The sequence below is a fragment of the Micrococcus sp. GbtcB5 genome (genome assembly GCF_019091605.1).
GTDB classification, from domain to species: Bacteria; Actinomycetota; Actinomycetes; order Actinomycetales; family Micrococcaceae; genus Micrococcus; species Micrococcus luteus.
Window position 1 is genome coordinate 56,692 of record NZ_JAGXJK010000007.1, and the last position, 47,179, is coordinate 103,870.

The window sequence follows — 47,179 nt, forward strand, 5'->3', positions numbered from 1 at the left end:
CACGATGGAGGAGGCCCTGGCCGCCGTCGAGGACCTGAAGTACCCCGTGGTGGTGCGCCCCTCGTTCACGATGGGCGGCCTCGGCTCCGGCATGGCCTACGACGAGGCCGACCTGTACCGCATCTGCGGCGCCGGCCTGCAGTACAGCCCGACCTCCGAGGTCCTGCTCGAGGAGTCCATCCTCGGCTGGAAGGAGTACGAGCTGGAGATGATGAGGGACAAGAACGACAACGTCGTCGTCGTCTGCTCCATCGAGAACGTGGACCCCGTGGGCGTGCACACCGGCGACTCCATCACCGTGGCCCCGGCCATGACGCTGACGGACCGCGAGTACCAGAAGCTGCGGGACATCTCGATCAACGTCATCCGCGAGGTCGGCGTGGACACCGGCGGCTGCAACATCCAGTTCGCGGTGAACCCCGTGGACGGGCGCGTCGTCGTCATCGAGATGAACCCGCGCGTCTCCCGCTCCTCGGCGCTGGCCTCGAAGGCCACCGGCTTCGCGATCGCCAAGATCGCCACCAAGCTGGCCCTGGGCTACACGATGGACGAGATCCCCAACGACATCACCCAGAAGACCCCGGCGTCCTTCGAGCCGGTCCTGGACTACGTGGTCGTGAAGGTCCCGCGCTTCGCGTTCGAGAAGTTCCCGGCGGCGGACCCCACGCTGACCACCACCATGAAGTCGGTCGGCGAGGCCATGGCCATCGGCCGCAACTTCACGGAGGCCCTGCAGAAGGCCCTGCGCTCGCTCGAGCAGAAGGGCTCGGAGCTCGCGTTCCCGCAGGACGCCGACCCGCAGGCCCTGCTCGCGGCGGCGCGCACGGCCACCACCGACCGGCTCTCCCAGACCCAGCAGGCGCTCTACGCCGGCGCCACGATCGAGGAGGCCTTCGAGGCCACCGCGATCGACCCGTGGTTCCTGGACCAGTTCGTGCTCATCAACGAGGTCGCGGACGAGATCCGCGACGCCGAGGTCCTCGACGAAACCCTGCTGCGCCGCGCCAAGCGGCACGGGTTCTCCGACGCCCAGATCGGCTCGCTGCGGCACATGGACGCGGCGGTCGTGCGCGGCGTGCGTCACGCCCTGGGCGTGCGCCCCGTCTACAAGACCGTGGACACCTGTGCCGCCGAGTTCGAGGCCTTCACCCCGTACCGGTACTCCAGCTACGACCTCGAGACCGAGGTCGCCCCGCACGAGGGCGAGTCGGTGATCATCCTCGGCTCGGGCCCGAACCGGATCGGCCAGGGCATCGAGTTCGACTACTCGTGCGTGCACGCCACCATGGCGCTGCGCGAGGCCGGCTACGAGACCGTGATGGTCAACTGCAACCCGGAGACCGTGTCCACGGACTACGACATCTCCGACCGCCTCTACTTCGAGCCGCTCACGCTCGAGGACGTCCTGGAGGTCATCGCGGCCGAGGAGGCCTCCGGCGGCGTGCGCGGCGTCTTCGTGCAGCTCGGCGGTCAGACCCCGCTCAAGCTGGCCCAGCAGCTCGCCGACGCCGGCGTGCCGATCCTGGGCACCTCGCCCGCGGCCATCGACCTGGCCGAGCACCGCGGCGAGTTCGCGCTCGTGCTCGAGCGCGCGGGCCTGGTGGCGCCGAAGAACGGCACGGCGGTCTCCTTCGACGACGCCAAGCGCGTGGCGGACGAGATCGGCTACCCCGTGCTCGTGCGCCCCTCCTACGTGCTCGGCGGCCGCGGCATGGAGATCGTGTACTCCGAGGAGGCGCTGGCCCACTACGTGGAGCACGCCACGGAGATCACCCCCGACCAGCCGATGCTCGTGGACCGCTTCCTCGAGGACGCGATCGAGATCGACGTCGACGCCCTCTACGACGGCACCGAGCTGTACCTCGGCGGCGTCATGGAGCACATCGAGGAGGCGGGCATCCACTCGGGTGACTCCGCGTGCGTGCTGCCCCCCGTCACCCTGGGCCCGGACGTGCTCGAGCGCGTGCACCGCGCCACCGAGCGGATCGCGGCCGGCGTCGGCGTGCGCGGCCTGATCAACATCCAGTTCGCGCTCGCCTCGGACGTGCTGTACGTGATCGAGGCGAACCCGCGTGCCTCGCGGACCGTGCCGTTCGTCTCGAAGGCCACGGGCGTCCAGCTGGCCAAGGCGGCCGCGCGGATCGGCGTCGGCGAGAGCATCGCCGACCTGCGCGCGGCGGGCATGCTGCCCACGGCGTACGACGGCGGCACCCTGCCGATCGGCGCGCCCGTGGCGGTCAAGGAGGCGGTGCTGCCGTTCACCCGCTTCCGCACCGCGGAGGGCCGCGTGGTCGACTCGCTGCTGGGCCCGGAGATGCGCTCGACGGGCGAGGTCATGGGCATCGACAAGCACTTCGACACCGCGTTCGCCAAGTCCCAGTCCGCCGCCGGCGGCCCGCTGCCCACCTCGGGGCGCGTGTTCGTGTCGGTCGCCAACCGGGACAAGCGCACCCTCGTGGGCCAGGCCAAGCGCCTCGTCGACCTCGGCTTCCAGGTGGTCTCCACCGGCGGCACCGCCGAGGTGCTGCGGCGCAACGGCATCCCCGCGGAGGTCGTGGCGAAGATCGCCGACGCCGGGCACGAGGACGGCGCGGGCACCGTGCTGGAGCAGCTGCACGCCGGCACCGTCGATCTCGTGCTGAACACGCCCTCCGGCGGCGACGCCCGCACGGACGGCTACGAGATCCGCGCGGCCGCGACGTCGCTCGGCGTGCCGGTGATCACGACCACGGCCGAGTTCGGGGCGTGCCTGCAGGCCATCGAGGCCATGCGGTCCTACGAGTGGTCCGTCACCTCACTGCAAGAGCACGACGCGCGCCTGCAGCAGGCCGTCGCCGGGCCGGAGGCCGCGGCGTGACCACGACGGCGACGGGCGGCGCGGGGCCCCGCGCCCCCTTCGGGCGGCGGCTGGCCCACGCCATGGAGACGGCCGGTCCGCTGTGCCTCGGCGTGGACCCCCATCCGGGCCTGCTGCGGCAGTGGGGCCTGAGCGACACCCCGGCGGGCCTCGAGGCGTTCTCCCTGACCGCCCTCGAGGCGGCGGTGGGTCCCGAGGGGCCTCGCGTGGCGGCGATCAAGCCCCAGGTGGCGCTGTACGAGCGCCACGGATCGGCCGGCCTGGCGGCCCTGGAGCGGCTGCTCGCGGCCGCCCGGGACGCCGGGGTGCTCACGATCGCGGACGCCAAGCGCGGTGACATCGGCTCCACCATGGACGGCTACGCCGCCGCGTGGACCTCCGACGCCTCGCCCCTGGCCGCGGACGCGGTGACGCTCAGCCCGTACCTGGGTTTCGGCACCCTCGTGCCGACCATCCGCGCCGCCCACGAGGCCGGCCGCGGCGTGTTCGTCCTCGCGCTGACCTCCAATCCGGAGGGCCGCGAGGTCCAGCACGTGGGCGAGGGGTCGGCCGAGGGATCGGTCGCCCGGCGCATCGCCGGGGCCGCGGCCGCCGAGAACGCGGCCCTGCGCGGCGACGACGCGTGGGGGCCGGTGGGACTCGTCTTGGGCGCCACGGTGGCCGCCGAGGCGGACCGCCTCGGCCTGGACCTGCCGGCCCTCGGCGGGCCCCTGCTGGCCCCCGGGTTCGGTGCCCAGGGCGCCACGGCCCGGGGCATGCGGGCCGGCTTCGGAACGGCCTGGCCGCAGGTCTTGGCGACCTCGTCCCGCGGCATCCTGAGCGCGGGTCCGTCGGTGGCCTCGCTGGTGGACGCGATCGAGGAGAATCGCGCCGCCCTGCGGTGACGCCCGCGTCCTCCCGGCGCGCCCGTGCCGTGTGGATGAGATGGTATTTTCCCTTTCGATCGGCTGCGCTCGTTGGCCTTGACCGTGGAAGGGTCACGATGGGGCCGGTGAGGAACGAGAGGCATCGAGGTCAGACCCATGGCGTTGCGGCAGCTCAGTGTGCAGGAGCGGGCGGAGGCCCGGAGGAAGGCCCTCCAGGCCCGCCGGGCGCGGGCGGAGCTCAAGGCGGCCTTCGCCGCCGGTGAGGTCGGCCTGGCCGACATCTTCGCGCGCGCGGACGCCGAGGACGCCGTCGCCCGTCTGCGGACCGTGGACCTGCTGCTGGCCCTGCCGGGCGTGGGCGAGGTCCGGGCCCGGGCGGCGATGGCGGGGTGCGGCGTCTCGCCGCGGCGTCGGCTGGGCGGCCTGGGCCGTCGTCAGCGCGAGGCGCTGATCGCCTATATTGGCCGGTGACCCCCACACCCCGGCGGGTCGGCGCCGGCCCGGGTGAAGGGCCTGCGAGGCCCGTCCCACCAGGAGGATGCGTGACCGACACGTTCGACCCCGGACCCGCCCCCGCCGTCCCAGTGGCCCGCACCGCCGTCCAGGAACGCCCCCCGGGCCCGGGCGTCACCGTCCTGGCCGGCCCCACCGCCGTCGGCAAGGGCACCGTCTCGGCCCATGTCCGCGAGCACTACCCCGAGGCCTGGCTGTCCGTCTCCGCCACCACCCGCCCGGCGCGCCCGGGCGAGGAGGACGGGGTGCACTACTACTTCACGACGCCGGAGGAGTTCGACTCCCTCGTCGAGGCGGACGAGATGCTGGAATGGGCCGTCGTGCACGGCGTCCACCGCTACGGCACGCGGCGCGACCGCGTGATGGAGGCCGTGGCGCAGGGCCGCCACGTCCTGCTGGAGATCGACCTGCAGGGCGCGCGCCAGGTCCGCCGTGCGCTGCCGGAGGCCACCTTCGTGTTCCTGGCGCCGCCGAGCTGGGAGGAACTCGTGTCCCGGCTGCTCGGCCGCGGCACCGAGAGCCCGGAGGAACAGCGCCGCCGGCTCGAAACGGCTAGACTGGAACTCGCCGCGGAACCCGAGTTCGACGCCGTCGTCGTGAACGACCGCGTGGAGCGGGCCGCCGAGGAACTGGTGAGACTCATGGGGCTGGACCCCGAGCGCCGTCCGACCGAGGCCTGAGGACCGGCCGCACCGACGCCGCACCCGGCGCCGACGTGACAGTGAGATGAAGACTTTGGAGACCCCGTGACCGAACAGTACGAAGGCATCGTCAACCCGCCCATCGACTCCCTGCTGGAGCGGGTCGACTCGAAGTACGCCCTGGTGCTCTTCGCCGCCAAGCGGGCCCGGCAGATCAACGCCTACTACTCGCAGCTGCACGAGGGGCTGTTCGAGTACGTCGGCCCGCTCGTGGACACCCAGCTGAACGAGAAGCCGCTGTCCATCGCCCTGCGCGAGATCGAGACCGACCTGCTCGAGTCCCACGAGGCCGTCGAGGCCACCCCGGAGGCCGACCTGGCCGCCGAGGACTTCGGCGACTTCTCCCTGCCGGGCGAGGACGACCCGTTCGCCACCCTCGAGTCGTCCGACGCCCACCAGCCGATGGGCGATCCCGCCGCCATCGAGGAGGCCGCCGAGACGGTGCGCGCCGAGGAGGGCACCTCCGAGGACGCCCCGGAGGCCTGAGCCCGTCATGGAGATCGTCCTCGGAGTCGGCGGCGGCATCGCGGCCTACAAGGCGGCGCTGCTGCTGCGCCTGATGACCGAGGCCGGCCACGGCGTGACCGTGGTGCCCACCGCCAACGCCCTCGAGTTCGTGGGCGCGGCGACGTGGGAGGCCCTCTCCGGCCGCCCGGTCCGCACGGACACGTTCGAGGCGGTCGACGAGGTGAACCACGTCCGGCTCGGCCGGCGTGCGGACCTCGTGGTGGTCGCGCCGGCCACCGCCGACCTGCTCGCGCGCACCGCCGCGGGGATGGCGCCCGACCTGCTGGGCAACGTGCTGCTCACCGCCACGTGCCCCGTCGTCCTGGCCCCCGCCATGCACACCGAGATGTGGCACCACCCCGCCACGGTCGCCAACGTCGCCCTCCTGCGCGAGCGCGGCGTCACGGTCGTGGATCCCGCCGTGGGCCGCCTCACCGGGGCCGACTCCGGCACCGGACGTCTGCCCGAGCCCGCCGAGATCTGGGAGCGTGCGCAGGCCGCCGCGGCCGCGGGCGCCCCGCGCCGTCCCCGGGCCTCCGCGTCCGGGTCCGATGCCGAGCCCGCGCCCGGCCCGCTGGCTGGTCGCACCGTGGTGATCACGGCCGGGGGCACCCGCGAGGCCCTGGACCCGGTCCGCTACCTGGGGAACCGCTCCTCCGGCAAGCAGGGGGCCGCCCTGGCGCGCGCCGCCCTCGAGGCCGGCGCCACCGTGCGGTTCGTCGCCGGGTCCATGTCCGTCCCGACGCCCGAGGGCGTCGAGCGCGTCGTGCCCGTGGAGTCCACGCAGGACCTGCTCGAGGCCGTGCTGGCGGAGGCCGCCGACGCCGACGTCCTCGTGATGGCGGCGGCCGTCGCGGACTTCCGGCCGGCCGAGGTCTCGGACGCCAAGATGAAGAAGGGCGACGACGGCGGCGCGCCCGTCATCGTGCTCGAGCGCACCCCGGACGTGCTCGCCACGGCCGTGCGCACCCGCTCCGAGGGCGGGCCCATGGCCCCGCTCATCGTCGGCTTCGCCGCGGAGACCGGCGACGCGACGTCCTCCGTGCTCGAGTACGGCCGGGCCAAACTGGCGCGCAAGGGCTGCGAGATGCTCGTGGTCAACGAGGTCGGCACGGACAAGGTGTTCGGCCGGGACGAGACCGCCGTGACCATCCTGTTCGCCGACGGCCGCCCCGCCGTGGAGGCCGCGGGCTCCAAGGACCAGGCGGCGGCCGCCGTCGTGCGGGCGATCGTGGATGACCTCGCCGGTCGCGACCCCGCCGGCGCGTCGGGCCGCTGACCTAGACTGGGCGGCATGACCGATGCCGCCTCGCTGAGCCCCACCCGCCACGCCGACCCGTATTCGGGGGTGGGCGGCGGAGAGCTCCGCCTCTTCACCTCCGAGTCCGTCACGGCGGGCCACCCCGACAAGATCTGCGACCAGATCTCCGACGCCATCCTGGACGCGATCCTCGCCGCCGACCCGTCGGCGAAGGTGGCCGTGGAGACCCTGACCACCACCGGCCTGGTGCAGGTGGCCGGCGAGGTGAACACCTCGGCGTACGTGGAGATCCCCAAGATCGTGCGCGAGACCATCCTGGACATCGGCTACGACTCCTCGGCCAACGGCTTCGACGGCGCCCAGTGCGGCGTGAACATCTCCATCGGCCAGCAGTCCTCGGACATCTTCGCCGGCGTCTCCCGGTCCCTCGAGGCCCGCGAGTACGGCTCGGCGGACGAGGTGGACGAGCAGGGCGCGGGGGACCAGGGCATCATGTTCGGCTACGCCACGGACGAGACCCCGGCGTACATGCCCATGCCCATCTACCTCGCGCACCGGCTCTCCGAGCGGCTCACCGCGGTGCGCCGGGCGGAGAACACGCCCATGCCGTACCTGCTGCCGGACGGCAAGACGCAGGTCACCATCGGCTACGCGCCCGGCCACGTGCCCACCACGGTCGAGGCCGTGGTGGTCTCCACGCAGCATCACGAGTGGGTCACGCAGGAGCAGCTGCGGGCGGACGTGGAGGAGCACGTGATCCGACCCGTCATCGAGCGCTCCGGCCTCGACACCTCCGGTATGCGGATCATCATCAACCCGGGCGGCAAGTTCGTCATCGGCGGGCCCGTGGGCGACGCCGGCCTCACCGGTCGCAAGATCATCGTGGACACCTACGGCGGCATGGCCCGGCACGGCGGCGGCGCCTTCTCCGGCAAGGACCCGTCCAAGGTGGACCGCTCCGCCGCCTACATGCTCCGCTGGGTCGCGAAGAACGTGGTGGCCGCCGGCCTCGCCTCGCGCGCCGAGTTCCAGGTGGCCTACGCGATCGGCTCGGCCCGGCCGGTGGGCCTGTACGTGGACACCTTCGGGACGGCCACGGTGCCGGAGGAGAAGATCATCGAGGCCGTGAACGCGGTGTTCGACCTGCGTCCGGCCGCCATCGTGAAGGAGCTGAACCTCCTGCGGCCCATCTACCGACGGACCGCCGCGAACGGCCACTTCGGCCGGGACGACGCCGACTTCACGTGGGAGCGCACGGACCGCGTCGAGCAGCTGCGCGCCGCCGCCGGCCTCTGACCCGGAGGCGGGCATCACGGACACGCTGTTCGCCCTCCCCGAGCCGGAGGACGCACCCCGACTGCCGGAGCGGGCCGAGGGGTGGCCGGAGCGGCCGATCGCACGCGTCCTGCTGGACTCGCCCGTGCCGCACCTGGACCGTGAGTTCGACTATCTCGTGCCCGTGGCCCTGGACGCCCGGGCGGTCCCCGGCTCCCGCGTGTCCGTCCGCTTCGGCGGACGGGCCATGACGGGCTGGCTCGTCTCGCGGGAGCAGGAGCCGGCCACCGGCGCCCAGCTCACCGAGCTCACCGGCGTGCTCACCGCCATCCCGCCGCTGACGGAGGAGGTCCTGGCGACCGCTCGCGCGGTGGCCCGCCGCCAGGCCGGCGTCGTCACGGACGTGCTGCGGGCCGCGGTGCCCCCGCGCGTCGCGCAGGTCGAGAAGGCCGCCCTGGCGGAGGACGCGGAAACCGCCGCGGACCACCCTGTGACGCTGACCGGCACGGACGCCGAGCGCCCGGAGGCGCCCGCGGCGGAGGAGGGCCTCGTGCCCACGGTGTGGGAGTCCCTCGAGGGGGGCACCGCGTTCGTGTCCGCCGTGCTGGCCGGGGACGCCGCGCGGGCGGCCGCCGTCGTGCCCTCGCGCCTGTTCGAATGGGACGAGGCGGGCGCGCTGGCCGCCCTAGCGCGCACGGTGGCCGCCTCGGGCGGCGGCGTCCTGCTGCTGGTGCCCGACCACCGCGACCTCGACCGGCTCTGCGCCGCCCTCGACGAGCACGTGGGCGAAGACGCCTACGCGCGGATCGGCTCCGAGGACGGCAACACGCCCCGGTACCGCGCCCACCTGGCCGCGCTGCGCGGCACCCGGCGCATCGTGGCCGGCACCCGGGCCGCCGTGTGGTCGCCCGTGCGCGACCTGCGGCTGGTGGTGCTCTGGGACGACGGCGACGACGCGTGGGCCGAACCCCGCGCGCCCTACTTCCACGCCCGAGAGGTCGTGCTGGAGCGGGCCCGCGCGACCGGCGCGGCGCTGCTCTTCGCCGGGCCCTCCCGGTCCGTCCCGGTGCAACGGCTCGTCGAGTCGGGCTGGCTGCTGCACCTGGGCCCCTCCCGCGCGACCCAGCGCGAGCTCGGGCCACGGGTCGTCTCCACCGCCGACGCCTGGGAGACGGCGCGCGACCCGTTCGCGCAGCGGGCGCGGCTGCCGCAGGCCGCCTGGGCCGCCGCCCGCGCCGCGCTGCTCGGGCCACGGCCGGGCCCGGTGCTCGTGCAGGTGGCCCGGGCCGGCTTCATCCCCGCCCTCGTGTGCGAACGGTGCCGCACGCCCGCCCGCTGCCGCGTCTGCGCGGGGCCGCTGGGCTTCCGCGACGCGCGGGCCGCCCGGCACGGGGAGGTGGCGTGCCGGTGGTGCGGCACCCGGGAGCGCGGCTTCCGGTGCACCGAGTGCGGCGGCACGACGCTGCGGGCCGGCGCCCGCGGCGTGGACCGCACGGCCGAGGAGCTGGGCCGGGCGTTCCCGCGCGTGCCCGTGCACGCCTCCTCGGCGCAGCACATGCTCGGCTCGGTGCCGCCCGGGCCCTCCCTGGTGGTGGCGACCGTGGGGGCCGAGCCGATGACGCCCGACGGCTACGCGGCCGCCCTGCTGCTCGACGGGGACAGCCAGCTCCAGCGCGAGGGCCTCGACGTGCCGGGCCGCGTGCTCGCCCGCTGGCTCGCGGCCGCCTGCCTGGTCCGCCCCGCCTCCGACGGGGGCGTCGTGGTGGTCACCGCGGACGCGGGGGAGGCGGTGAACGCGCTCGTCCGACGGGACCCCGACGGCTTCGCCGCGCGCCAGGTCGCCGAGCGGCGCGAGCTGCACCTGCCTCCCGCCGGCCGCCTCGCAGAGGTCACGGGGGAGGCCGCCGCCGTCGCGGAGTACCTCGAGCTCGTGGAGGCCGCCCGCCGGGAACGGCCGGACGAGGACGTCCACGAGGATCCTCACTCGGCCCCGCTCGACGGCGGCCCGGCGCGACTGCCCTGGATCGGGCCGGTGCCGGACCCCGCCGACGAGACCCGCTCCCGCGCCCTGCTGATCTTCCCGTACGCGGCGGCCGAGGCCACCGTCGGCGCCCTGCGCGCCGCCCGGTCCGCGGCGAGCGCCCGGCGCGAGACCGCCCCGGTGCGGGTGCGGCTCGACCCGGCCGGGGTGCTCTGAGGGGGCGGCCGGACCGACCCGCAGCCCGAGGGGCCGGAGCGCGGCGACGCCGGGGCGATGACGGCGTCAGCGGCCGGCGCGGCGGAGCCAGTCGCGGATCAACGCCGCACAGGCGGCCGGCCGCTCGTAGTGCAGCAGATGCCCGACGCCGTCGAGGACGTGCAGCTCCGCCGTGCCGCCCGCGTCGTCGATCGCCGCGGCGAGCGCCTCCTGTGCCGGCACCGAGCCCAGCGGATCCTCCCGCCCCGCGACCAGCAGCACCGGCAGGCTGAGGCGGGCGGCGACGTCGGCCACGGAGCCCGTGCTCGAGGCGCGGTACGCCTCGGAGAGCATGCGTGCGGAGGCGAAGTCCGAGAAGTGGCGCCGGTGCTGGTCATGGGTGTACGCGAGGACATCCCTGTCCCTGGTGCGGGTCATGGCGAGCGTGGTCACCCACACGACCGGCGGCGCGCCCAGCAGCAGCCGCGCCGGGCGCTCGGGCAGGCGGGCGGCGACCTCGTAGTACCCTTCGGCGACGGCCGCCAGCACCCGACTCGACACGGACGCCGACGCCTCCAGCGCGGGTTCGGCGATGGGGTTGAGCAGGACCAGCCGTCCCCACCGGGACGGGTCCCGCGCGACCAGCTCGGCCGCCACCGTCGTCCCGTAGGAGTGCGCGACCAGCACGGGGGTCGCCCGCAGACCCAGGGCGGCGACGACGGTGGCCACCGCGTCCGCGTGATGGGCCACGGTGTGCTCGGCGTGGGGGAAGGGCTCCGAAGCCCCGAAGCCGGGCAGCTCGATCGAGTGGATCGGATGCTCCGGGAGCGCGTCGGCCAGCAGGGCGAGGCCGTGGTGGTCCCCGCGGAAGCCGTGCACGAACACGAGCGGGGCAGCGGCCGCGTCCCCCTCGGGTGCGCCGGGCGATCCCGGCGCGGCCACCGGAACGGGGGTGTACTCCCACACGGCCACGGACGACCGGATCCCGCTGACGGGGTCCGGGACGGCCAGGGTGTGCCGGCGGGGCGTCCGGGCCGGGTGGCCCGTGAGCACGCGGGGATCGGCGGGCGCCGCGGGCGGGCGCAGCAGATCGCGCAGGCGGACGGGCGGGCCCGGGGCGGCGGACGGCGTCGGGACAGGCACGTCCCCACCCTAGCCAGGCCTTCGACCGCCGACGCCGTGGCGCCTCGTCTCCGCTGGACGCGGGGACGGGGTCCGCCGAGATGCTCGGCCTGATCGCGACCGCGGCGTGCCAGCGGGAGGGCGGCCTTGGGGTGGGCCTGAGGCCACGCTGCCCGGAACCCGGCGACGCCTGGTCCTGGCCACGATGGCGCGCGCGTGCCTACCGTACTCCGGCCTGTCCTCGGTCCCGGGGCCCGCACGGGCGCACCCCGTCCCCCACGAAAGGCCCATGCGTGCAGCACCCCGTCGCGCTCAGATCCCTGAAGATCGCCCTCGCCTTCGTCGGCCTGCTCGTCGGCGCCGGCTTCGCCACCGGCGCCGAAGTCATCCAGTACTTCGTGGGCTTCGGCTGGATCGGCGTCGTGGGCGCGGGACTGGCCGGCCTGCTCGTCACCGCCGGCGGCGCCGTCATCCTCCAGCTGGGCAGCGTGTTCCTCGCGGCCGACCACAAGGTCGTCTTCCGCAGCGTCTCGCACCCCGTGATGGCCCGGATCCTGGACGTCGTGGTGACGGTGACGCTCTTCGCGATCGGCGTCGTCATGCTCGCCGGGGCGGGCTCGACGCTCGCCCAGCAGTTCGGCTGGCCGACGTGGGCGGGCTCCACCCTGATGACCCTGCTCGTGCTCGTGACGGGCATGCTGGACGTGGAGAAGGTCTCCGCGATCATCTCCCTGATCACGCCCCTGGTGGTCGTCGCGGTCGTGGCCGGGTTCGTCCACGTCCTGGTCACCCGCGACGGCGGCTTCACCGCCCACGAGTCCCTCGCCGTCCAGGCCACCACGCCGGTGGACCCGTGGTGGCTGTCCTCGGTCAACTACTTCGGCCTCGTCGTCGTGATGGCCGTGTCCATGTGCCTCGTGATCGGCGGGTCCATCACCCACCCCCGGGAGGCGTTCCTCGGCGGCCTCACCGGTGGCCTGATGTACACCGCCCTGCTCCTGATGGCCTCCACGCTGCTCTACCTCGGCTACGCCGAGATCGGCCGCGCCGACGTCCCCATGCTGCGGCTGTTCGCCTCGATCGCGCCCTGGCTGGGCTGGGCGATGGTCGTGGTGATCTACCTGATGATCTTCAACACCGCGATCGGCATGTTCTACGCGCTGGGACGCCGCCTCACGGCCGACCGCCCGGGCCGCTACCGGCCCGTGTTCGCCGGCGTCACGCTGCTGGCCTTCGCGGTGAGCTTCGTCGGCTTCGGCGACCTGATGAACGTCGTCTACCCGGCGCTGGGCCACCTGGGGATCGTGCTCGCGCTCGTGCTCCTCGTCTGGTGGCTCACCCACCGCCGGCAGATCTCCGCCGAGTCGGGGCTGCGTCTGCGCCTGCTCGCGCTGCTCCGCCTGCGTGAGCATCCGGAGAAGACCTTCACGGCCCAGCACGCAGTGCAGCTGCAGGAGGCGGTCGGGGACTCCGTGGCGGCCCCGGACGCGGTGACGGAGGCCCTCGAGGACGAGGTCGCCCAGGTGCTCGAGGAGGACGACGCGCTCACCTCCGGAGGGGCGCGCCCCGGTCCCGACGCCGGGCCCGAGCGTCCGGCAGGCGGCAGCCACTCCGCCTGAAACCGCGTGCCCGGCCGGGCACGGCGTCTCGGAGCGGCCCTGCGGCCGGGCCGGGGCGCCGTCGCCGTAGGATGGGGTGGCCGGCCGTGCCGCCGGCCCCGTCCGCGCCGCCCGAGGGCCGGCGCCCCATCCCGACTGCGTGAGGACTCGAACCGCCGTGAGCCAGACCCCCGACAGCGCCGTGCCGGCCACCCCCAGCATCCCCGCCGACGCGGAGTACTCGTTCCGTGACGTGGAGGCCCGCTGGGCCGGGTACTGGGAGCAGGCCGGGACGTTCGCCCCGCGCGAGGACGGCTCCGAGACCCGCACCGTGGTCGACATGTTCCCGTACCCGTCGGGCGACCTGCACATGGGGCACGCCGAGGCGTTCGCGATGGGCGACGTCGTCGCGCGCCACTGGATGCAGCGCGGCTTCGACGTGCTGCACCCCATCGGCTGGGACTCCTTCGGCCTGCCGGCCGAGAACGCCGCCATCAAGCGCGACGCCCACCCGGCCGAGTGGACCTACGCGAACATCGAGACGCAGAAGCGCTCCTTCCAGCGGTACGGCATCGCCGTGGACTGGTCCCGTGAGCTGCACACCTCGGACCCCGAGTACTACCGGTGGACCCAGTGGCTGTTCCAGCAGCTGTACCGCAAGGGCCTGGCGTACCGGAAGGACTCCCCGGTCAACTGGTGCCCCCAGGACCAGACGGTGCTCGCCAACGAGCAGGTCGTGGACGGCCGCTGCGAGCGCTGCGGAACCGAGGTCACCAAGCGGACCCTGAACCAGTGGTACTTCCGCATCACCGAGTACGCGGACGCGCTGCTGGACGACATGGACCAGCTCACCGGCCACTGGCCCGAGCGCGTGCTCGCCATGCAGCGCAACTGGATCGGCCGCTCCGAGGGCGCCCACGTCGACTTCCAGGTCGAGGACGGCCCCGTCGTCACGGTCTTCACCACCCGGCCGGACACGCTGCACGGCGCGACCTTCATGGTGGTCGCCGCCGACGCGCCGCTGGCCGCCGAGCTCGCCGGCGACGACGTGCGGGCCGAACTCGAGGCGTACCGGGAGGACCTGAAGAAGGTCTCGGACATCGACCGCCAGGCCACGGACCGCCCGAAGAGCGGCGTGTTCCTGGGCCGCCACGCCGTGAACCCGCTGACCGGTGAGCGCCTGCCGATCTGGGCCTCGGATTACGTGCTGGCCGACTACGGCACGGGCGCCATCATGGCCGTGCCGGCCCACGACCAGCGCGACCTCGACTTCGCCCGCGCCATGGGGCTGCCCGTGCGCGCCGTGCTGGACACCGGCGAGGAGGACCCGGCCGTCTCCGGCGTCGCGACGACCGGCGAGGGCATCCTGGTGAACTCCGGGGAGCTCGACGGCCTGGACAAGACCGCGGCCATCGCGCGGGCCATCGAGATCGTGCAGGAGCGCGGCACCGGCCGGGGCACCACCACGTACCGGCTGCGCGACTGGCTGCTCTCCCGTCAGCGCTTCTGGGGCACCCCGATCCCCGTGGTCCACTGCCCGGACTGCGGCGAGGTGCTCGTGCCGGAGGACCAGCTGCCGGTCACCCTGCCGACCGACCTCAAGGGCGAGCAGCTCGCCCCCAAGGGCCAGTCGCCCCTGGCCGCGGCGACGTCGTGGGTCGAGGTGGACTGCCCGCAGTGCGGCGGCCCCGCGCGACGGGACACCGACACCATGGACACGTTCGTGGACTCGTCCTGGTACATGCTCCGCTACGCGTCCCCGAACGACGACGCCCGCGTCTTCGACCCCGAGGCCCTGCGCCGCTGGCTGCCCGTGGACCAGTACGTGGGCGGCGTGGAGCACGCGATCCTGCACCTGCTGTACGCCCGCTTCTTCACCAAGGCCCTGCACGACCTCGGCCTGGTGCCCTTCACCGAGCCGTTCCGCGCCCTGCTCAACCAGGGCCAGGTGCTCAACGACGGCAAGGCCATGTCCAAGTCGCTGGGCAACGGCGTGGACCTGGGCGACCAGCTGGACCAGTTCGGCGTCGACGCCGTGCGCCTGACCATGGTGTTCGCCTCGCCGCCCGAGGACGACGTGGACTGGGCCGACGTCGCCCCGGGGGCCGCCGGCAAGTTCCTGGCCCGCGCGTGGCGCCTGGCCCGCGACGTCCGCGCGACGGGCACCCCGGCCGGCACGGACCCGGCGGACGGGGCCGTGGCCCTGCGCCGGGTGACCCACCGGACCGTGCACGAGGCCCAGCAGCTGCTGGACGACGGCAAGTTCAACGTGGTCGTCGCCAAGACGATGGAGCTGGTCAACGCGGCCCGCAAGGAGATCGACGCGGGTGCCGGCGCGGCCGACCCCGCCGTCCGCGAGGCCGCCGAGGCCGTGGCCGTGCTGCTCTCCCTCGTGGCGCCGTACACGGCCGAGGACATGTGGGTCCTGCTGGGCCACGAGCCCTCCGTGATCCGCGCCGGCTGGCCCGCGGTGGACGAGGCGCTGCTGGTCGAGGACACCGTCACGGCCGTCGTCCAGGTCAAAGGCAAGGTCCGCGACACCCTCGAGGTGCCCGCGGACATCACCGCCGAGGACCTCGAGGCGCGCGCCCGCGCGTCGCAGAAGGTGCGGAACTTCATCGGGGACGCCCAGATCGTCAAGGTGATCGTGCGCGAGCCCAAGCTCGTGAACCTGGTGATCCGCTGACCGCGTGAGACCGGCCCCGACCAGGCCGGGGGAGAGGAGGCAGGCCGTGGCGAGCATCGAGCAGTGGCGCGACGACGCGCTCGTCCGCCTGCGCTCCCGCCGCTCCCAGCTGGCCGGGCGGGCGCGCTACGGCCTGCGCCCGCCCCGCCGGGACCGCACGGCCGTCGTCACGGACTCGGCCGCCGCCCTGCCCGGCGCCGTCCTCGGACACGGTCTGGCCGCCGGGATCCGCCAGGTGGCGCTGCCCGTCATGGTGGGCGAGCAGATCCACACGGAGGGCACGGACGAGCTCGCGCTGGAGCTGCCGCTGGCCCTGGCCGCCGGCACCCCGGTGCGCACCTCGCGGCCCTCGCCGGGTGCGTTCCGGACGGTCTACGCCGAGCTGGCCCGCGCCGGCTACGCACGCATCCTCTCCGTGCACCTGTCCGGCGAGCTCTCCGGCACCGTGGAGGCCGCGCGCCTGGCCGCCGCGGACGCCGAGCGTCCGGTGACCGTGGTGGACTCGCGCACCGTGGGCTTCGCGCTGGGCATGGCCGTGGTGGACGCCGCCGTGGACGCGGGGGTGGGCATGCCCGTGGCCCGCATCCGCGAGCGCCTCGAGGCCACCGTGGACTCCAGCCACGTGCTGTTCACGGTGCCCAGCCTCGAGCAGCTGCGCCGGGGCGGGCGGATCAGCGGGCTCGCATCGCTGCTGGGCACGCTGCTGCAGGTGCGCCCCGTCATGGCCGTCGACGACGGCGCGATCGGCCTGGTCGACCGCCCGCGCTCCGCGGCCCGGGCCGTCGACCGGCTCGTGGAGCTCGCGACCGAGCGGGCCGGCGGGGACCCGGTGCGGATCGCCGTGCACGCGTACGGCGACCCCGAGACGGCCGGGCAGCTCGCGGAGCGGCTCCAGCCGATCTCCACCACCCCCGTGCCCGTCGTCGAGCTGCCCGCCGTTCTCGCCGCGCACCTGGGCCTGGGCGCGCTGGGTGTGGTGATCTGCCCGCTGGAATCGCCCACGGGGGGCTCGGGGGACTGAGGCCTCCCGTGCAGGCGAGCCGAGGAGACGGGCGCGTCCGTTCCTGCACACCGCCCCGGACCGCGGTGGTGATCCCCAGGCCGGGTGCGGGACGCGCCCGACTCGGCGACGGGGACGCAGACTGCCCGCATGAGCCCCAGCCACCGCCTCTGCGACGATCCGCCCGCCTTCGCCCCGGACCCCGCGCCCGCGGCCGTCCCCGACGTCGACACGGCCGGCCCGCACGCCGCGTCCGGGTGGGAGCGCACCCCGCCCCGGGGCCCGGTGCTGCGGTGGCGGCCGGCCCTGCTGGCCGTCACCGTGCTGCTCGTCGCCGCCGCGGCCTGGTGGGCGGTGGCCTGGCTGACCACCCCGGCGCCGCCCGCGGCGATCCCGGCGGCCGCGGCCGGGGCAGGCATCCCGCAGACCGGCGCGCCCTCCGCCGTTCCGTCGGCGGCGGGCACCGACGCGCGGACGTCCGAGGCGGGGCCGTCGGGGGAGGCGCCCGGGCCCGCCGGGTCCGGCCCGCTGCGGGTGCACGTGGTGGGCGAGGTCGCCCGGCCGGGTGTGGTCAGCCTCGCGCCGGGCTCCCGGGTGGCCGACGCCGTGCGCGCGGCGGGCGGCCCGACCCGGGACGCCCGGGCGGAGCGCATCAACCTCGCGGCCCCGTTGGACGACGGCCAACAGGTCCTCGTCCCCTCCGCCCACACGCCGCAGGACGCCCTGGACCGGGTGGCCGGGGCCGCGCAGGCGCAGCCCACGCCGACCACGGGCGGGGCCGGTGCCGGAGGCGAGCCGGGCGGCGCCGAGCCCGGCGGCACCGTGGACCTGAACACCGCTGACGCCACGGAGCTGCAGACCCTGCCCGGCGTCGGCCCCGCCACGGCGGAGAAGATCATCGCCCACCGCGAGACGGTCGGCCCGTTCACCGGCCTGCCGGACCTGGACGCGGTGCCCGGCATCGGCCCGGCCACGCTCGACCGGCTGCGTGACCACGTCTCGTGGTGAGCCCGGCCCCGGGCCCGCCCAGCGATCCCGTGGACCGCCGCGCCCGCCACCGCGAGGTGCCCGGCCCGCTCGAGGCCCGGTGGGTGCCCGCCCTGCTCGTCTGCCTGACCCTCGGGATCCTCGGCGTCGCCTGGGACGCCCCGGCCCGCTCGGCGGCGGCCCTCACCGGGCTGGCCGTCGCCGCGACCACTGTCCTGGGCGCCGCCCGCTCGACCGGTCGGATACGGGGCGTGGCCACCGCGACGACGCTGGCCGGCGTGGCCGCGGCCCTGATGCTGCAGCACTCGGCCGGGCCCGCCGCCGCGGCCAGCGCCAGCGGCTGGACCGGCGCGGTGCACGCCGGCTCACCGCTGCGGCTCGAGCTGACCCTGGACGGGCCCGCCACCCGGAGCGAGGCGACCTTCGGCCCACGCTGGAGCGTGCCCGTGCGGGTCGAGACGTTCGGTCATCCGCCGCGGGCCCCCGAGGCGGCCGTGACGGCCCGACTCACGGGCGGGGGCGCACCGCCCGCGACGATCGCCGCGCCGTTGGACGGGACGGCGGCCCCCGGCGGCGGGCCGGGATCGCGGGTGTGCGTGGTGGCCCGGCCGTCGAGGTCCGGCTCCACCGTGTTCCTGGCCGCCGCGGCCGCCCCGCAGCCGGGACCCTGCCCCGGCGGGGCGGAGCCGGCAGGCGGGGCCACCGACGGCGGCCCGGGCCCGCCGCGGCGGGAGGCGCTGCGCGCCGCGTTCCGTCAGTCCGCGGAGGGCACGGTCGGCACGGCGCCGGAGCTCATCCCGGGGCTGGTGCTGGGCGACCGCTCCGCCCAGGGGGCCGCCCTCGACGACGCCATGAAGGCCTCGGGCCTGTCGCACCTGTCTGCCGTGTCCGGGGCCAACGTGGCCATGATCCTCGGCGCGGTCGCGATCACCCTGCGCAGCGCGCGGGTGCACCGGGCGGTGGTCCTCAGCGCCGGGCTGGCGGTCCTCGGGGTGTTCGTGGTCGTCGTGGGGCCGGAGCCGTCGGTCCTCCGGGCGGCCGTGATGGGCGCTCTCGGCGCCCTCGCGGTGTTCTTCGGCCGCGCGCGGCAGGCGTTCGGACTCCTGACGGTGGGCGGCACGGCCCTGCTCGTCGCGGTGCCGGCCCTCGCCGTGGAACCGGCCTTCCACCTCTCCCTGGCGGCGACCGCGGGCATCGTCCTGGGCGGCGCGCCCCTCGACCGTGCGCTGCACGCCGGGCTCGGCCGGGTGCTGCCCGACGTCGTGGCGCGGTGGCTCTCGGCGTCGCTCGCGGTGACCGTGGCCGCCCACCTGGCCTGCCAGCCGATCATCCTGGCCATGACCGGTGAGGTGTCGGCCTACGCGGTGCCGGCCAATCTGCTGGCCGCCCCGGCCGTGCCGCCCGTGACCGTCCTGGGCACCCTCGCCGCGGCCCTCGCCCTGCCCGCGCCGGGGATCGCCGCCGCCCTCGTCGCCGTGATCCAGTGGCCCGCGGCCTGGATCGGGTGGGTCGCCCACACCAGCGCCTCCCTGCCCGGGGCGCTGCGTCCGTGGCCGGCCGGAGCCCTCGGCGCCGGGCTGGGCGTCCTGCTGGTGGCCGCGACGCTCCTCGGATTCGCCGCCGTGCTCCTGCTCGAACGACGCCGGGCCGCCCCGGTGCGGCGTGTCGGCCGCAGCGCGCCGCGGACCCGCGAGCGCCTCCCCGCCCTGGTCGTGCTCGCCGCCGCGCTGGCCGCGGCCACCACGGGTGCGGTCGGGGCGGTCCTCGTGCCGCGGGCCTCGGGCGCGGCCCCGCCGGACTGGGCGGTGGCGTTCTGCGACGTCGGCCAGGGAGACATGGCCGTGTTCCGGTCCGGCCCGCGCGCGGGGGTCGTCGTCGATGTCGGGCCCGAGCCTGGGCTCGCTCGTCGCTGCCTCGACGACCTCGACGTCGACCGGGTGGACGCCGTGCTGCTCACCCACCTGCACGCCGACCACACCGGGGGACTGCCCGGCGTGGTCGACCGCGCCTCCCGCGGGGCGGTGCACTACGCGACCCGGGACGCGCCGGCGCAGGGCAGGGGAGGGCGCGGCGGCGAGGCGGACGGCGTCGACCGGCCCGCCGACGCGGCACGGCTCCGCACCGGCGCGACGGGCACGGCCGGGCCGGTGCGGTGGCACGTGCTGCTCGCCGACGCGCGGGCCCCCGAGGAGAACGACGCCTCCGCCCAGGTGCTGGTCACCGTCGAGAGCGAGGCCGGTCCGGTCACGACGCTGATCACCGGCGACATGGAGGAGGACGCCTCCGCGGCATGGGTCGCGGGGCACCGGTCCGATGCCGCCGCTCCGCCGCGCGTGGACGTGCTCAAGGTCGCCCACCACGGGGCCCGCAACGGTGGGACGGCCGTGCCGCGCGCGGTCGGCGCCCGCCTGCACATGGTCTCCGTGGGCGCCGACAACCCGTACGGACACCCCCACCGGGCCACGGTGGACGCGCTCGGCCGCCTCGGGCCGGTGGCCCGCACCGACCTGCACGGCACGCTGGCCCTCACGGCCGCGGACGGCCCCGACCCCGACGGCGCGCCCGAGATCACGGCTCACACCGTCCGCCCGCCCTCGAGCGTCCGCACCGGACCCTAGGATGGGACGCATGTCCGCCGCCCGCAGCCCCCGTTCCGGCCGAGCCGGCCGCACCGACCCGCTGGCCTGGCGGCGAGCCGAGCCCGCCCCGCTCATGCTCCTCAAGGGACCCGAGGACCATGCCGCCCGCTGGGTGACGGACCGCGTGACCCAGGCTCTGCGCGAGCGCCACGGCCAGCTGGAGATCCACCGGCTCCGCGCGGGGGAGTACCAGCCCGGCCAGCTGGCCACCGCGGCCAGCCCGTCCCTCTTCGCCGAGCCCACCCTCATCACGGTCGAGGGCCTCGAGGCCATGAACGACGCGTTCCTCGAGGACGCCCTGCGCCTCGTCCAGCAGGGCCCCGGCGCGGACGACGTCACGCTCGTGCTGCGCCACACCGGCGGCAACCGCGGCAAGAAGCTGCTGGACGCCGTCGCCCAGGCCGGCACGGTGGTCGAGTGCGTGCCGCTGAAGAAGGACGAGGAGCGGCTGGCCTTCGTGCAGGCCGAGTTCCGCGACCGGCGTCGGCGCATCGACGAGGAGGCGGCCCGCGCGCTCATCCGCGCCACCGGCGCCTCGCTCACGGAGCTCGCGGCCGCGTGCGCCCAGCTCGTCGACGACACCGAGGGCGTCGTCACCGTCGAGACCGTGGACACCTACTACAGCGGCCGCGTGGAGGCCACGAGCTTCGCGGTGGCCGATGCGGCGCTCGAGGGGCAGGCGGCGAGGGCCGTGTCCCTCGTGCGGCACGCGATGGCCACCGGCGTCCACCCGGTGATGATCACCGCGGCGCTCGCGCTCAAGGCGCGGCAGGTGGCGCGGATGATCGACGCCCGCCGGCCCGCCGCCGAGCTGCCGTCCCTGCTCGGGGTGGCCCCGTTCCAGGTGCGCTACATCCAGCAGGCGGCGCGGCACTGGACGGCGGCCGGCATCGCGCAGGCCGTGGAGTGGATCGCCCAGGCCGACGCCGAGGCCAAGGGCGCCTCCCGCAACCCGGAGTTCGCCGTCGAGCGCGCGGTCATCCGCGTGGCCACCGCCGTCAGCCGCTGACGGCGCCGCCGGACGGCACCCCACGGGGGCAGCCCGGACACGAAACGGCCCCCGCACCGATCGCTCGGGGCGGGGGCCGCGGTCACAGCCGGGGGCGTGGATTAGCCGAGGAGGGCCTTCACGCGGGCGGCGATGCCGGACTTGCGGTTCGCGGCCTGGTTCTTGTGGATGACGCCCTTCGAGGCGGCCTTGTCCAGCTTGCGGGAGGCGGTGCGCAGGGCGGCGGCGGCGGCCTCGGCCTCGCCGGCGGCGACGGCCTTGTCCACGGCGCGGATGGCGGTCTTCAGCTCGGACTTCACCGCGACGTTGCGCTGGCGCGCCTTCTCGTTGGTGAGGATGCGCTTCTTCTGGGACTTGATGTTAGCCAAATCGGGTCCTTCGTCGTCGGCGGCGCGGACGAGGGTCCGGGCGCCGCATGAACAGGGGGTCGTGGAGGGTGCCCGGATCCGTGGACTGAGCGGCGTGGGGAACACCGATGATGACCCGTTCCGGGGGTGCCCGTCGACCGGCGGACACAATGCGGACGATCCTACCACCCAGACCCCGCGATCCGCGCGGCCGACTCAGCGCACCCGCCTCCGGGCGCGGGCCAGCGCGGCCGTGACCCGGTCGAAGGCCGCCCGGTCCAGGACGCCGCCCTCCCGGCGCACCGCGGCCGGATCCACGCGGACCACCCGGTCCAGCTTCACCTCCGAGGCGCGGCCGGACCGGTCCCAGGCGCCTGCGCCCACGTCCACGTAGTCCTCGTCGCGGGTCAGCGCGTTGTTCCGGTCCCGGCTGGTCAGCATGAGCCCGAGCAGGAGCGCCCCGTCCCGGCCGATCAGGAGCACGGGGCGGTCCTTGCCCCGGCCGTCCATCTCCTCGTACGGCACCCAGGTCCACACGACCTCGCCCGGCCCGGCCGTCGGCCCGGGCGCGGGCGCGTATTCGACGCGGACGGTCCCGGTGAAGTCCGGCAGGGACACGTGGCGGTCGGTGTCCTGTCGCCGGGGCAGGCGCTCCTGCCCGGGCCCGGGCATCGGCCACGAGTCGGTGGGCTCCGTGGGGTCCCACGCGGGCCCGGGAGGCCCGGGCGGGCCCGGGAAGGGCGACGGGCCGCTCCGTTCGCCGGCCCGTCGACCGGCCTCAGAGGCGGCTCGACGCGGCCGGGCGTCGTCGCGGAGGGCGCCGATCAGGCGTGCCGTCCGGCGGCCGAGGGACAGGGCGCGATGCAGGTCGAAGGCCATGGGCGTGAATCTAGTGGACGCGCGGGCCCGGCGTCCGGGTCGGGTCGGCGGCGGGACATGAGAGACTAGGCGGTCAGAGTCCCGTCCCCGTCACCCGTAGAGGAAGTGCCCGTGTCGCCCCTGGCGTCGAACCCCCCGGTGCCCGCTGCCACCGACCCCTCGGTGATCCGCAACTTCTGCATCATCGCCCACATCGACCACGGCAAGTCCACGCTGGCGGACCGCATGCTGCAGGCCACCGGCGTCGTGCAGCCTCGCGACATGAAGGCCCAGTACCTGGACCGCATGGACATCGAGCGTGAGCGCGGCATCACCATCAAGTCCCAGGCCGTGCGCATGCCCTGGTCCGTGGACGGGGTGGACTACGCCCTGAACATGATCGACACCCCCGGGCACGTGGACTTCACCTATGAGGTCTCCCGCTCGCTGGCCGCATGCGAGGGCGCGATCCTGCTGGTGGACGCCGCCCAGGGCATCGAGGCCCAGACCCTGGCGAACCTCTACCTCGCCATGGAGCACGAGCTGGAGATCATCCCCGTGCTCAACAAGATCGACCTGCCCGCCGCGGATCCGGACCGCTACGCGGCCGAGCTGGCCTCCCTGATCGGCTGCGAGCCCGAGGACGTGCTGCGCGTCTCCGGCAAGACGGGCGTCGGCGTCGAGGACCTGCTGGACCGCGTGGTCCGCGCCATCCCCGGCCCGGAGGGGGACGCGGACGCCCCGGCCCGCGCGATGATCTTCGACTCCGTGTACGACACCTACCGGGGCGTCGTCACGTACGTGCGCGTCGTGGACGGCCGGCTCTCCCCGCGGGAGAAGGTCCGCATGATGTCCACGGGCACCACCTACGAGCTCCTCGAGATCGGCGTCTCCTCCCCGGAGCCCGTGCCCACGAACGGTCTGGCCGCGGGCGAGGTGGGCTACCTCATCACCGGCGTGAAGGACGTGCGTCAGTCCAAGGTGGGCGACACGGTCACCAACCACGCCCACCCGGCGGAGCAGTCCCTGGGTGGCTACGAGGACCCCAAGCCCATGGTGTTCTCGGGCCTGTATCCCATCGACGGCTCGGACTATCCCGTGCTGCGTGACGCCCTGGACAAGCTCAAGCTCAACGACGCCGCGCTCGTCTACGAGCCGGAGACCTCGGTCGCGCTGGGCTTCGGCTTCCGCGTCGGCTTCCTCGGTCTGCTGCATCTGGAGATCGTGCGCGAGCGCCTCGAGCGCGAGTTCGACCTCGATCTCATCTCCACCGCGCCCAACGTGGTCTACGAGGTCACCCGGGAGGACCGTGAGGTCGTCACCGTGACCAACCCCTCCGAGTTCCCCGAGGGCAAGATCCTCGAGGTGCGCGAGCCCATGGCCTCGGCCACGATCATCGTGCCGGCGGAGTTCATCGGCGCCGTCATGGAGCTGTGCCAGGCCAAGCGCGGCAACCTCAAGGGCATGGACTACCTCTCCGAGGAACGCGTGGAGATCCGCTACTGGATCCCCCTGGCCGAGATCGTGTTCGACTTCTTCGACCAGCTCAAGTCCCGCACCAAGGGGTACGCCTCGCTGGACTGGAAGGCCGACGGCGACCAGGTCGCCGACCTCGTCAAGGTGGACATCCTGCTCCAGGGCGAACAGGTGGACGCGTTCTCCTCCATCACCCACAGGGACAACGCCTACGCGTACGGCGTGATGATGACGGGCAAGCTCAAGGAGCTGATCCCGCGCCAGCAGTACGAGGTGCCGATCCAGGCCGCCATCGGCTCGCGCATCATCGCCCGCGAGAACATCCGCGCGATCCGCAAGGACGTGCTCTCCAAGTGCTACGGCGGAGACATCTCCCGCAAGCGCAAGCTGCTCGAGAAGCAGAAGGAGGGCAAGAAGCGCATGAAGATGGTCGGCCGGGTCGAGGTCCCGCAGGAGGCCTTCATCGCCGCCCTATCCTCGGACGGCGCCGGCGCCGACCAGGCCGCGAAGAAGTAAGTGCCCGCCCTGCCCCTCGGCGAGCCCGTCCCCGACGACGGCCGGCTGCCGGCCGACGTCGGGCAGCGGGTGCGCGCGGCCGCCCGCGACGGCGCGGCGCGCACCTTCAGCCTGTACGTCCACGTGCCGTTCTGCACGGTGCGCTGCGGCTACTGCGACTTCAACACGTACACGGCCGTCGACTTTGGCCCCGGCGCGGGTCGCGGCGACTACTGGGAGTCGGCGGTCGCGGAGCTGGACTTCGCCGCGGACGTGCTCGCGTCCTCGGACGTGCCCGCCCGCCCGCTGCACACGGTGTTCTTCGGCGGCGGCACGCCCACGCTCCTGCCGGCCGCGGACCTCGTGCGCATCCTCCAGGCGGCGGTGGACCGGTTCGGGATCGCGCCCGGCGCGGAGGTGACCACCGAGGCCAACCCGGACACGATCACCCCGGAGTACGCCCGCCAGCTCGCGGCCGGCGGCTTCACCCGCCTCTCCCTGGGCATGCAGTCCGCGATGCCGCACGTGCTCGCCACGCTCGAGCGCACCCATCGGCCCGAGTCCGTCCCCGCCGCCGTCGCCGCGGCCCGCGAGGCCGGCCTGGAGGTGTCCCTGGACCTGATCTACGGGACCGCGGGGGAGTCCCTCGCCGACTGGCGGGCCACGCTCGAGGCCGCAGTCGTCCTGGCCCCGGACCACGTGAGCGCGTACTCGCTGATCGTGGAGGAGGGCACCAAGCTCGGGGCCCAGGTGGCCCGCGGCGAGGTGGCGGACGTGGACCCCGACGACCAGGCGGACAAGTACCTGCTCGCCGAGGAGCTGCTCAGCGCCGCCGGCTACCGCTGGTACGAGGTGTCCAACTGGGCGCGGGATCCGCGGGGGTCCGGGGTCCACCGCGCGCGGCACAACGTGGCGTACTGGGAGGACCAGGACTGGTGGGGGATCGGCCCGGGCGCGCACTCGCACCTCGCCGGCGTCCGGTTCTGGAACGCCAAGCACCCCGCCGCCTACGCGCAGCGGCTGGCCACGGGGGTCACCCCCGCCGTCGGCCGCGAGCGGCCCGACGCCGACGCGCGGCGCCTCGAGCGCATCATGCTCGCGGTGCGCACGGTGGGCGGGCTCCCGACCGCGGAGCTCGTCTCGGAGACGCCGGGGGAGGCCGCGCGGATCCGCGGGGCGATCGCCGAACTCATCGCCGCGGGCCTGCTGGACGGGCGCGCCGCCGTCGACGGGCGCATCATCCCGACGCTCGAGGGGCGGCTGCGCAACGACGCGATCGTCCGGGCGCTGGCCGGCTTCTGACCGGCCGACCCCGGGTCAGCGCAGGATGCGCAGGTTGAACGGGTACCGGAACGGACGGCCCTTGGACACGTGCGAGGCGCCCATCACGCCGTAGACCGCCATGGCGGCCCACGTGAGCGCGCCGAGGATCGCGAAGATCGGGCCGACCACCGGCAACAGGGACAGGAAGAAGAACAGGAGCGTGATGAGCGTGGGCGGCCCGGAGAAGTTCAGGGCCTCCCGCGACTCCTGCGAGGTGAACGGGCCGCGGTCGCGATAGAGCAGCCACACGACCAGCGGGCCGAGCACGCCGAACGCCAGACTGAGATGGGCCAGCGCCGCGCGGTCACGGTCCTGCTTCGCCGTGAGCGGGGCGCCGCGGCCGCCGGCCGAGACGAGCCAGGCGGGCGGGCCGTGGCCGGTGCGGCCGGCGTCGGGCTGCGCGCGGGTGTTCACGAGGGGCTCCTCCTGGATCGCGGGACCCGCGCGCCGGGGACCGGGCGCAGGGCATGGGCCAGCATAGCGCGGGCGGGCGGGGGCCGCGCCGAGATCAGTGCTCGGGTGCGGCGGTGAGGAAGTCGATGAGCTCCTCCACGCGGCCCAGCAGGGACGGCTCGAGGTCCGCGTACGTGGTGACGTGGGAGAGCAGCCGCTTCCACCCCAGCCCCGTGGCCTCCTTGCTCCCGTGCGGCCAGCCCAGTCCCCGCAGGATCCCCGTCTTCCAGTCCTGCCCCTTCGGCACGACGGGCCACGCGGGGATGCCGAAGACGGAGGGCTTGATGACCTGCCAGACGTCCACGTAGGGGTGACCGAGGATGAGCACGTTGCCCGCGGCCCCCGGCACGCGCATGGCCTCGGCCGCGAGGCGCTCCTCCTTGGACCCGGTGACGAGATGGTCCACGAGGATCCCGAGCCGGCGCCGCGGACCGGGGGCGAACGCACGGATCGCCCCGGCGAGGTCGTCCACGCCGTGCAGGGGCTCCACGACGATGCCCTCGAGGCGCAGGTCCTCGCCCCACACCTTCTCCACCAGCTCGGCGTCGTGCACGCCCTCCACCCAGATGCGAGAGGCGCGGGCAGTGCGGGCCCGCGCCCCCTCGACCCGTCGCGAGCCGGAGGCGGTGCGGGCCGGCGCCGCCGGGGCCGCGGCGGTCGGGGGGACCAGGGTCACGGGCTCGCCGTCGATCCAGAAGCCGCCGCCGAGGGGGAAGCCGCGGCGCACGCCGCGGCGGTCCTCCAGGACCACCACGTGCACGCCGCCGGAGCGCTCGATGCCGCTCACGGCCCCGGTGAACCCGGAGGCCACGTCCTCGACCACCGTGCCGGGGGTGGCGGGCACATCGGGGACGGTCCGGGCGGGGCGGCGCGTCAGGTCGTCGTGGCCCGCGGGGCCCCAGCTGCTCCAGTCCATGGGAGAGCACGGTAGCAACGGGGGCGGGCGATCACCGTGAGCGAAGCCGTGCGGGCCGGTCGGGTCGTCCCCCGGGTCGGACGGTAGCATTGGCACTTGACCCGCCGGAGTGCCAGCCAGGGGCACCTCCGGGGTCGCCCCGGATCCCGACGGACCAGAGGAGGACCGAGATGTCGGAGCAGCCCCGCCGCCTGCAGGTGCTCCAGGCGATCGTGGAGGACTACGTGGCGCTGCGCGAGCCCGTGGGCTCCAAGGCGCTCGTGGAACGGCACGCCCTGGGCGTGTCCTCCGCGACCGTGCGCAACGACATGGCTGCGCTCGAGGAGGAGGGCCTCATCGTGGCCCCGCACACCTCCGCCGGGCGCGTCCCCACGGACAAGGGCTACCGCGTGTTCGTCGACCGCCTCTCCGAGGTGAAGCCGCTGTCCCCCGCCGAGCGCCGGGCCGTGCGGACCCTGCTGGACCCGGAGACGGACACCGAGCACATGATGGAGTCCACGGTGCGCCTCCTGGCCCAGCTGACCCAGCAGGTCGCCGTCGCGCAGTTCCCCCACGAGGACGGCTCCACGATCCGCCACCTCGAACTGGTCTCCCTCGCGCCCACGCGCGTGCTCGTGGTCCTCATCCTGTCCACGGGGCGGGTGGACCAGCGGCACGCCGTGCTGGACCGTCCGGTCGACGAGGCGGAGCTGTCCGTGCTCCGCGGCCTCCTGCTGGACGCCCTGCTGGGGCTCGGTCCGGTGCAGGCGGCCACCGTGGTGGACGACGTCGTCACCCGGGTCCGCCCGGAGCACCGGCAGTCCGCCGCCCTCGTGGCCGCGGCCGTCCACGACCTGCTCGAGGCCGGCCGGCAGGACCGCATCGTCCTGGCCGGCACCGCCAACCTGGCCCGCTCCCCGGGGGACTTCGGCGCGTCCATCGGGCCGATCCTGGAGGCGCTTGAGGAGCAGGTGGTGCTGCTGCGCCTGCTCACGGAGATGGAGCAGGACGCCCACGGGGTGTCCGTGCGGATCGGCTCCGAGAACGCCGGATCGCTCGCGGACACCTCGGTGGTCGCGGCCGCCTACGGCCCCGGCGCCGTGGCGAAGGTCGGCGTCATCGGTCCGACCCGGATGGACTACCCGGGCACCATGGCCGCCGTCCGGGCGATCGCCCGCTATCTCTCCCGCATCCTGACCACCTGACGCGCCTCCACGCGTCCTGGCGGGCCCCGTCCCGCATCGCCCCACGTCCCGCTCTCCCCGAGAGGAATCCCCACCGTGACCGACCACTACGAGACGCTCGGCGTCAGCCGTGACGCCAGCACCGAGGAGATCCGCCGCGCCTACCGCAAGCTCGCGCGCACCCACCACCCGGACGTCAACCCCGACCCGGAGGCGGCCGAGCAGTTCAAGCGCATCTCCCACGCCTACGAGGTGCTCTCGGACGAGGGCCGGCGCCGGGCCTACGACACGACGGGCAATGAGAACGGCCAGGCCGGCTTCCCGGGCGGCTTCGGCGGGGCGGGCGGCTTCGGGGGCTTCGCCGACATCTTCGAGACCTTCATGAACGCCGCCGGCCAGGGCGGCCGCGGCGGCCCCGCCAGCCGCGCCCGCCGCGGCCAGGACGCCCTGGTGACCGCGCGGATCGACCTGCGCGACGCCGTCTTCGGCGGCGAGCAGACGATCGAGCTGGACACGGCCGTGCGCTGCGATCGGTGCGAGGGCTCGTGCTGCGAGCCCGGCACCCAGCCGGAGACCTGCCAGACCTGCCACGGCCACGGCATGATCCAGCGCCCCGTGCGGTCGCTGCTGGGCACCGTCATGGCCACCGAGGCCTGCCCCGCCTGCCAGGGGTTCGGCACCGTCATCCCGACGCCCTGCCACGAGTGCGACGGGCAGGGCCGCGTCCGCACCCGGACGCCGCTGACCCTGCGCATCCCCGCGGGCGTGGACGACGGCACCCGCATCCACCTCGCCGGCCGCGGCGAGGCCGGCCCGGGCGGCGGCCCGAACGGGGACCTCTACGTGGAGATCGCGGTCCGCCCGGACGAGACCTTCCGCCGCGAGGGCGACCACCTGGCCACCACCGTGACCGTCCCCATGGCCGCCGCGGCCCTGGGCACCACCGTCACGCTGGACACCCTGGACGGCAAGCAGTCCGTCAGCCTGGACCCGGGTGTGCAGTCCGGCCACGTCGAGGTCCTCCACGGCCTGGGCGTCGGCCGCCTGCGCGGGCAGGGCCGTGGCGACCTCAAGGTGGACGTGGTGGTCACCACGCCCACCGACCTGGACGACGAGCAGCGCCAGCTCCTGGAGCGCCTGGCCGAGGTGCGCGGCGAGGAGGTCGTGCACGGCGCACCCCAGGCCAAGGGCATGTTCGCCCGGCTGCGGGAGAACCTGAGGAACCTGTGACCGCCCCCCTGTTCCACCTCGAGCCGGGCTCCCTGGCCGGCGCGAGCGCGGGCGCGGAGGTCGTCTTCGGCGGTCCCGAGGCCCGGCACGCCGCCGCGGCCATGCGCCTGGCCCCCGGGGAGGCCGTGCTCCTGGCCGACGGGTCGGGCACGCTCGGCCACGGCACCGTGCTCGCGGCCGCCCCGGACACGGTGACCGTGCGGCTGGACACGGTGGCGGAGGAGCCGGCGCCCACCCCGGCGCTCGTGCTCGTCCAGGCCCTCGCCAAGGGCGACCGGGATCTCATGGCGGTCCAGGCCGCCGTCGAGCTCGGCGTGGACGCCGTGGTGCCCTGGGAGGCCGAGCGCTCGATCGTCCGCTGGAAGGGTCCCAAGGCCGCCAAGGCCCGCCAGAAGTGGGCGGACACGGCCCGCGCGGCCGCCAAGCAGGCGCGTCGCGCCCGGGTGCCCGCGGTCCGGGACCACGTCTCCGGGACGGCGGTCGCCGGGCTGGTCCGGGACGACGACGGCGGCCGGCTCGTCCTCGTGCTGCACGAGGACGCGGAGCACGGGGTGTCCGCGATGCCCGTGGAGCGACTCTCCGCGGCCGCCGAGATCGCCGTCGTCGTGGGCCCCGAGGGCGGGATCGGCCCGGCCGAGCTCGAGGCCTGCGTGGCCGCGGGGGCCGTGCCGGTGCGGCTCGGCCCGCACGTGCTGCGCGCCTCCACGGCCGGCCCCGCCGCCCTCGCCGTGCTCCAGCACCGGCTCGGCCGCTGGTGAGCCCCGGCAGGACGACGCGCCGACGCCTAGACTGGACGGGACGTCCCGCCCCCACGACCCCGAGGTGATCCGCCCCATCGTGACCGTGCCCCCCACGACCCCGACCCCGCCCGCCACCGCGCACGAGGGGGTCGCGTTCGAGACCGCCGACCTCATGGTCCGCACGCTCGGACCGCAGGACGCCCTGCTGCGGATCCTCGGCGGCGTGTTCCCCACCGTGGACGTCACGGTCCGCGACCAGCGGCTGGACCTGGCCGGGCCGGTGGCCGACGTGGCCTCGGTGCGGCGCGTCGTCGAGGACCTGCGCTCGATCGCCCGCCGCGACCAGGCCGTCACCCCCGAGGTGATGGGCCAGGTCGTCCACCACGTCCGCGACGCCGCCACCGGGCGAGGCGCGGGTCAGCTGCACCTGGACTCGATCCTCTCGGGCCGGGGCCGCCGCATCCGCGCGAAGACCCTGCACCAGCAGGACTACGTGGAGGCGATCGACCGCTCCACCGTCGTCTTCGGCATCGGCCCGGCCGGCACCGGCAAGACCTACCTGGCCATGGCCAAGGCCGTGCAGGCGCTGCAGGCCAAGGAGGTCAACCGCATCATCCTCACCCGCCCGGCCGTCGAGGCCGGCGAGCGGCTCGGCTTCCTGCCCGGCGGGCTCTCCGAGAAGATCGACCCGTACCTGCGCCCTCTGTACGACGCGCTGCACGACATGATCGAGCCCGAGTCGATCCCGCGGCTGATGGAGGCCGGGACCATCGAGGTCGCCCCGCTGGCGTACATGCGCGGCCGCACCCTGAACGACGCGTTCGTGATCCTCGACGAGGCCCAGAACACCACCGGCGAGCAGATGAAGATGGTCCTGACCCGCCTCGGCTTCGGTGCCCGCATGGTCGTCACGGGCGACACCTCGCAGGTGGACCTGCCGCGCGGCACCCAGTCCGGCCTGGCCCAGGCCGTCGAGGTGCTCGAGGGGATCGAGGGCCTGGAGATGGTCCGCTTCGACTCCTCGGACGTGGTCCGGCACTCGCTGGTGAGCGCCATCGTGGACGCCTACGACGCCGCCCGCGGCCCCGCGGAGCGGTCCCAGAAGCGAGGAGGGGCCCGCCGTGGCCGTTGAGATCCTGAACGAGTCGGGGATCGAGGTCCCCGAGGACGCGCTGCTGCGCATGGCCCGGCACGTCTACGCGCGCCTGCACGTCCACGAGCGCGCCGAGACGGCCGTGACCGTCGTGGACGCCGCGCGCATGGCCGAGCTGCACGAGGAGTGGATGGACCTGCCCGGGCCCACCGACGTGATGAGCCTGCCCATGGACGAGCTGACCCCCGGCTCGCCCGAGGCGCCGGCCGAGGGCGTGCTGGGCGACGTCGTGCTCTGCCCCGAGGTCGCCGCCGAGCAGGCGGCGCGCGGCGGGCACTCCCGTGACGACGAGCTGCTCCTGCTGCTCACCCACGGCATGCTCCACCTGCTCGGGTACGACCACGTCGAGGACGCCGAGCGCGAGGAGATGTTCACGCTCCAGGATCGGCTCGTCTCCGAGGTCCTCGGCCGGCCCGCCCCGGCCCCCACCGTCGAGGATTGAGGGCACCGCCCATGCTGACACCCGCCGTCCTCTTCGCCCTCTTCCTGGTCTTCCTCGGCCTGACCTGGACGCTGTCCCTGGCCGAGTCCGCGTTCTCCTACCTCTCCCGGCGGGCTGCGGAGGACATCGTCCGCGAGCAGCCCGGCTCCAAGGTCCTGGAGATCGCCCGCGAGCGGGAGAGCCACCTCGGGGCCCTGCGGGTCTGGCGCTTCGTGGCCGAGGCCCTGTCCGCCGTCTGCCTGACCGCGGCCGCCGACGCGGTGGTGGACGACACGTGGCTCGCCGTGGCGATCGCCGCGGTCGTGCTCGTGGGCGTGGCCGCCCTGCTGGGCGTCTGGAGCCCGCGGCCGATCGGCTCCCGCAACGAGGCCGCCGTCGCCCGCCGCCTGGGCGGGCTCGTGTGGGTGCTCCGCCGGGCCCTGGGCCCGCTCGCCGCCCGACTGGACCGGGACCGGCGCCGTCGCGAGGTCGAGCCGGAGGACGAGGACGACTTCCAGGAGCGCCACCTGCGTGAGTTCGTCGCCCGCGCCCACGACGCGGATGTGCTCGCGGACTCCGAGGCGGAGCTGATCCAGTCGGTGTTCTCCATGAACGACACCATCGTCCGCTCCGTCATGGTGCCGCGCACCGACGTCGTCACCATCGACGCCGACCACACGCTCGGCCAGGCGATGGCCCTGTTCCTGCGCTCCGGCAACTCCCGCATCCCGGTGATCGGCGAGGACGCCGACGACATCCGGGGCATGCTGCACCTCAAGGACGTCGCCCGCGCCCTGCACCACGACGGCGCTGCGACTGACACCCCCGTCACCGAGGTCATGCGCGACGTCCGCTTCGTCCCCGAGTCGAAGTCCGTGGCGACCCTCCTGCAGGAGCTGCAGCGCGAGTCCACCCACGTGGCCGTGGTGGTGGACGAGTACGGCGGCACGGCGGGGCTCGTGACCCTCGAGGACCTCATCGAGGAGATCGTCGGCGAGATCTACGACGAGGACGACCGCCCGGACCGCCCCGAGGTGGAGTTCGTCGCGCCCGGCGTCTACTCCGTCGACGCGCGCATGGGCATCCACGACTTCCGGGAGGAGTTCGAGCTGCCGGAGGAGGACGAGGACGACGACGTCGACACGGTCGGCGGCCTGCTCGCCAAGGAGCTCGGCCGCGTCCCGATCCAGGGCTCGCGCGTCGTGGTCCAGGGGATCGAGCTCGTCGCGGACACCCTCGAGCCCCGCCGCAACCGGGTCGCGCGCCTGCGCGTCTCCGAGACCCCCGACCGCCCGGTGCGGCTGCGCCGGCGCGAGGAGCGGGCCCACGGCGCCGAGCCCGCCGACCCCGTGGCCTGAGCCGGCCGCCCCACCCCACTCCCCGCCTGACAAGGATGACCCCATGACCGATCTCGTCGATCCGGCCCGCGCCGCGGACGGCTTCCGTTCCGGCTTCGTCTCGCTCGTGGGCCGGCCGAACGCCGGCAAGTCCACGCTCACCAACGCGCTGGTGGGGGAGAAGGTGGCGATCACCTCCTCCAAGCCCCAGACCACGCGCCACACCATCCGCGGAATCGTCCACCGCGAGGACTTCCAGCTCGTGCTCGTGGACACGCCGGGCCTGCACCGGCCCCGCACCCTGCTCGGCGAGCGCCTCAACGACCTCGTGGCGGAGACGCTCAACGAGGTCGACGCCGTGGGCATGTGCCTGCCGGCCGACGAGGCGATCGGTCCCGGCGACCGGTTCATCGCCCAGCAGCTCTCCTACCTGCACCGCACCCCGGTGGTCGCCGTGGTGACGAAGACGGACAAGGTGGGCCCGGAGCAGCTCATGGCGCAGCTCGTGGCCGTGACCGCGCTGGGCGACGAGGTCCTCGGGCCGGAGAACGGCGGGGAGGGCTTCGCGGCCGTCGTGCCGGTCTCGGCGGTGGCCGGCCGCCAGGTCGACGACGTCCTGGGCGTCTTCGCGGGCCTGCTGCCGGCCGGGCCGCCCCTGTATCCCGACGGCGAGCTCACGGACGAGCCGGAGGCGATCATGGTCGCCGAGCTCATCCGGGAGGCGGCCCTGGAGGGCGTGCGCGACGAGCTGCCGCACTCGGTGGCCGTGGTGGTCGAGGAGATGTCCCTGCGCGAGGACCGCCCCGCGGATCGGCCCCTCATGGACGTGTGGGCGAACGTCTTCGTCGAGCGGGACAGCCAGAAGGGCATCATCATCGGCAAGGGCGGCTCCCGGCTGCGTGAGATCGGCGCGCAGGCGCGGGCGGGCATCGAGCGCATGCTCGGCACCAAGGTGCACCTGGACCTGCGGGTCAAGGTCGCCAAGGAGTGGCAGCGCGACCCCAAACAGCTCGGCCGACTCGGCTTCTGAGCCGGAGGCCCCGGCCCGGGCGCGCATGCGCCGGAGCGGGCCGCCGTCGTCGTGCGTCACACGGGGACGGCCTCCTGTGGCCCGGCCCACCTCGGTGCTAGGGTCGGGGGCATGTCCCTCCGCCTCGCGACGACAGCGCCGGCCACGGCCCGCCTGCTACTTCCCGGCCGCACGGGGTCCCCGTGCCAGGCCGTGATCCACGCCGCCTGAGCGCACGCGGAGGCAGGACGCCTCCCACCGGACCGGACACCCCGTGCGGAGTCCCTGACCTCCCGGTCCGGCCACCGACCACCCACCTTTCGCGCGCCCGCCGCGCGCACGTCGAGGGAGAACACGCATGAGCGCCCACCTGCAGAAGTCGTCGGGGATGAAGTTCCACAAGTACGTCCCGTTCCAGGACCAGATCGAGGTCGCCCTGCCGGACCGCACCTGGCCGGACAAGGTCATCGAGAAGGCGCCGCTGTGGTGCGCCGTGGACCTGCGCGACGGCAACCAGGCCCTGATCGACCCCATGGGCCCCGAGCGCAAGCTGCGCATGTTCCAGCTGCTCGTCGGCATGGGCTTCAAGGAGATCGAGGTCGGCTTCCCGTCCGCCTCGCAGACCGACTACGACTTCGTCCGCCAGCTCATCGAGGGCGACCACATCCCGGACGACGTCACCATCCAGGTCCTCACCCAGTCCCGTGAGCACCTGATCGAGCGCACCTTCGAGGCGCTCGAGGGGGCCGACCGGGCCATCGTGCACCTGTACAACTCGACGTCGGTGCTGCAGCGCCGCGTGGTGTTCCGGCAGGACGAGGACGGGATCGTGGACATCGCGACCTCCGGCGCGCGCCTGGTGAAGAAGTTCGAGGAGCAGCTCAAGGGCACGCAGATCACCTACGAGTACTCGCCCGAGTCCTACACGGGCACCGAGCTCGAGTTCGCCCGGCGCATCTCGGACGAGGTGGCCACGGTCCTGGAGGCCTCCACCGACCGCAAGATGATCCTGAACCTGCCGGCGACGGTGGAGATGTCGACCCCGAACGTGTACGCCGACTCGATCGAGTGGATGCACCGCAACCTGGAGCACCGCGACTCGCTCATCCTCTCCCTGCACCCGCACAACGACCGCGGCACGGGCGTGGCCGCCGCCGAGCTGGGCTACCTCGCCGGGGCGGACCGCATCGAGGGGTGCCTGTTCGGCAACGGCGAGCGCACCGGCAACGTCGACCTGGTGACGCTGGGCATGAACCTGTACTCGCAGGGCATCGACCCCATGATCGACTTCTCCGACATGGACCACATCAAGCGCACGGTCGAGTACTGCAACCAGCTGGCCGTGCCCGAGCGCTCGCCCTGGGGCGGCGACCTCGTCTTCACGGCCTTCTCCGGCTCCCACCAGGACGCCATCAAGAAGGGCTTCGAGGCGATGGAGGTCGACGCGAAGGCGGCCGGCACGGACGTGGACGGCATCCCGTGGGCCGTGCCGTACCTGCCCATCGACCCGAAGGACATCGGCCGCTCGTACGAAGCCGTCATCCGCGTGAACTCGCAGTCCGGCAAGGGCGGCGTCGCCTACCTGCTCAAGTCCGAGCACAACCTGGACCTGCCGCGCCGCGCGCAGATCGAGTTCTCCCACGTCATCCAGGATCTGGCCGACGCCCAGGGCGGCGAGGTCTCCGGCGCCGACCTGTGGCGCGTGTTCCAGGACGAGTATCTGCCCGCCGACGCGGCGGAGGCGCAGTGGGGCCGCTACCGGCTCCGCTCGGTCTCCTCGGCCTCCGGCGAGGACGGCGCGTTCCGGATGGAGGCCGAGCTCGAGGTCGACGGCGTCACGCAGACCCGCACGGCGCAGGGCAACGGCCCGATCGACGCGTTCCTGCGCATCCTCGGCGAGGAGGGCGTGGACGTCCGCGTGCTCGACTACTCCGAGCACGCACTGTCCGAGGGCGGCGCGGCCATGGCCGCCGCCTACGTGGAGGCGGCCGTGGGCGACCGTGTCCTCTGGGGCGTCGGCCTGGACCACAACACCACCACCGCCTCGCTGAAGGCCGTGGTGTCCGCGGTGAACCGCGCCCTGCGCGCGTGAGCGGCTCCGGCTCCTCCCGGCGGGGTGCGCGGCACGGCGGCTACGCGGCGAACTCGTTCCGCACCGAGGCCATCGTGCTGCGCACCCACCGTCTGGGGGAAGCCGATCGCATCATCGAGGCGCTCACCCCCGAGCACGGCCTGGTCCGGGCCGTGGCCAAGGGGGTGCGCAAGACCTCCTCCCGGCTGGGCTCGGTGGTGGAGCCGTTCATGCACTCCACGCTCCAGCTCGCACGCGGCCGGGGGGAGCTGCACACCGTGAGCCAGGCGCAGCTGCTGCACCCGTACGCAACGATGCTGGCCGCCGACTACGACGCCTACACCGTCGCCGGCGCCCTCGCCGAGGCCGTCGAGCGGGTCCCCGCGGTCGACGACGACGGCCGGCGCGCCCAGTACCGCCTGTTCCACGGCGCGCTGGCCGCGCTGGCCCGCGGCGCGCACGACCCGCGCCTGATCCTGCACTCGTTCCTGCTGCGCGCGCTCGCCCAGGCCGGCTGGGCCCCGACCTTCGACCGGTGCGCCCGCTGCGGCGCCCCCGGCCCGCACACGGCACTGCACGTGGGCCTCGGCGGGGCCGTCTGCCCCGAGTGCAGGCCACCCGGTGCCGCTCACCCGGCCCCGGAGACCTTCGACCTGCTCTCGGCCCTCGCGGCGGGGGACTGGGCCACCGCGGACGCCTCCGGGGCCCCCGCCCGCCGCGAGGCGGCCGGTATCGTGGCGGCGTACCTGCAGTTCCACGCCGAGCGGCGCCTGGTGTCCCTGTCCGTCCTGGACCAGGACCTCGGCCTCCCCGCCCCGCGCGTCGAGAGGAGACCATGAGCGCCGACCGAGCCCCACAGCCCCCACCGCCGCACCCCTCGGGTGCGGTCGCCCCGCGGATCGACCCGCGTTTCGTGCCCCGGCACGTGGCGATCGTGATGGACGGCAACGGACGGTGGGCCAACCAGCGCGGCCTGCCCCGCACCGAGGGCCATCGGGCCGGCGAGGCGGCGCTGCTGGACGTCGTCGCCGGGGCGGTGGAGCTGGGGATCGGCCACGTGTCCGCGTATGCGTTCTCCACGGAGAACTGGCGGCGCTCGGCGGAGGAGGTGCGCTTCCTCATGGGCTTCTCCCGGGACGTGCTGCGCCGGCAGCGGGACACCCTGCACTCGTGGAACGTGCGGATCCGGTGGAACGGGCGGGCCCCGCGCCTCTGGACCCCCGTGATCCGGGAGCTGCAGGAGGCCGAGGAGCTCACGCGCCACAACACCGGCACCACGCTGCACATGTGCGTGAACTACGGCAGCCGGGCCGAGATCCTGGACGGCGTCCAGGCCATCGCCGAAGAGGTCCGGGCCGGCCGGATGCGGCCGGGCGAGATCAGCGAGGACGTCATCACCCGCTACCTCGACCGCGGTTTCCGCACGGGTCAGGACGTCGACGTCGTCCCGGACGTGGACCTGTTCCTGCGAACCTCGGGGGAGCAGCGCCTGTCCAACTATCTGCTGTGGCAGTCCGCCTACGCGGAGCTGCTGTTCCTGGACGTGCTGTGGCCGGACGTCGACCGGCGGACCCTGTGGGCCGCCGTCGAGACCTACGCCCGACGGGACCGCCGCTACGGCGGCGCCGTGGACACCCCTCAGCCGGCACCGTCGTCCGGCGCGCCGGACTCGGCCTCGGACGCCGACGGCGGCGCGTAGGCGCCCAGCCACGTGAGCGTCGCGGCACCGGCCGCCTCGCGCACCGACGCGGGGGAGGCGAACACGTCGTGCAGCGCGTCGGGGAGCCGGTGGACGGTCACCCGGTCGCCGAGCCGCAGGGAGCGGCGGGCCATGGCGTCGGGGTCCAGGACGATGTCCGAGGTCAGCATCGCCTCGGCGTAGGACGTGCCCCGATGCCCGCGCGCGGAGACGAGCACGAGGATCGGCACGGTGACGTCGAGCCGCCCGGCCACGGCCCGGTGCCCCGAGAGGACCGCACTCAGCCAGGCGGCCGGCACCTCGAACGCGTGCGGGGGACGCCAGAGCGGGTGCAGGTCCCATTCGCCCTCGGCCTGGTCCGAGAGGGTGCGCCAGTAGTGGTCGATGCGCGGCAGTGTGAGCATGGCGTAGGGCTTCATGGCGGAGACGGGCCCCACGATGGACTTCGCCAGCAGGCGCACCCCCGCGCTGCCCTGCATCTCCAGCCACGGGCTGTTGAGCACGAGCGCGGCGAGGCGGCCGGGATTCCGGTCCGCCCACAGCGCGGCGATCAGCCCGCCGGTGGAGTGTCCCATGAGGATGGGCGGCAACGGGTGGTCCTGGGCGATGGTCTCGAACGCGGCCTCGAGGTCCGCGTCGTAGCGGGCCAGGTCGTCCGTCCAGCCGGGCGTCTGTCCCGTGCGCAGCGAGCGGCCGTAGTGGCGGAGGTCGACGGCGTGGAAGGCATAGCCGGCGGCCTCGAACGCGTGGGCGAGCGGGGCGTTGTAGAAGTAGTCGCTCCAGCCGTGCACCGAGAGGATGGGCCGCCGGGCCGGGTCACGGGCGGCGTCGGTGCGCGGACGCACCACTGTGACAAGGTTCTGTCCTTGTTCATCGGTGTCGAGGCCGAGCGTGCATCGTTCGAAGCCCGGCAGCCCGTCCGGGACCCAGCCCAGGCCCGGCGGATCGTCGAGGAACGGGCGGGTGTCCTCCTCCGTCGGTCCGCCGGCGGGTGCGCCGTGCGGGGCGGAGGGGTCCGGGGGCGGCGGCTGGATCGGGTCACGGGCCATCCGACCACTCTAGGAGGACCCCGGACGGGCGGGAGGCCCGTGCGAGGATGGGGGCATGCAGCTGCCTGATCCCAAGTCCGCCGTCGACGGCCTCCTGACCTCCCGTGCGCCTCGCCTGTACCCGCCCTTCTTCCGTGCCGTGTTCGGCGGCATGGACGCGGAGCAGGCGCACCATCGGGGCTTCGACGCGATCCGGCTGGTCGAGCGCACCGGGGCGTCCGCCGCCCTGCGCGCCGCCTTCCGCCCGGACCCGATGCTCGCGCGCACGGTCATGGGCCTGCGGTTCCCGACGCCCTTCGGCCTGGCCGCGGGGTTCGACAAGGACGGCCGGGGGACCGCCGCTCTGGCCGACCTCGGGTTCGGCCACATCGAGGTCGGCACGATCACGGCGCAGCCGCAGCCCGGCAACCCGCAGCCGCGACTGTTCCGTCTCGTGGACGACCGGGCGCTGGTCAACCGCATGGGCTTCAACAACGACGGCGCGGCGGCCGTCGCCCCCCGCCTGGCGCGGACCCGGCAGACACTGGAGCGCCGCTTCGGCCCGGCCCGGCCGGTCCTGGGCGTGAACATCGGCAAGACCAAGGTGGTCCCCCTCGAGGACGCGGCGGACGACTACCGGGCCTCGACCCGCCTGCTCGCGCCCCACGCCGACTACCTGACGGTCAACGTGTCCTCGCCGAACACGCCGGGGCTGCGCCAGCTGCAGGAGATCGACGCGCTGGAGCCGATCCTCACGGCGGTGCGCGAGGAGGCCGACCGTGCGGTCCCGGACCGTCGCGTGCCGCTGACCGTGAAGATCGCCCCGGACCTGGCGGACGACGACGTGCGCGCCGTCGGGGCGCTCGCCGAGCGCCTCGGGCTCGACGGCGTCATCGCGACCAACACGACCGTCTCCCGGGAGGGTCTGCGCACCCCGCGTGCCGACGTGGACGCCCTGGGCGCGGGCGGCCTGTCCGGCGCCCCGCTGCAGGAGCGGTCGATGCGGGTGCTGGAGGTCCTGCGGGCGGCGCTGCCGACGGGCACCGCCGTCGTCAGCGTGGGCGGGGTGACGGACGCCGACGACGTCCAGGCCCGGCTCGACGCGGGCGCGGACCTCGTCCAGGGATACACGGCGTTCCTGTACGAGGGCCCGTTCTGGGCCGGCCGGATCACCGCCGGGCTGGCCCGGTCCCTGCGGGGCTGACGGTCTGCTCGCCGGGGACGCGACGGCCCGGACCCACCGGGGTCCGGGCCGTGGCGCGGTGTCGTGTCAGGCGGGGTACTCGCCCCGCTTGACCTGGGGCTTGGGCAGACGCAGGCGGCGGAACTGCAGGGCCCGCATGATGCCGTAGAAGCCGGTCCCGGACTCCGGCGTGCCGAAGCGCTCCGTGAGGCCCTTCTTGATGTGCCGGCTGACCAGGAAGCTCTCGATGAGCACGAGGGCCACGAGGACGTACAGGCTGATCATCAGGATCAGCTGCGCCTCGCGACCGGGGATGAACATGAGCAGGACGTAGGCGAAGACGACGGGCATGAGCCACTCGCCGATCCCGGTCCGCGCGTCCACGTAGTCACGGACCCAGCGCTTCTGCGGCCCCTTGTCGCGTGCCGGGAGACCGCGCTCGTCCCCGGTCTCCAGCGCGGCGCGCTGGCGCATCCGCTCCTGGGCCATCGCCTGGCGCTCGGCCTTGCGAGCCGCTTTGCGATCTTCGGGGACCAGAGTGCGACGGCGCGCAGCCTCCTGGTCGCGGCGCCGTGGAGTCGGGCCCTTCTTGCCCTGCGAGCGGTCGCGCGGCGCGGCCCCGGACACGGCGCCCTCGGCGGGAGCAGCCGAGGAGCCGTGAGTCGAGGGGGCGGGCGCGGTCTCGGGGGTCTTGTCTCGCTTGAACACCCGTCCAGTCTAGTGGTGGGGCGCGTCCGGCCCGGCCGGGGGCACGACCCTCGGCCCCGCCGCCGTCTACGCTGGCCGTCATGACTGACATCACCTCCCGTGCGCCGCAGGACGCGGCCCTCGTCTCCGCCGTCCGTGAGGCCGTCGAGGCCCGTTTCCCGACGACCCTCCAGACCCTCACCGACCTCGTGGCGATCCCGGGCATCGCCTGGGACTCCGCGGACCGCACCCAGCTCGAGCGGTCCGCCGAGGCTGTCGCGGGCCTGCTGCGCGAGGCGGGCCTGCAGGATGTGGAGATCGTGACCGAGACCCGCGACGACGACCGGCCCGGCGGGCCGGCGGTGATCGGCGAGAAGCCCGGCGCCTCCGACAAGCCCACCGTCTTGTTGTATGCCCATCATGACGTGCAGCCGCTCGGGGACGAGGACCTCTGGGACACCCCGCCGCTCGTGGCCACCGAGCGCGGCGGGCGGCTGTACGGCCGCGGCGCCGCCGACGACAAGGCCGGCATCATGGTCCACCTCGCCGCCCTCGCCGCCCTGCGGGACGTCCTGCCCGACGCCGGCGTCGGCGTCCGCGTCTTCATCGAGGGCGAGGAGGAGGCCGGCTCGCCCACCTTCCGCACCTTCCTGGAGAAGCACCGGGCGCGCCTCGACGCCGACGCGATCGTGGTCGCGGACTCGTCCAACTGGGCCGTGGGGGAGCCCGCGCTGACCACCTCCCTGCGCGGGCTGGTGGACGGCACGGTGACCGTCCGGGTGCTCGACCACGCCGTGCACTCCGGCATGTTCGGCGGGCCGGTCCTGGACGCCGTCGTCCTGCTCTCGCGGCTGATCGCCACGCTCCACGACGCGGACGGCGCGGTCGCCGTGCCCGGCCTCGAGCCGCGGCAGACCGCGGGCCTGGACTACCCCGAGGACGTCTTCCGCGCGGACGCGGGCGTGCTGGACGGGGTGACCCTGGCCGGCCGCGGCCCGGTCGCGGACCGGCTGTGGAACGCTCCCGCGCTGAGCATCATCGGGATCGACGCGCCCTCGGTCGCGGAGTCCTCGAACACGATCCAGCCCGCGGCGCGCGCGAAGTTCTCGCTGCGCCTGGGCCCCGGCATGGAGCCCGCGGAGGCCTTCGAGGCGCTGCGCACCCACCTGGAGGCGCAGTCCGCGGCGGTGCTCGGCGCGGAGACCACGGTCACCGCGGGGGAGTTCGGTCAGCCGTTCACGACGGACACCTCGGCCCCCGCCGCGGCCGCGATGATGGCCGCCCTGGAGGACGCCTGGGGCGTCGAGCCCCGGGCGATCGGCATGGGCGGCTCCATCCCGTTCACCGCGGACCTCGCCGAGGTCTTCCCGGAGGCCACCCTCCTCATCACGGGCGTGGAGGACCCGGACACGCGGGCGCACTCGGCCAACGAGTCGCTGCACATCGACGACTTCCAGCGGGCCGTCGTGGCCGAGGCGCTCTGGCTCGCGCGGCTCTCGGCGTGAGCGCCGCCCGGCCCGTCGGTGCGGCGGGCCGGGAATGCCCCGTGGGCGGCTAGTGTTGCCCGGGAGACCACACGCGCGTGACGGCCCCGTCCGCGCCCCATGATCTGAGGAGGTCACGATGGCTCTGTCCGCAGAGGAGACCGGCGTCGAGATCGGCGCGACCCAGGACGCCGAGGGCCTGCCCCCGCACGAGGTCGAGCTGACCGACGTGGCGGCCGGCAAGGTGCGCTCGCTGCTCGAGCAGGAGGGTCGCACGGACCTGCGGCTGCGCGTGGCCGTGCAGCCGGGCGGCTGCTCGGGCCTGATCTACCAGCTCTACTTCGACGAGCGCGTCCTCGACGGCGACACCGTCCGGGACTACGACGGGGTCGAGGTGATCGTCGACAAGATGAGCGTGCCCTATCTCATGGGCGCGACCATCGACTTCGAGGACACCATCTCGAAGCAGGGCTTCACGATCGACAACCCCAACGCGGGCGGCTCGTGCGCCTGCGGCGACTCCTTCCACTGATCTGCGGGCGCCCGGAGCGCCTCGGACCGCGAACCGGCGGGTCGGCCTCGGCCGGCCCGCCGTCGTCGTGCCCGGGCACCGTGCCCAGGATGCTCGGACCCGACTCCCAGACACGATCGGCACGTGTCACGGTGCGGTGAATCCGCGTGTTTCGGCGTAGACTGGCTCTGAATCATCAGGGCATACCCGTGCTCCCTGCGAGGACGCTGCGAGAAGTCGCCGAATCGTCGGGGGAGCGGGGACGCCCCTCGCACACGAGATGAAGAGGAAGGCCGTCTGTGAGAGCACAGAATGACGCCGGACGTCGGACTCGCCGCCGCTGGAGCGCCGGTGCCGTGGGCACCACGGCGCTCCTGGTGCTGACCGGCTGCTCGGCAGAGGTCCAGCGCGGCTGGTACCCCGGCACCCGGGAGACCACCAACCACAACGCCCAGCTCACCGACCTGTGGGTGAACTCCTGGATCGCGGCCATGGCCGTCGGCCTGCTGGCCTGGGGCGCCATGATCTGGTGCATGGTGGCGTACCGCCGCCGCAAGAACGACCAGGGCTTCCCGAAGCAGACGGCCTACAACGTGCCGCTCGAGACCATGTTCACGGCCATCCCGATCCTGATGGTCTTCACCCTCTGGGGCTTCACCAACCGCGTCCAGACCGAGGTCGACCGCCCCGTGGACGACTCGCCGCTGACCGTCACCGTGTACGGCAAGCAGTGGTCCTGGGACTTCAACTACTCCTACGAGCAGGAGAACGGCGAGGTCATCGAGGCCCACTACTCCGGAATCCAGGCCCAGCTGGACGGCACCGAGGGCGTGCGTGACACCCTTCCGGTCCTGTACCTGCCGAATGACGTGCCGGTGCACTTCGAGCTGAAGTCCCGTGACGTGGCCCACTCCTTCTGGATCCCGCAGTTCCTCCAGAAGCGCGACATGGTGCCCGGCAAGACCAACCACCTGTACCTGACCCCCCAGGAGCTGGGCAGCTACGACGGCAAGTGCGCCGAGCTGTGCGGCGAGTCCCACTCCGAGATGCTCTTCAACGTGGAGGTCGTCGACGAGGCGGAGTTCGTCCAGCGCCTCGAGGAGATGGAGCCGGGTCAGGTGGGCGACGAGTACAGCCGCAATCCCAACAACAACCCTGACGGCGCCGGGACGATGGAGCGCGATCTCCAGACCCCCCGCGGTGGAGGTAGCCACTGATGACCACTTACGAGTACGCAACGGATGAGGTGCGCTCACAGGCGCAGCCTCGTGTGGTGCCCCGTTCGCTGGGCAAGATCGTCGTCAGCTGGCTGACGACGACCGACCACAAGGTGCTCGGGTACATGTACCTGATCACGTCCTTCGTCTTCTTCTGCATCGGCGGCGTCATGGCCCTCATGATCCGCGCGGAGCTCTTCGAGCCCGGCATGCAGATCCTGCAGACGAAGGAGCAGTACAACCAGCTGTTCACCATGCACGGCACGCTCATGCTGCTCATGTTCGCGACCCCGCTCTTCACGGGCTTCGCCAACGTGCTGGTGCCGCTGCAGATCGGTGCTCCGGACGTGTCCTTCCCGCGTCTGAACGCCTTGGCGTTCTGGTTCTTCCTGTTCGGCTCCCTCATCGCGACCGCCGGGTTCCTCACCCCGCAGGGTGCGGCCTCGTTCGGCTGGTTCGCCTACGCCCCGCTCTCCAACACCACGTTCTCGCCGGGCGTCGGCGGTGACCTCTGGGTGTTCGGTCTGGTCCTCCAGGGCTTCGGCACGATCATGGGCGGCGTCAACTTCATCACCACGATCCTGACGATGCGTGCTCCTGGCATGACGATGTGGCGCATGCCGATCTTCACCTGGAACACGCTCATCACCAGCATCCTGATCATGATGGCGTTCCCGCCGTTTGCCTCCGCGCTCTTCGCGCTGGGCCTGGACCGTCGCTTCGGCGGCCACATCTTCAACCCGGAGAACGGCGGCGCCATCCTGTGGCAGCACCTCTTCTGGTTCTTCGGCCACCCCGAGGTGTACATCATCGCCCTGCCGTTCTTCGGCGTCGTGTCGGAGATCATCCCGGTGTTCTCCCGCAAGCCGATCTTCGGCTACAAGTCCATCGTGTTCGCGACGACGGCGATCGCCGCGCTCTCCGTGACGGTGTGGGCGCACCACATGTACGTGACCGGCGCCGTGCTCCTGCCGTTCTTCTCCGTGATGACCATGCTCATCGCGGTCCCGACCGGCGTGAAGTTCGTGAACTGGATCGGCACCATGTGGCGCGGTTCGATCACCTTCGAGACCCCGATGCTGTGGACGCTCGGCTTCATGGTCACCTTCCTGTTCGGTGGCCTGACCGGCGTCATCCTGGCGTCGCCGCCCCTGGACTTCCAGGTGTCCGACACCTACTTCGTCGTGGCGCACTTCCACTACGTCATCTTCGGCACCGTGGTGTTCGCGATGTTCGCCGGCTTCTTCTTCTGGTGGCCCAAGTTCACCGGCAAGATGCTGAACGAGCGTCTCGGCAAGATCCAGTTCTGGCTGCTGTTCGTGGGCTTCCACGGCACGTTCCTGATCCAGCACTGGCTCGGCGTCATCGGCATGCCCCGCCGCTATGCGGACTACATGGTGGAGGACAGCTTCCAGGCGATGAACGCGTTCTCCTCGGTCTTCTCCTTCGTTCTCGGCGCGTCGCTGATCCCGTTCTTCTGGAACGTCTACATCACCTCGCGCTATGGCAAGAAGGTCACCGTGGACGACCCGTGGGGCTTCGGCGCCTCGCTCGAGTGGACCACTTCGTGCCCGCCGCCGCGGCACAACTTCCACTCCCTGCCGCGCATCCGCTCCGAGCGTCCGGCGCTGGATCTGCACCACCCGGAGCTCTTCCCGCACTCGCCTCAGAACACGTCTGAGGCCTTCGGAGAGAAGGTGTCCCGGTGAAGGTCGCAGCGAACATCTTCTGGGTGATCGGCCTGTTCTTCGTGGCCGCAGGCACCCTGTACGGATTCTGGATCGAGTGGACTGAGTGGGCTGGCATCCCGGCCCTCTACGCCCTGAGCGCGATGTCCTGGATGATCGCCTGGTACCTGCGGGCCGCCGAGCACAAATACGGCGTCGGCCCTGCAGATGACGAGGACGGTCAGATCGTCGAGTACGCCGGCACCTACGGCACCTTCGCTCCCTGGAGCTGGTGGCCGCTGGGCCTCGGCCTGGGCTGCGCGATCATCGTGACCGGCCTGGCCGTCGGCTGGTGGGTCTTCATCATCGGCATCGTCGCCGCCGCCTACTTCACCTTCGGGTGGGTCTACGAGTTCTCTCGGGGCAAGTACGCCCACTGACCTGGCCGTCGTCGAACGCCGCAGGCCGGACCCCTCGGGGGTCCGGCCTGCGGCGTTTCCCTGGGAGCTGAGTACGGCCAGCCCGCCGTCGCGGCGGCCAGCCCCTGCGCCGCGGGGCCGGTCACGGCGACCGGCCTACTCGCCGCTCGGGGGCCAAGCGTGGTGCCCGGGTGAAGGGTTCGCCTGGTGGCCCGTCCCGCTGTCTCGTGGTCTCCGTAGGCCCGGGCATCGACCGCCGCGCAGAGTCAGCGGCGCGCCAGGAGCGCCTCACCGCGCTGCCCATGACGACGTCTGCGTGCCGCGGCGGCACTTGAATGGGCCGTCCCGTCGCGCGTCCCGTTGATGCCCGTGCCCGCGACTCCTACGCCGCTCTCAGCGGCCGGAACGAGCCTCGTCACGTAGAGACCGGGCAGGGGAGTCGCACGGGGTGCAGGCCAGCAGGGCCGTCGCTTGTGACGGTCCACGTGGCGAGGTGAGGGTGACACTTTCGGTGGGCGCCGGACGAGGCCCCCTCCGCCCCCTCTGCACCGTCCGAGGGGGCGGGGCCGGCCCGGCCTCCGGAGAGCCCGTGGCCGCGTCCGCACGGGCACCTGCCACGCACTGTCGACAGCTCCTCGGTCAGGAAGAAAGGGCTGGCCGGTGGTTGCGGCGATGGGCCTCATCATCACCATCGGTGCATCGGTGCATCGGTGCAGCGGAGTACGGCTTGGCTCTGCACCGGTGCCCACCATGTTGACCGTGACGCCGTGGCCTGCATCCGGGCCGTCGTCTGTCAAGGGCCATTGAGTTCTGCCCATAGGCGGCCAGTGTTTCTTCCCGCTGGTGGCCATCAGAACTGCCCACTGGTGGCCAGCTGGTTTGCCCGTTTGGGTGGTGGTGCTGGCCACCGTGATGGGATCAGTTCAGTGGCATGACTCCCTTCCCGGCCATTGCCTGGGTCATCCGTACGGAGTCTCCGGTGGTCTGGCAGACGTGGGCGTGGTGCAGGAGCCGGTCGACGGTGGCGGTGGCCAGGGTCTTGGGCATCAGCTCGTCGAAGCCGGCCGGGTGCAGGTTCGAGCTGATCGCTACGGA

The 47,179-nt window shown here is 73.8% G+C and carries 40 protein-coding genes (1 of these 40 cut by a window edge); 32 read left to right on the top strand and 8 right to left on the bottom strand.

Annotated features, from left to right (window positions below; all coding sequences use genetic code 11):
* The 8 genes from carB to KVS67_RS03910 all read left to right on the top strand — a co-directional run.
* Nucleotides 1-2,857, top strand: partial view of a carbamoyl-phosphate synthase large subunit gene (gene carB, locus KVS67_RS03875; RefSeq protein ID WP_134416487.1) — the 3' portion only. The gene continues 449 nt to the left of window position 1, outside the view; only the last 2,857 of its 3,306 coding nucleotides appear in the window; its start codon lies beyond the left edge, outside the window; it ends in the stop codon at nt 2,855-2,857.
* Nucleotides 2,854-3,741 (top strand): orotidine-5'-phosphate decarboxylase, encoded by an 888-nt coding sequence (gene pyrF, locus KVS67_RS03880; RefSeq protein ID WP_134416489.1) that lies wholly within the window; start codon nt 2,854-2,856, stop codon nt 3,739-3,741. Before carB ends, pyrF begins: the two co-directional genes overlap by 4 nt.
* A 138-nt stretch (nt 3,742-3,879) precedes the next feature.
* Nucleotides 3,880-4,194 carry an integration host factor, actinobacterial type gene (gene mihF / locus KVS67_RS03885; RefSeq protein ID WP_134416491.1) on the top strand — a complete coding sequence of 105 codons (315 nt, stop codon included), beginning with the start codon at nt 3,880-3,882 and terminating at the stop codon, nt 4,192-4,194.
* 71 nt (nt 4,195-4,265) lie between these two features.
* Nucleotides 4,266-4,916, top strand: coding sequence for a guanylate kinase (gene gmk / locus KVS67_RS03890; RefSeq protein ID WP_217564755.1), 651 nt, complete (start codon nt 4,266-4,268; stop codon nt 4,914-4,916).
* A 66-nt stretch (nt 4,917-4,982) separates the two neighbouring features.
* A complete protein-coding gene (gene rpoZ, locus KVS67_RS14380) occupies nt 4,983-5,423 on the top strand; it encodes a DNA-directed RNA polymerase subunit omega (RefSeq protein WP_065573109.1) in 441 nt (146 codons plus the stop codon).
* A gap of 7 nt (nt 5,424-5,430) precedes the next feature.
* Nucleotides 5,431-6,723 carry a bifunctional phosphopantothenoylcysteine decarboxylase/phosphopantothenate--cysteine ligase CoaBC gene (gene coaBC, locus KVS67_RS03900; protein ID WP_134416495.1) on the top strand — a complete coding sequence of 431 codons (1,293 nt, stop codon included), beginning with the start codon at nt 5,431-5,433 and terminating at the stop codon, nt 6,721-6,723.
* A gap of 15 nt (nt 6,724-6,738) precedes the next feature.
* Entirely contained in the window at nt 6,739-8,001 is a 1,263-nt protein-coding gene (gene metK, locus KVS67_RS03905) for a methionine adenosyltransferase (RefSeq protein ID WP_095694620.1), read from the top strand.
* Nucleotides 8,002-8,113: 112 nt separating this feature from the next.
* Nucleotides 8,114-10,177 carry a primosomal protein N' gene (locus KVS67_RS03910; RefSeq protein ID WP_166795257.1) on the top strand — a complete coding sequence of 688 codons (2,064 nt, stop codon included), beginning with the start codon at nt 8,114-8,116 and terminating at the stop codon, nt 10,175-10,177.
* Nucleotides 10,178-10,243: 66 nt separating this feature from the next.
* On the opposite strand, the gene KVS67_RS03915 is transcribed toward KVS67_RS03910, so the two are convergent.
* Entirely contained in the window at nt 10,244-11,299 is a 1,056-nt protein-coding gene (locus KVS67_RS03915) for an alpha/beta fold hydrolase (protein WP_036336590.1), read from the bottom strand.
* 272 nt (nt 11,300-11,571) lie between these two features.
* Between KVS67_RS03915 and KVS67_RS03920 the strand changes: the two genes are divergently transcribed.
* The 6 genes from KVS67_RS03920 (at nt 11,572) to holA (ending at nt 21,197) form a co-directional block, all read left to right on the top strand.
* A complete protein-coding gene (locus tag KVS67_RS03920) occupies nt 11,572-12,897 on the top strand; it encodes a membrane protein (protein WP_036336588.1) in 1,326 nt (441 codons plus the stop codon).
* A 157-nt stretch (nt 12,898-13,054) separates the two neighbouring features.
* The gene (gene leuS / locus KVS67_RS03925; protein WP_159228106.1) at nt 13,055-15,562 is read left to right on the top strand and encodes a leucine--tRNA ligase; all 2,508 of its coding nucleotides are present in this window, start codon (nt 13,055-13,057) and stop codon (nt 15,560-15,562) included.
* A 46-nt stretch (nt 15,563-15,608) separates the two neighbouring features.
* Nucleotides 15,609-16,583, top strand: coding sequence for a DegV family protein (locus KVS67_RS03930; protein ID WP_073116468.1), 975 nt, complete (start codon nt 15,609-15,611; stop codon nt 16,581-16,583).
* Between the two features lie 129 nt (nt 16,584-16,712).
* Entirely contained in the window at nt 16,713-17,570 is an 858-nt protein-coding gene (locus KVS67_RS03935) for a ComEA family DNA-binding protein (RefSeq protein WP_217564756.1), read from the top strand.
* Entirely contained in the window at nt 17,567-20,167 is a 2,601-nt protein-coding gene (locus tag KVS67_RS03940; RefSeq protein WP_223247540.1) for a ComEC/Rec2 family competence protein, read from the top strand. Before KVS67_RS03935 ends, KVS67_RS03940 begins: the two co-directional genes overlap by 4 nt.
* Before the next feature lie 10 nt (nt 20,168-20,177).
* Nucleotides 20,178-21,197, top strand: coding sequence for a DNA polymerase III subunit delta (gene holA, locus KVS67_RS03945; protein WP_036317182.1), 1,020 nt, complete (start codon nt 20,178-20,180; stop codon nt 21,195-21,197).
* A 101-nt stretch (nt 21,198-21,298) separates the two neighbouring features.
* Here the strand turns inward: holA and rpsT are convergent, their stop codons facing one another.
* Both rpsT and KVS67_RS03955 read right to left on the bottom strand, forming a co-directional pair.
* Complete coding sequence (rpsT, locus tag KVS67_RS03950; RefSeq protein ID WP_002854699.1) at nt 21,299-21,565, bottom strand: 30S ribosomal protein S20; 267 nt, start codon at nt 21,563-21,565, stop codon at nt 21,299-21,301.
* A 195-nt stretch (nt 21,566-21,760) separates the two neighbouring features.
* Nucleotides 21,761-22,423, bottom strand: coding sequence for a type II toxin-antitoxin system PemK/MazF family toxin (locus KVS67_RS03955; protein ID WP_061867301.1), 663 nt, complete (start codon nt 22,421-22,423; stop codon nt 21,761-21,763).
* Nucleotides 22,424-22,534: 111 nt separating this feature from the next.
* Here KVS67_RS03955 and lepA point away from each other — a divergent pair, with 111 nt between their 5' ends.
* Entirely contained in the window at nt 22,535-24,394 is a 1,860-nt protein-coding gene (lepA, locus tag KVS67_RS03960; protein ID WP_036317188.1) for a translation elongation factor 4, read from the top strand.
* A complete protein-coding gene (gene hemW, locus KVS67_RS03965; protein WP_036317191.1) occupies nt 24,395-25,675 on the top strand; it encodes a radical SAM family heme chaperone HemW in 1,281 nt (426 codons plus the stop codon).
* Nucleotides 25,676-25,690: 15 nt separating this feature from the next.
* Here hemW and KVS67_RS13985 read toward each other — a convergent pair whose 3' ends face one another.
* Entirely contained in the window at nt 25,691-26,110 is a 420-nt protein-coding gene (locus tag KVS67_RS13985; protein ID WP_002854682.1) for a DUF4870 domain-containing protein, read from the bottom strand.
* Nucleotides 26,111-26,204: 94 nt separating this feature from the next.
* Nucleotides 26,205-27,065 carry a DUF3097 family protein gene (locus KVS67_RS03975; RefSeq protein ID WP_036317197.1) on the bottom strand — a complete coding sequence of 287 codons (861 nt, stop codon included), beginning with the start codon at nt 27,063-27,065 and terminating at the stop codon, nt 26,205-26,207.
* Between the two features lie 170 nt (nt 27,066-27,235).
* Here KVS67_RS03975 and hrcA point away from each other — a divergent pair, with 170 nt between their 5' ends.
* The 10 genes from hrcA (at nt 27,236) to KVS67_RS04025 (ending at nt 37,888) form a co-directional block, all read left to right on the top strand.
* Nucleotides 27,236-28,249, top strand: a complete 1,014-nt coding sequence (gene hrcA / locus KVS67_RS03980; RefSeq protein ID WP_036317200.1) for a heat-inducible transcriptional repressor HrcA — start codon at nt 27,236-27,238, stop codon at nt 28,247-28,249.
* Nucleotides 28,250-28,324: 75 nt separating this feature from the next.
* Nucleotides 28,325-29,458 carry a molecular chaperone DnaJ gene (dnaJ, locus tag KVS67_RS03985; RefSeq protein WP_036380884.1) on the top strand — a complete coding sequence of 378 codons (1,134 nt, stop codon included), beginning with the start codon at nt 28,325-28,327 and terminating at the stop codon, nt 29,456-29,458.
* On the top strand, nt 29,455-30,216 hold the full coding sequence (locus KVS67_RS03990) for a 16S rRNA (uracil(1498)-N(3))-methyltransferase (RefSeq protein WP_036380882.1): 762 nt from the start codon (nt 29,455-29,457) through the stop codon (nt 30,214-30,216). The genes dnaJ and KVS67_RS03990 overlap by 4 nt, the downstream gene beginning before the upstream one ends.
* Before the next feature lie 76 nt (nt 30,217-30,292).
* On the top strand, nt 30,293-31,330 hold the full coding sequence (locus tag KVS67_RS03995) for a PhoH family protein (RefSeq protein ID WP_368669033.1): 1,038 nt from the start codon (nt 30,293-30,295) through the stop codon (nt 31,328-31,330).
* A complete protein-coding gene (gene ybeY, locus KVS67_RS04000) occupies nt 31,320-31,793 on the top strand; it encodes an rRNA maturation RNase YbeY (RefSeq protein WP_010078622.1) in 474 nt (157 codons plus the stop codon). Before KVS67_RS03995 ends, ybeY begins: the two co-directional genes overlap by 11 nt.
* An 11-nt stretch (nt 31,794-31,804) precedes the next feature.
* Nucleotides 31,805-33,130 (top strand): hemolysin family protein, encoded by a 1,326-nt coding sequence (locus tag KVS67_RS04005; protein ID WP_217564757.1) that lies wholly within the window; start codon nt 31,805-31,807, stop codon nt 33,128-33,130.
* Nucleotides 33,131-33,173: 43 nt separating this feature from the next.
* Nucleotides 33,174-34,139 carry a GTPase Era gene (era, locus tag KVS67_RS04010; RefSeq protein ID WP_036384707.1) on the top strand — a complete coding sequence of 322 codons (966 nt, stop codon included), beginning with the start codon at nt 33,174-33,176 and terminating at the stop codon, nt 34,137-34,139.
* A gap of 337 nt (nt 34,140-34,476) precedes the next feature.
* On the top strand, nt 34,477-36,210 hold the full coding sequence (gene leuA, locus KVS67_RS04015; protein WP_036384708.1) for a 2-isopropylmalate synthase: 1,734 nt from the start codon (nt 34,477-34,479) through the stop codon (nt 36,208-36,210).
* Nucleotides 36,207-37,028 (top strand): DNA repair protein RecO, encoded by an 822-nt coding sequence (gene recO / locus KVS67_RS04020; protein ID WP_101967656.1) that lies wholly within the window; start codon nt 36,207-36,209, stop codon nt 37,026-37,028. The genes leuA and recO overlap by 4 nt, the downstream gene beginning before the upstream one ends.
* Nucleotides 37,025-37,888 (top strand): isoprenyl transferase, encoded by an 864-nt coding sequence (locus KVS67_RS04025; RefSeq protein ID WP_049161858.1) that lies wholly within the window; start codon nt 37,025-37,027, stop codon nt 37,886-37,888. The genes recO and KVS67_RS04025 overlap by 4 nt, the downstream gene beginning before the upstream one ends.
* On the opposite strand, the gene KVS67_RS04030 is transcribed toward KVS67_RS04025, so the two are convergent.
* Nucleotides 37,828-38,937: an alpha/beta hydrolase gene (locus KVS67_RS04030; protein ID WP_073116435.1), complete on the bottom strand. Its 1,110-nt coding sequence runs from the start codon at nt 38,935-38,937 to the stop codon at nt 37,828-37,830. The genes KVS67_RS04025 and KVS67_RS04030 overlap by 61 nt on opposite strands.
* 55 nt (nt 38,938-38,992) lie before the next feature.
* On the opposite strand from KVS67_RS04030, the gene KVS67_RS04035 reads away from it, so the two are divergent.
* The gene (locus KVS67_RS04035; RefSeq protein ID WP_060973665.1) at nt 38,993-40,120 is read left to right on the top strand and encodes a quinone-dependent dihydroorotate dehydrogenase; all 1,128 of its coding nucleotides are present in this window, start codon (nt 38,993-38,995) and stop codon (nt 40,118-40,120) included.
* 66 nt (nt 40,121-40,186) lie between these two features.
* Here KVS67_RS04035 and KVS67_RS04040 read toward each other — a convergent pair whose 3' ends face one another.
* Nucleotides 40,187-40,807 carry a DUF3043 domain-containing protein gene (locus KVS67_RS04040; RefSeq protein WP_036384729.1) on the bottom strand — a complete coding sequence of 207 codons (621 nt, stop codon included), beginning with the start codon at nt 40,805-40,807 and terminating at the stop codon, nt 40,187-40,189.
* An 80-nt stretch (nt 40,808-40,887) separates the two neighbouring features.
* Between KVS67_RS04040 and KVS67_RS04045 the strand changes: the two genes are divergently transcribed.
* The 5 genes from KVS67_RS04045 (at nt 40,888) to KVS67_RS04065 (ending at nt 46,105) form a co-directional block, all read left to right on the top strand.
* On the top strand, nt 40,888-42,291 hold the full coding sequence (locus KVS67_RS04045) for a dipeptidase (protein ID WP_036384731.1): 1,404 nt from the start codon (nt 40,888-40,890) through the stop codon (nt 42,289-42,291).
* 118 nt (nt 42,292-42,409) lie between these two features.
* A complete protein-coding gene (erpA, locus tag KVS67_RS04050; protein ID WP_002854644.1) occupies nt 42,410-42,802 on the top strand; it encodes an iron-sulfur cluster insertion protein ErpA in 393 nt (130 codons plus the stop codon).
* Between the two features lie 335 nt (nt 42,803-43,137).
* Entirely contained in the window at nt 43,138-43,998 is an 861-nt protein-coding gene (coxB, locus tag KVS67_RS04055) for a cytochrome c oxidase subunit II (RefSeq protein ID WP_069941918.1), read from the top strand.
* Nucleotides 43,998-45,707 (top strand): cytochrome c oxidase subunit I, encoded by a 1,710-nt coding sequence (gene ctaD, locus KVS67_RS04060; protein WP_052007134.1) that lies wholly within the window; start codon nt 43,998-44,000, stop codon nt 45,705-45,707. The genes coxB and ctaD overlap by 1 nt, the downstream gene beginning before the upstream one ends.
* Nucleotides 45,704-46,105 (top strand): cytochrome c oxidase subunit 4, encoded by a 402-nt coding sequence (locus KVS67_RS04065; RefSeq protein ID WP_036384748.1) that lies wholly within the window; start codon nt 45,704-45,706, stop codon nt 46,103-46,105. The genes ctaD and KVS67_RS04065 overlap by 4 nt, the downstream gene beginning before the upstream one ends.
* Before the next feature lie 897 nt (nt 46,106-47,002).
* Here the strand turns inward: KVS67_RS04065 and KVS67_RS04070 are convergent.
* Nucleotides 47,003-47,170 carry an ATP-binding protein gene (locus KVS67_RS04070; protein ID WP_309226006.1) on the bottom strand — a complete coding sequence of 56 codons (168 nt, stop codon included), beginning with the start codon at nt 47,168-47,170 and terminating at the stop codon, nt 47,003-47,005.
* Between the last annotated feature and the right edge of the window lie 9 nt (nt 47,171-47,179).

Excerpts from the sequence above, each read along its gene's own strand:
- ctaD (WP_052007134.1), top strand. The coding sequence starts at position 43,998 with ATGACCACTTACGAGTACGCAACGGATGAGGTGCGCTCACAGGCGCAG.
- leuA (WP_036384708.1), top strand. The coding sequence starts at position 34,477 with ATGAGCGCCCACCTGCAGAAGTCGTCGGGGATGAAGTTCCACAAGTAC.
- hrcA (WP_036317200.1), top strand. The coding sequence starts at position 27,236 with ATGTCGGAGCAGCCCCGCCGCCTGCAGGTGCTCCAGGCGATCGTGGAG.
- coaBC (WP_134416495.1), top strand. The coding sequence starts at position 5,431 with ATGGAGATCGTCCTCGGAGTCGGCGGCGGCATCGCGGCCTACAAGGCG.
- erpA (WP_002854644.1), top strand. The coding sequence starts at position 42,410 with ATGGCTCTGTCCGCAGAGGAGACCGGCGTCGAGATCGGCGCGACCCAG.
- KVS67_RS03975 (WP_036317197.1), bottom strand. The coding sequence starts at position 27,065 with ATGGACTGGAGCAGCTGGGGCCCCGCGGGCCACGACGACCTGACGCGC.
- mihF (WP_134416491.1), top strand. The coding sequence starts at position 3,880 with ATGGCGTTGCGGCAGCTCAGTGTGCAGGAGCGGGCGGAGGCCCGGAGG.
- KVS67_RS04025 (WP_049161858.1), top strand. The coding sequence starts at position 37,025 with ATGAGCGCCGACCGAGCCCCACAGCCCCCACCGCCGCACCCCTCGGGT.
- era (WP_036384707.1), top strand. The coding sequence starts at position 33,174 with ATGACCGATCTCGTCGATCCGGCCCGCGCCGCGGACGGCTTCCGTTCC.
- metK (WP_095694620.1), top strand. The coding sequence starts at position 6,739 with ATGACCGATGCCGCCTCGCTGAGCCCCACCCGCCACGCCGACCCGTAT.
- holA (WP_036317182.1), top strand. The coding sequence starts at position 20,178 with ATGTCCGCCGCCCGCAGCCCCCGTTCCGGCCGAGCCGGCCGCACCGAC.
- KVS67_RS04045 (WP_036384731.1), top strand. The coding sequence starts at position 40,888 with ATGACTGACATCACCTCCCGTGCGCCGCAGGACGCGGCCCTCGTCTCC.
- KVS67_RS03935 (WP_217564756.1), top strand. The coding sequence starts at position 16,713 with ATGAGCCCCAGCCACCGCCTCTGCGACGATCCGCCCGCCTTCGCCCCG.
- KVS67_RS03955 (WP_061867301.1), bottom strand. The coding sequence starts at position 22,423 with ATGGCCTTCGACCTGCATCGCGCCCTGTCCCTCGGCCGCCGGACGGCA.
- KVS67_RS04005 (WP_217564757.1), top strand. The coding sequence starts at position 31,805 with ATGCTGACACCCGCCGTCCTCTTCGCCCTCTTCCTGGTCTTCCTCGGC.
- KVS67_RS04035 (WP_060973665.1), top strand. The coding sequence starts at position 38,993 with ATGCAGCTGCCTGATCCCAAGTCCGCCGTCGACGGCCTCCTGACCTCC.
- KVS67_RS04030 (WP_073116435.1), bottom strand. The coding sequence starts at position 38,937 with ATGGCCCGTGACCCGATCCAGCCGCCGCCCCCGGACCCCTCCGCCCCG.